Source organism: Ruegeria sp. BE9 (assembly GCF_056538765.1).
In genome coordinates this window covers 112,941-170,040 of sequence record NZ_JBQFTS010000004.1, presented here as the reverse complement: position 1 = coordinate 170,040, position 57,100 = coordinate 112,941, and the positions used below count along the sequence as shown (strand labels likewise).

At 56.3% G+C, this 57,100-nt stretch carries 56 protein-coding genes (1 of these 56 running past the window's edge); 24 read left to right on the top strand and 32 right to left on the bottom strand.

The genetic code is table 11. The features are described from left to right. Positions 1-56: 56 nt before the first annotated feature. Both ACR0EO_RS13550 and ACR0EO_RS13545 read left to right on the top strand, forming a co-directional pair. Positions 57-761 (top strand): CoA transferase subunit A, encoded by a 705-nt coding sequence (locus tag ACR0EO_RS13550; RefSeq protein ID WP_480690748.1) that lies wholly within the window; start codon positions 57-59, stop codon positions 759-761. Next, entirely contained in the window at positions 761-1,387 is a 627-nt protein-coding gene (locus tag ACR0EO_RS13545) for a CoA transferase subunit B (RefSeq protein ID WP_480690746.1), read from the top strand. The genes ACR0EO_RS13550 and ACR0EO_RS13545 overlap by 1 nt, the downstream gene beginning before the upstream one ends. A 41-nt stretch (positions 1,388-1,428) precedes the next feature. Here the strand turns inward: ACR0EO_RS13545 and ACR0EO_RS13540 are convergent, their stop codons facing one another. Beyond that, a complete protein-coding gene (locus tag ACR0EO_RS13540; RefSeq protein WP_480690744.1) occupies positions 1,429-2,295 on the bottom strand; it encodes a lytic transglycosylase domain-containing protein in 867 nt (288 codons plus the stop codon). Positions 2,296-2,646: 351 nt separating this feature from the next. Between ACR0EO_RS13540 and ACR0EO_RS13535 the strand changes: the two genes are divergently transcribed. The 15 genes from ACR0EO_RS13535 to pdeM all read left to right on the top strand — a co-directional run bounded on the left by ACR0EO_RS13535 (position 2,647) and on the right by pdeM (position 17,891). After that, positions 2,647-2,850, top strand: a complete 204-nt coding sequence (locus ACR0EO_RS13535; protein ID WP_480690742.1) for a Flp family type IVb pilin — start codon at positions 2,647-2,649, stop codon at positions 2,848-2,850. 83 nt (positions 2,851-2,933) lie between these two features. Continuing rightward, entirely contained in the window at positions 2,934-3,134 is a 201-nt protein-coding gene (locus tag ACR0EO_RS13530; RefSeq protein WP_480690740.1) for a hypothetical protein, read from the top strand. A 156-nt stretch (positions 3,135-3,290) separates the two neighbouring features. Further along, the gene (gene cpaB / locus ACR0EO_RS13525) at positions 3,291-4,169 is read left to right on the top strand and encodes a Flp pilus assembly protein CpaB (protein WP_480690738.1); all 879 of its coding nucleotides are present in this window, start codon (positions 3,291-3,293) and stop codon (positions 4,167-4,169) included. A gap of 191 nt (positions 4,170-4,360) precedes the next feature. Continuing rightward, complete coding sequence (locus ACR0EO_RS13520) at positions 4,361-5,767, top strand: type II and III secretion system protein family protein (protein ID WP_480690736.1); 1,407 nt, start codon at positions 4,361-4,363, stop codon at positions 5,765-5,767. Between the two features lie 17 nt (positions 5,768-5,784). Beyond that, a complete protein-coding gene (locus ACR0EO_RS13515) occupies positions 5,785-6,411 on the top strand; it encodes an OmpA family protein (protein ID WP_480690734.1) in 627 nt (208 codons plus the stop codon). Between the two features lie 198 nt (positions 6,412-6,609). Next, positions 6,610-7,842: a CpaE/TadZ family protein gene (locus ACR0EO_RS13510; protein ID WP_480690732.1), complete on the top strand. Its 1,233-nt coding sequence runs from the start codon at positions 6,610-6,612 to the stop codon at positions 7,840-7,842. 24 nt (positions 7,843-7,866) lie between these two features. Further along, on the top strand, positions 7,867-9,315 hold the full coding sequence (locus ACR0EO_RS13505; RefSeq protein WP_480690730.1) for a TadA family conjugal transfer-associated ATPase: 1,449 nt from the start codon (positions 7,867-7,869) through the stop codon (positions 9,313-9,315). Positions 9,316-9,326: 11 nt separating this feature from the next. Beyond that, the gene (locus tag ACR0EO_RS13500; RefSeq protein ID WP_480690728.1) at positions 9,327-10,295 is read left to right on the top strand and encodes a type II secretion system F family protein; all 969 of its coding nucleotides are present in this window, start codon (positions 9,327-9,329) and stop codon (positions 10,293-10,295) included. Positions 10,296-10,305: 10 nt separating this feature from the next. Continuing rightward, positions 10,306-11,295 carry a type II secretion system F family protein gene (locus tag ACR0EO_RS13495; RefSeq protein ID WP_480690726.1) on the top strand — a complete coding sequence of 330 codons (990 nt, stop codon included), beginning with the start codon at positions 10,306-10,308 and terminating at the stop codon, positions 11,293-11,295. A gap of 4 nt (positions 11,296-11,299) precedes the next feature. Further along, a complete protein-coding gene (locus ACR0EO_RS13490) occupies positions 11,300-11,881 on the top strand; it encodes a tetratricopeptide repeat protein (protein WP_480690724.1) in 582 nt (193 codons plus the stop codon). 28 nt (positions 11,882-11,909) lie between these two features. Next, the gene (locus tag ACR0EO_RS13485) at positions 11,910-12,761 is read left to right on the top strand and encodes a tetratricopeptide repeat protein (protein ID WP_480690722.1); all 852 of its coding nucleotides are present in this window, start codon (positions 11,910-11,912) and stop codon (positions 12,759-12,761) included. 3 nt (positions 12,762-12,764) lie between these two features. After that, entirely contained in the window at positions 12,765-13,310 is a 546-nt protein-coding gene (locus tag ACR0EO_RS13480; RefSeq protein ID WP_480690720.1) for a prepilin peptidase, read from the top strand. Positions 13,311-13,427: 117 nt separating this feature from the next. Then, complete coding sequence (locus ACR0EO_RS13475; protein WP_480690718.1) at positions 13,428-14,735, top strand: P-loop NTPase family protein; 1,308 nt, start codon at positions 13,428-13,430, stop codon at positions 14,733-14,735. A 40-nt stretch (positions 14,736-14,775) separates the two neighbouring features. Next, positions 14,776-17,187 carry a ligase-associated DNA damage response DEXH box helicase gene (locus ACR0EO_RS13470; RefSeq protein ID WP_480690717.1) on the top strand — a complete coding sequence of 804 codons (2,412 nt, stop codon included), beginning with the start codon at positions 14,776-14,778 and terminating at the stop codon, positions 17,185-17,187. Positions 17,188-17,228: 41 nt separating this feature from the next. Next, positions 17,229-17,891, top strand: a complete 663-nt coding sequence (pdeM, locus tag ACR0EO_RS13465; protein ID WP_480690715.1) for a ligase-associated DNA damage response endonuclease PdeM — start codon at positions 17,229-17,231, stop codon at positions 17,889-17,891. Positions 17,892-17,895: 4 nt separating this feature from the next. Here pdeM and ACR0EO_RS13460 read toward each other — a convergent pair whose 3' ends face one another. The 14 genes from ACR0EO_RS13460 to ybgC all read right to left on the bottom strand — a co-directional run bounded on the left by ACR0EO_RS13460 (position 17,896) and on the right by ybgC (position 31,471). Beyond that, on the bottom strand, positions 17,896-18,642 hold the full coding sequence (locus ACR0EO_RS13460) for a LytTR family DNA-binding domain-containing protein (protein WP_480690713.1): 747 nt from the start codon (positions 18,640-18,642) through the stop codon (positions 17,896-17,898). Positions 18,643-18,856: 214 nt separating this feature from the next. Then, the gene (gene folD, locus ACR0EO_RS13455) at positions 18,857-19,747 is read right to left on the bottom strand and encodes a bifunctional methylenetetrahydrofolate dehydrogenase/methenyltetrahydrofolate cyclohydrolase FolD (RefSeq protein ID WP_480690711.1); all 891 of its coding nucleotides are present in this window, start codon (positions 19,745-19,747) and stop codon (positions 18,857-18,859) included. A 52-nt stretch (positions 19,748-19,799) separates the two neighbouring features. Next, entirely contained in the window at positions 19,800-20,105 is a 306-nt protein-coding gene (locus ACR0EO_RS13450) for a chorismate mutase (protein WP_480690709.1), read from the bottom strand. A 60-nt stretch (positions 20,106-20,165) separates the two neighbouring features. Beyond that, positions 20,166-21,842 carry a formate--tetrahydrofolate ligase gene (locus ACR0EO_RS13445; protein ID WP_480690707.1) on the bottom strand — a complete coding sequence of 559 codons (1,677 nt, stop codon included), beginning with the start codon at positions 21,840-21,842 and terminating at the stop codon, positions 20,166-20,168. Between the two features lie 165 nt (positions 21,843-22,007). After that, on the bottom strand, positions 22,008-22,583 hold the full coding sequence (locus ACR0EO_RS13440; protein ID WP_480690705.1) for an MOSC domain-containing protein: 576 nt from the start codon (positions 22,581-22,583) through the stop codon (positions 22,008-22,010). A gap of 101 nt (positions 22,584-22,684) precedes the next feature. Beyond that, positions 22,685-24,601 carry an ATP-dependent zinc metalloprotease FtsH gene (gene ftsH, locus ACR0EO_RS13435; RefSeq protein ID WP_480690703.1) on the bottom strand — a complete coding sequence of 639 codons (1,917 nt, stop codon included), beginning with the start codon at positions 24,599-24,601 and terminating at the stop codon, positions 22,685-22,687. Positions 24,602-24,676: 75 nt separating this feature from the next. Next, on the bottom strand, positions 24,677-25,930 hold the full coding sequence (gene tilS, locus ACR0EO_RS13430; RefSeq protein WP_480690701.1) for a tRNA lysidine(34) synthetase TilS: 1,254 nt from the start codon (positions 25,928-25,930) through the stop codon (positions 24,677-24,679). Beyond that, positions 25,927-26,751 (bottom strand): tol-pal system protein YbgF, encoded by an 825-nt coding sequence (gene ybgF / locus ACR0EO_RS13425; RefSeq protein WP_480690699.1) that lies wholly within the window; start codon positions 26,749-26,751, stop codon positions 25,927-25,929. Before ybgF ends, tilS begins: the two co-directional genes overlap by 4 nt. Before the next feature lie 4 nt (positions 26,752-26,755). After that, entirely contained in the window at positions 26,756-27,265 is a 510-nt protein-coding gene (gene pal, locus ACR0EO_RS13420) for a peptidoglycan-associated lipoprotein Pal (RefSeq protein WP_480690697.1), read from the bottom strand. Between the two features lie 89 nt (positions 27,266-27,354). Next, positions 27,355-28,674 (bottom strand): Tol-Pal system beta propeller repeat protein TolB, encoded by a 1,320-nt coding sequence (gene tolB, locus ACR0EO_RS13415; protein ID WP_480690695.1) that lies wholly within the window; start codon positions 28,672-28,674, stop codon positions 27,355-27,357. After that, on the bottom strand, positions 28,671-29,771 hold the full coding sequence (locus ACR0EO_RS13410; protein WP_480690694.1) for an energy transducer TonB family protein: 1,101 nt from the start codon (positions 29,769-29,771) through the stop codon (positions 28,671-28,673). The genes tolB and ACR0EO_RS13410 overlap by 4 nt, the downstream gene beginning before the upstream one ends. A gap of 9 nt (positions 29,772-29,780) precedes the next feature. Further along, positions 29,781-30,257 carry a protein TolR gene (tolR, locus tag ACR0EO_RS13405; RefSeq protein ID WP_480690692.1) on the bottom strand — a complete coding sequence of 159 codons (477 nt, stop codon included), beginning with the start codon at positions 30,255-30,257 and terminating at the stop codon, positions 29,781-29,783. A 1-nt stretch (position 30,258) separates the two neighbouring features. Continuing rightward, positions 30,259-30,954, bottom strand: a complete 696-nt coding sequence (gene tolQ / locus ACR0EO_RS13400) for a protein TolQ (RefSeq protein WP_480690690.1) — start codon at positions 30,952-30,954, stop codon at positions 30,259-30,261. A gap of 109 nt (positions 30,955-31,063) precedes the next feature. Beyond that, positions 31,064-31,471, bottom strand: a complete 408-nt coding sequence (gene ybgC / locus ACR0EO_RS13395; protein ID WP_480690688.1) for a tol-pal system-associated acyl-CoA thioesterase — start codon at positions 31,469-31,471, stop codon at positions 31,064-31,066. Positions 31,472-31,672: 201 nt separating this feature from the next. Here ybgC and ACR0EO_RS13390 point away from each other — a divergent pair, with 201 nt between their 5' ends. Beyond that, complete coding sequence (locus ACR0EO_RS13390) at positions 31,673-33,379, top strand: SulP family inorganic anion transporter (RefSeq protein ID WP_480690686.1); 1,707 nt, start codon at positions 31,673-31,675, stop codon at positions 33,377-33,379. 2 nt (positions 33,380-33,381) lie between these two features. Here ACR0EO_RS13390 and ACR0EO_RS13385 read toward each other — a convergent pair whose 3' ends face one another. The 4 genes from ACR0EO_RS13385 to ruvC all read right to left on the bottom strand — a co-directional run bounded on the left by ACR0EO_RS13385 (position 33,382) and on the right by ruvC (position 36,263). Beyond that, entirely contained in the window at positions 33,382-34,005 is a 624-nt protein-coding gene (locus ACR0EO_RS13385) for a hypothetical protein (RefSeq protein ID WP_480691023.1), read from the bottom strand. A 62-nt stretch (positions 34,006-34,067) separates the two neighbouring features. Then, positions 34,068-35,087 (bottom strand): Holliday junction branch migration DNA helicase RuvB, encoded by a 1,020-nt coding sequence (gene ruvB / locus ACR0EO_RS13380; RefSeq protein ID WP_480690684.1) that lies wholly within the window; start codon positions 35,085-35,087, stop codon positions 34,068-34,070. A 4-nt stretch (positions 35,088-35,091) separates the two neighbouring features. Further along, positions 35,092-35,769: a Holliday junction branch migration protein RuvA gene (gene ruvA / locus ACR0EO_RS13375; protein ID WP_480690682.1), complete on the bottom strand. Its 678-nt coding sequence runs from the start codon at positions 35,767-35,769 to the stop codon at positions 35,092-35,094. Further along, complete coding sequence (gene ruvC / locus ACR0EO_RS13370) at positions 35,766-36,263, bottom strand: crossover junction endodeoxyribonuclease RuvC (protein ID WP_480690680.1); 498 nt, start codon at positions 36,261-36,263, stop codon at positions 35,766-35,768. Before ruvC ends, ruvA begins: the two co-directional genes overlap by 4 nt. 333 nt (positions 36,264-36,596) lie before the next feature. On the opposite strand from ruvC, the gene ACR0EO_RS13365 reads away from it, so the two are divergent. Continuing rightward, positions 36,597-36,809 carry a DUF1127 domain-containing protein gene (locus ACR0EO_RS13365; RefSeq protein ID WP_480690678.1) on the top strand — a complete coding sequence of 71 codons (213 nt, stop codon included), beginning with the start codon at positions 36,597-36,599 and terminating at the stop codon, positions 36,807-36,809. A 105-nt stretch (positions 36,810-36,914) separates the two neighbouring features. Here the strand turns inward: ACR0EO_RS13365 and ACR0EO_RS13360 are convergent, their stop codons facing one another. From ACR0EO_RS13360 to ACR0EO_RS13345, 4 genes are all read right to left on the bottom strand, one after another. Then, on the bottom strand, positions 36,915-37,259 hold the full coding sequence (locus ACR0EO_RS13360) for a hypothetical protein (protein ID WP_480690676.1): 345 nt from the start codon (positions 37,257-37,259) through the stop codon (positions 36,915-36,917). 105 nt (positions 37,260-37,364) lie between these two features. Continuing rightward, positions 37,365-38,237, bottom strand: coding sequence for a 50S ribosomal protein L11 methyltransferase (locus ACR0EO_RS13355; RefSeq protein WP_480690674.1), 873 nt, complete (start codon positions 38,235-38,237; stop codon positions 37,365-37,367). 66 nt (positions 38,238-38,303) lie between these two features. Beyond that, positions 38,304-39,536 carry an MFS transporter gene (locus tag ACR0EO_RS13350; RefSeq protein WP_480690672.1) on the bottom strand — a complete coding sequence of 411 codons (1,233 nt, stop codon included), beginning with the start codon at positions 39,534-39,536 and terminating at the stop codon, positions 38,304-38,306. An 80-nt stretch (positions 39,537-39,616) separates the two neighbouring features. Next, a complete protein-coding gene (locus ACR0EO_RS13345) occupies positions 39,617-41,812 on the bottom strand; it encodes a primosomal protein N' (RefSeq protein WP_480690670.1) in 2,196 nt (731 codons plus the stop codon). Between the two features lie 90 nt (positions 41,813-41,902). On the opposite strand from ACR0EO_RS13345, the gene fsa reads away from it, so the two are divergent. The 4 genes from fsa (at position 41,903) to ACR0EO_RS13325 (ending at position 45,161) form a co-directional block, all read left to right on the top strand. Further along, entirely contained in the window at positions 41,903-42,556 is a 654-nt protein-coding gene (gene fsa, locus ACR0EO_RS13340) for a fructose-6-phosphate aldolase (protein ID WP_480690668.1), read from the top strand. Positions 42,557-42,751: 195 nt separating this feature from the next. After that, complete coding sequence (locus tag ACR0EO_RS13335; protein WP_480690666.1) at positions 42,752-43,459, top strand: DUF484 family protein; 708 nt, start codon at positions 42,752-42,754, stop codon at positions 43,457-43,459. Beyond that, a complete protein-coding gene (locus ACR0EO_RS13330) occupies positions 43,456-44,376 on the top strand; it encodes a tyrosine recombinase XerC (RefSeq protein ID WP_480690664.1) in 921 nt (306 codons plus the stop codon). Before ACR0EO_RS13335 ends, ACR0EO_RS13330 begins: the two co-directional genes overlap by 4 nt. Before the next feature lie 83 nt (positions 44,377-44,459). Continuing rightward, a complete protein-coding gene (locus ACR0EO_RS13325) occupies positions 44,460-45,161 on the top strand; it encodes a CDP-alcohol phosphatidyltransferase family protein (protein WP_480690662.1) in 702 nt (233 codons plus the stop codon). Here the strand turns inward: ACR0EO_RS13325 and ACR0EO_RS13320 are convergent. The 8 genes from ACR0EO_RS13320 to ACR0EO_RS13285 all read right to left on the bottom strand — a co-directional run bounded on the left by ACR0EO_RS13320 (position 45,158) and on the right by ACR0EO_RS13285 (position 55,903). Beyond that, the gene (locus ACR0EO_RS13320) at positions 45,158-45,625 is read right to left on the bottom strand and encodes a hypothetical protein (RefSeq protein ID WP_480690660.1); all 468 of its coding nucleotides are present in this window, start codon (positions 45,623-45,625) and stop codon (positions 45,158-45,160) included. The two genes, ACR0EO_RS13325 and ACR0EO_RS13320, sit on opposite strands and share 4 nt — an antisense overlap. Positions 45,626-45,701: 76 nt before the next feature. Next, positions 45,702-46,157: a methylated-DNA--[protein]-cysteine S-methyltransferase gene (locus ACR0EO_RS13315; RefSeq protein ID WP_480690658.1), complete on the bottom strand. Its 456-nt coding sequence runs from the start codon at positions 46,155-46,157 to the stop codon at positions 45,702-45,704. A gap of 80 nt (positions 46,158-46,237) precedes the next feature. Beyond that, complete coding sequence (gene ileS, locus ACR0EO_RS13310) at positions 46,238-49,150, bottom strand: isoleucine--tRNA ligase (RefSeq protein WP_480690656.1); 2,913 nt, start codon at positions 49,148-49,150, stop codon at positions 46,238-46,240. Positions 49,151-49,315: 165 nt separating this feature from the next. Further along, positions 49,316-52,027 (bottom strand): DUF2339 domain-containing protein, encoded by a 2,712-nt coding sequence (locus ACR0EO_RS13305; RefSeq protein WP_480690654.1) that lies wholly within the window; start codon positions 52,025-52,027, stop codon positions 49,316-49,318. Between the two features lie 264 nt (positions 52,028-52,291). Further along, the gene (locus ACR0EO_RS13300) at positions 52,292-53,002 is read right to left on the bottom strand and encodes a VIT1/CCC1 transporter family protein (protein WP_480690652.1); all 711 of its coding nucleotides are present in this window, start codon (positions 53,000-53,002) and stop codon (positions 52,292-52,294) included. 54 nt (positions 53,003-53,056) lie between these two features. Continuing rightward, a complete protein-coding gene (locus ACR0EO_RS13295) occupies positions 53,057-54,046 on the bottom strand; it encodes a YcjF family protein (RefSeq protein WP_480690650.1) in 990 nt (329 codons plus the stop codon). Then, complete coding sequence (locus ACR0EO_RS13290; protein WP_480690649.1) at positions 54,039-54,494, bottom strand: N-acetyltransferase family protein; 456 nt, start codon at positions 54,492-54,494, stop codon at positions 54,039-54,041. The genes ACR0EO_RS13295 and ACR0EO_RS13290 overlap by 8 nt, the downstream gene beginning before the upstream one ends. After that, positions 54,491-55,903 carry a YcjX family GTP-binding protein gene (locus ACR0EO_RS13285; RefSeq protein WP_480690647.1) on the bottom strand — a complete coding sequence of 471 codons (1,413 nt, stop codon included), beginning with the start codon at positions 55,901-55,903 and terminating at the stop codon, positions 54,491-54,493. Before ACR0EO_RS13285 ends, ACR0EO_RS13290 begins: the two co-directional genes overlap by 4 nt. Before the next feature lie 107 nt (positions 55,904-56,010). Here ACR0EO_RS13285 and truA point away from each other — a divergent pair, with 107 nt between their 5' ends. Continuing rightward, the gene (gene truA / locus ACR0EO_RS13280; RefSeq protein WP_480690645.1) at positions 56,011-56,778 is read left to right on the top strand and encodes a tRNA pseudouridine(38-40) synthase TruA; all 768 of its coding nucleotides are present in this window, start codon (positions 56,011-56,013) and stop codon (positions 56,776-56,778) included. On the opposite strand, the gene ACR0EO_RS13275 is transcribed toward truA, so the two are convergent. After that, a protein-coding gene (locus ACR0EO_RS13275; RefSeq protein WP_480690643.1) for a nickel/cobalt transporter crosses the window boundary here: on the bottom strand, positions 56,775-57,100 show its 3' portion. 622 nt of this gene lie beyond the right edge of the window; 326 of the gene's 948 nt are visible here — the last part of the coding sequence; the start codon falls outside the window, past its right edge; it ends in the stop codon at positions 56,775-56,777. The genes truA and ACR0EO_RS13275 overlap by 4 nt on opposite strands.

The window sequence follows — 57,100 nt, the reverse complement described above, 5'->3', positions numbered from 1 at the left end:
TCCCCGTGACGCGGCGGCACAACCTGCCCATCACCATGTCATTGGGGGAGTTTTCCATGAAGAAAATCTATGCCAATGCCACCGAAGCACTCGATGGAGTGCTGAAGGATGGCATGATGATCGCAGCAGGCGGTTTTGGCCTGTGCGGCATCCCTGAACTGCTGCTGGACGCAATCAAAGAATCCGGTGCTCAGGATCTGACCTTTGCTTCGAACAACGCGGGTGTTGACGATTTCGGCATCGGCATCTTGCTGCAGACCAAGCAGGTTAAGAAAATGATCAGCTCTTACGTCGGCGAAAACGCAGAATTCATGCGCCAGTACCTTGCCGGAGAGCTTGAACTGGAGTTCAACCCGCAGGGCACTCTGGCCGAGCGTATGCGCGCCGGTGGCGCCGGCATCCCCGGCTTCTACACCAAGACCGGTGTGGGCACCGTTATTGCCGAAGGCAAAGAGCACAAGGACTTCAACGGCGAGACCTACATCATGGAAGAGGGCATCTTTGCCGATCTTTCAATCGTCAAAGCCTGGAAGGCTGATGACACAGGCAACCTGATCTTCCGCAAGACCGCTCGGAACTTCAACGTGCCTGCCGCGACCTGTGGCAAGATCTGCATTGCTGAGGTCGAAGAAATCGTGCCTCGCGGCTCTTTGGACCCTGATGCGATCCACCTGCCCGGCATCTATGTGCACCGTCTGATTCAGGGCGATCACGAAAAGCGCATCGAACAACGCACCACCCGTAAGAAGGAGGAAGCATAATGCCTTGGGATCGTAATCAGATGGCCGCTCGTGCGGCGCAAGAGCTTGAAGACGGCATGTATGTGAACCTCGGCATCGGTATTCCGACGCTGGTGGCGAACTATGTGGGTGACAAGGATATCACCCTTCAGTCCGAAAACGGTATGCTGGGTATGGGCCCCTTCCCCTTCGAAGGTGAAGAAGACCCCGACCTGATCAATGCTGGCAAGCAGACAATTACCGAACTGTCCCGCACCGCCTACTTCGACAGCGCAACATCTTTTGCCATGATCCGGGGCGGAAAGATTGCAGCCGCCGTTCTGGGCGCGATGGAAGTTGATGAAGAAGGTGATCTGGCCAACTGGATGATTCCCGGCGTGTTGGTCAAAGGTATGGGCGGCGCGATGGACCTTGTGGCCGGCGTTGGCCGTGTGATTGTCGTGATGGATCACACCAACAAGCACGGCAAATCCAAGCTGCTGAAAAAGTGCACCCTGCCTCTGACGGGCAAAAAGGTGGTGAACCGCATCATCACCAACCTGGGCGTTCTGGACGTAGTGGACGGCGGCCTGAAGATTGTCGAGATCGCGGAAGGCGTAAGCGAAGATGAGATTCGAGCAGCGACTGAAGCGAGCATCGTAAACTAAGCCGCATCAAGTTAAAGGCCCACCGTTTCAGGTGGGCCTTTTCATTTTTGAACCTGGAATACGCAGCCGTCCGAGATCAGTTGCGGCGGTGTAGAACACAGCGCCTTCGCTATCTGAAAGGCTGCAAGCACTTTGGGAACGTAGTCCCGCGTCTCGGCATAAGGCGGCACGCCCTCGTGTTTGCGTACAGCCCCCTCACCCGCATTATATCCGGCCAGAACCATGATCGGGTCGTTGCCGAATTCTTCCATCAGCCAGTTCAGGTATTTCACCCCGCCGGAGATATTCTGGCCGGGATGCATACTGTCGGTCACGCCAAACCGCTTTGCCGTAGCGGGCATGAGCTGCATCAACCCCTGAGCTCCAGCAGAGCTGACCGCATCAGCACGCCCCGCCGATTCGACAGAGATAACTGCCAATACAAGAGCAGGCGACACATTGGTGCCCACGGTCGAGCGCAGAATCTCAACCCCTCTTTGCTGTGCAATGTTCTGCAGCGTCTGTAGGCGCGGAGAAGCAACGTTGATTGCAGCAAGAGCGTTAATAGCTCCGTCCAGGCGCCCAGCACCGGCATCAGCCAATGCAGGTGAAATCTTTTCCCAGAACGCCTTATAGGATCCAACGGGCTTTTTCGTAGCGCCACCCTCTGGAACATCCAAAGGTGCAACTCTCGTCCGGGCTATAATGTCTGGAAGAACAATCTCGGCTCCCGTGCTCGGCGCAGACGGCGCTGCGGCGTGCTCCTCGGGTGAGATCTGCACAGTTATTTTAGGTCTGGCACCCGGCTGGGGCGCCCTAACGCGCTTATATACGCCTCTGGGTTCGGCATCATTTGCGATGGCGGGCACAGGCCCCGTCATCATCAATACCGAAATACCGGCGCAGGATATTGCGTCCCGGAGTTTCATTTGCCCGCCTCATAGTTTTGTCTTTTCAGATATTTGATCCCGAATCCTGCTGTAAAGCCAGAAAAACACAGCGAAATGGGGCAGTTTCGCCTCATTTGCCGTAATTTTGCATCGGAAAGACAGGGTATGTGTATTTGTTTTTGTATTTTTTTTACTTTATTTTCAGGTACTTAAAAAAATTCCTACCAAAAAGTTAAGTTCTCTCGGAAAAAAAATGTGTTTGGCCCAATTCCTGCCATGCCTACCCGTCAAACATAATGCCATACCGAGACGCTCGGGAGTGGACTGAGAGACGAAGCTCTGAAAGACGCCGAGGTTAATTGACTTTTGATCCTTTAGGAGGGACGTAACATGATCAAGTTCATCAAGAACTTCCGCAAAGACGAAGACGGCGCCGTAACTGTAGACTGGGTTGTTCTGACCGCAGCCATCGTTGGTCTGGCAGCTGTTGCATACACCCAAGTCGGCAACGGTACCGACGTTCTGGCCGGTAAAGTTGACAGCGCTCTGAGCGGTGTAAACGTTAACGCGCCTGACGTAACTCCGGGCACCTAAGATTAATATCTGAAGCGAATTACAAAGGGGGGCGCACATTCGGCAGTGCCCCCTTTTTTTGTGCTTGAAAACAGGTGCCCAAGATGAACCGAATTCTGAGCTTTTTTTCAAACGAAGACGGCGCGGTTACTGTTGACTGGGTCGTGCTAACGGCCGGGATTACCGGGCTTGGACTGCTTGTCGTATTGCGCATGGCCGGTTCAGTTCAACACGTGGACAATGAAATAGGTCAGGCGCTGTCCGGGGTTGAAATCCAGGAACTCGCATTTGAAACAGACAATTAACAAATTGCTCTGGCCTCTGTGGCGTTCTTGACCACAGACGGAAAAAAAATCGCGGATTGCCCCCCTTTTCGACACAATTCACTTGTAGCCAGAGCTAAATAGACGTGCTCTTACGCAAATCTTACGAACTATAATAGAAAGAATGAGGGGACGCGAATGCGCGCAGTATTTGGACTTGTCCTGATTGTCGGAGTAGCTTTGGCCGGCGGCGCTGTTTACATGGCGCGAGACTATATCACTCAGTATCAGGCTCAACTTGAGCAAGAGCGCCTAGCCACGCAGAACGCTCTTGCAAACGTCAAGTCAATCGCAACCGTTGATGTCATCGTTTCCAACCGGAGCCTGAAATATGGTGAACGCTTGGCCGCCGAAGACGTCCGGACCGTTAAATGGCCTGAAGATGCGATTCCAGAAGGAACCTTCACCGATGTGGCCGTTCTTTTCCCCGAGGAAGCCAATGGCGAAAGATTCGTTCTGCGCGCCATGGAAAAGGACGAGGCGATTCTCGAGGTCAAGATTACGCAGCCCGGTGCCGAAGCTGGCCTGACGTCGAGACTGACAAAAGGTATGCGCGCCTTCGCGATTAGCGTCGACGTCGCATCTGGCGTTTCGGGTTTCCTGCGCCCCGGCGACAAGGTTGATGTGTATTGGACCGGTTCGCTGCGTGGCGCCGTTGAAGGAGCCAACGGTGAGATCACTCGCTTGATTCAGACTAATATTGAACTGATTGCTGTCGACCAGACAGCTGGTTCAGACATCACCGGTGCAACAATCGCGCGAACCGTAACTGTTGCCGCCACTCCGGAACAAATCGCCGCTTTGGCACAGGCGCAAAACACCGGACGCCTATCCTTGGCCCTGGTCGGCGTACAAGATGAAACAGTTGCAGATACAGCTATCGAAGTTAACCAACGGACATTGCTGGGAATCAAGGAAGCAGCCCCTGCTCCGGTCCGAGTCGAAGAGCGGAAGTGCTTCACGAACATACGGCGCGGTGCTGAAACCGTAAAAACCGAAATTCCCTGCACAAATTAACGCGAAATCAGCGATTTAAGACTGCAAGCCGCGCCTAGTGCGCGGCTTGTTTCGTTTGGATTGTTGCGCAATGTCCACATAAGGAAAATTCCAGAAACCATTGATTATTGCAATAAATTCGTAATTCGCCCAGTGTTATCGGGCATAAGGCAATAGCCGTAAAATGAGGCGTGATCGGAGAGGCAGGTCACATGAAAATACGTTCCTTGATTGGCGCGACCCTTCTTGGGTTAGCGCTTGTAGTGGGTCCGGTCGGTAGCACGGCCTGGGCAGAAACCCTGCGTGTAGTTAAGAATGGAACAGCGGAAACGCTGGACGTTCCGATGAACCGCGCAATTGTTGTTGAAAGTGAAGAACCGTTCACGGAACTCAGCATCGCCAACGCTGGCATTGCTGACATTTCGTCGCTTTCGGATCGCACTATCTATGTGTTGGGTAAGGCTCCGGGCCTGACAACGCTGACCCTTTTCGACGCTGCGGGCAACCTGCTTGCAAACGTTCGGGTTCGCGTTTCCCCAGATGTTTCAGAATTTAAAGAACGGCTGCGGCAAATCTTGCCGGGTGAGCCAATTGAAGTGCGCACCGCGAATGATGGCATTGTGCTTTCCGGCACGATTTCAAGCGCGGCCAAACTGGCACGGGCTCTTGAGCTGGCCGAACGCTACGCGCCCGAGCGTGTTTCCAACCTGATGTCGGTTGGTGGTGTTCAGCAGGTCATGCTGAAAGTCCGATTCGCTGAGATGAACCGCTCGGTAGCAAAAAGCCTGACCGCATCGCTTGGCTTCGGCGGAAGTGACGTAACCGGCGGTTTCAACACCCTGAACAGCGCTGGCGCTCTGGCAAACGCTCTGAACAACAACATCCCGATTCAGCAGACAAACACAGGCGCGATCCTGTTCGGCTTTGGCGCTGGATCAACTCAGGTTCGTCTGCTTTTGGAAGCACTTGAGGCCAAAGGCCTTGCGCGCAGCCTGGCGGAACCAAACCTGTCGGCGTTGTCCGGCCAAGAGGCCGAGTTCCTTGCGGGTGGTGAAGTTCCAATTCCGGTTCCTGCGGATGACGGCAACATTGCAATCGAATATCGTGCATTCGGTGTGCAGGTCATGTTCACACCGCGCGTTGTAGATGGCGATTTGATCAACTTGGAGATGGGGACATCTGTTTCCAGCATCGATCCGAACTCGAACTTCACAATCGCGGGCAACAACGTACCGACCTTTATCACTCGTCGGACCATTACGACGGTTGAGCTGCGCGACGGTGAAAGCTTCGCGATCTCCGGATTGATTCAGGACGACTTCAGAGATCTGAACAATCAGGTTCCGTGGTTGGGTGACGTCCCTGTTCTGGGTTCGTTGTTCCGCAGCGCGGAATACCAGCGTCAGCAAACTGAACTGGTCGTGATCGTTACCGCACACCTCGTGTCACCAACACGTGGCGAAGCGCTGGCACTGCCGACCGACCGCGTCAAGCCGCCCAGCGAATTCCAACTGTTCGTGAACGGCAAGGTTGCACGGACATTGCGCACAGGCTCCGGCGGTGCATCTGAAGTTGCCAAACAGGACTTCGGAAGCTCGTACGGCTACGTCCTGGAATGATGAGGAGGATAGGACCAATGCAAAAGTGGATCATCGCACTGGGTCTCACGGTCGCTGTCGCCGCATGTACGCGCGAGGCCGGATATGAAATCGATACCGGCACGTTCGGGAATGCGACTTTCAACAACGTTCAAGTGATGAACGGCGAACTGACCTACGCCGAGATTCTGGGGCAACGCTTTGCTGCAGAAGTTCCGGTTCAGATTAACTTTGCCTTCAACAGCTCTGTGCTGGACGAATCAGCGCAAAGAATTCTGTTGCGACAGGCTGACTGGATCAAACAGTTCCCCGAAGCGCGCTTCCGCGTTTACGGTCACACTGACGCGGTCGGTTCCACGGCTTACAACAAAAGCCTGGGCCAACGCCGCGCGAACGCAGCTGTAGCATTCCTGACACGGCAGGGCATTTCGAGGTCGCGCCTGGAAGCGGTTGTTTCCTTCGGCAAAACACGGCCTTTGATCGCCACACCGAACAGAGATCGCCGTAACCGCCGTACTGTGACTGAGGTTTCCGGTTTTGTGGATCGCAAACCGCAGCTTCTGGACGGCAAGTACGCAGAGGTCATTCGCCGCGAATATGTCGAGAGCGCGGAGAGACCGAGCTACATCGTTCCGGCAGATGATGCTAGCGGCGGCGATGAATAATCACCCGAAATGGGCGACATCGTCGCCCATTTCCCTACAATTGGTTCTTTTGCGCCTAAATCTTGCCTAAGTTCCAAGCCACATTTTCAACAATTAGGTGACCTGCGGCCAGAATTGGACGCAACGGGGCAAAAGCAAACCAGAACGAACCAAACCGGTTCACTGTGTTTGGTAACCCTGACGACAAGGATTGTGTTAATGACAAGCGCTACGCCAAAAGACGACGAAACTGCTATCCTGGCTTGCACGATCAGTCGTGACGTTCAGAATTTCGATCTTCTGATAGAAGACATGGAGGCCGCCCTAGGTGAACGATGGGGTGACTTAGGTTTCGCCGAAGCTTTGGCGTTTTTTGGTCAACCTGATGCAGACTCTTTGGAATTCGTCGCGCTGGCCATTGATGGAGAGGACGAAGACAACCTCACCATGATGGGTGAAATCATCACCCGCGCCAAAGAAAAGAAGATTAAGATCGTGCTGATCGCTGAAGATGTGACACCTGCATCTCTGCACCAGCTGCTTCGCAAGGGCGCAGATGAGTTTGTCCCCTACCCGCTTCCTGAAGGAGAATTGCAGGAAGCGATTGAGCGTATGAAACAACCTGATCCGGTTGCCGTTGCACAGGCCGCCGCTCCGATGGCACAAGGCGAATCGAAAGAAGCCGCTCTTTTCGTTGTGCATGGACTGGCAGGCGGGGTTGGTTCGACCACCCTGGCAGTAAATCTGGCTTGGGAACTCGCTACCGTTTCTCCGAAGGAAGCCCCGTCAGTATGCCTGATCGATCTGGATCTCCAGTTCGGAACTGTATCGACCTACCTTGATCTTCCGCGTCGAGAAACCGTTTTTGAAATGCTGTCAGACACCGCAGCGATGGACGACGAAGTGTTCATGCAAGCGCTTCAAACTTATGAAGAAAAGCTTCAGGTTCTGACCGCCCCTTCAGACATGGTGCCGTTGGATTTGATCACTCCCGAAGATATCGAGCGTGTGATCAACACGGCGCGCAAGCATTTTGACTATGTAATCGTGGATATGCCGTCGACGCTGGTGCACTGGTCCGAAACTATTCTCCAGGCGGCACATGTGTATTTCGCGATGATCGAACTGGATATGCGTTCGGCACAGAACGCATTGCGCTTGAAGCGCGCACTGCAAGCCGAAGAGCTTCCGTTCAACAAGCTACGATTTGCCCTCAACAGAGCACCCAAATTCACAGACCTGAATGGCAAAAGCCGGGTTAAGCGAATGGGTGAAAGCCTGGGTATATCAATCGACCTTCACCTGCCTGATGGCGGAAAACCCATCATGCAAAGCGGTGACCATGGCCTGCCACTGGCCAATTCAGCAGCCAAAAATCCGTTGCGCCGCGAAATTGCCAAGCTTGCAAAATCGCTGCACAGCCTTGGCAGCAGCAGCGCAGAAGCTGCGTAAGACAAGCCCAGAGGGAGAGCCGCCGTGTTTTCAAGATACAAGAAACAGCCCGAAGCACAGCCGGTTCAAAGTCCGGCCACGCCCGAGGCACCAGCCGCTGCTCCCAAGCCGACGCAAAAGGCTTCTTCGGAAACGGCTGTGGCCCGACGCCCATCGCAAAAAAAGGCCGCCGAGCCTGTTGGCAATGATCGTGATCGCAAGCGCAAGGAGCGCTTAGGTGAGATCAAGATCGAACTACACCGTGAATTGCTTGAAAACCTGAACCTGGCGGCGCTGGAAAACGCTGGCGAGGCAGACTTGCGGGCGGAAATCAGCGCAATTGCAAGCGAGATTCTCGAAACTCGGAACATCGTTCTGAACCGCGAGGATCGCTCGCAGCTGAACAAAGAGCTGTACGACGAAGTAACTGGCCTTGGTCCACTTGAAACTCTGCTTCAGGACGACTCGGTCAACGATATTCTGGTCAACGGTCCACAACAGATCTTTGTAGAACGTCACGGTAAGCTCGAAATCAGCGACATTACCTTCAAAGACGAAAAGCACCTGATGCGGATCATCGACAAGATCGTGTCCGCCGTTGGTCGTCGCGTTGATGAATCTAACCCCTATGTTGACGCCCGTCTGGCCGACGGCTCGCGTTTCAACGCGATGGTTCCGCCTATCGCGGTGGATGGTTCGCTTGTCTCTATTCGTAAGTTCAAAAAAGATAAGCTTGGCATCGACGATCTGGTTAATTTCGGTGCGTTTACCGAAGAAATGGCAGCCTATCTTCAGGCCGCCGTTTCAACTCGACTGAATATCATCGTTTCCGGCGGTACCGGTTCCGGTAAAACGACCACTCTGAACGCCCTTTCAAGCTTCATTGACGACGCAGAACGCATCCTGACGATCGAGGATACGGCGGAACTTCAGCTACAGCAGACCCATGTGGGTCGGATGGAAAGCCGGCCGCCCAACGTTGAGGGCAAAGGTGAAGTCAGTCCGCGTGACTGTTTGAAAAACGCCCTGCGTATGCGTCCTGACCGCATCATCGTTGGTGAGACGCGTGGTGCCGAGGTTATCGACATGCTGCAGGCCATGAATACCGGCCACGATGGTTCTATGACCACGATCCACGCCAACTCGGCCCGTGACGGTATCTCGCGTTTGGAAAACATGATCGCAATGGCCGGGATCGAGATGCCGATCAAGGCGGTTCGCAGCCAGATCTCAAGCGCTGTGAACCTGATTGTGCAGGCCAGCCGCTTGCAGGACGGTTCGCGCCGCATGACCTCGATCACCGAGATCACCGGCATGGAAGGTGACGTTATCTCGATGCAGGAAATCTTTAGGTTCCAACGTGTTGGCCTAACCCCCGACAACAAGATCATCGGCCATTTTACTGCAACAGGCGTGCGCAGCCACTACTCAGAGCGCTTCCGTCTGTGGGGCTTTGATCTGCCCGCATCCATCTATGAACCAACGACAGTGTAGGAGATCCTGATATGCAACTGCCCGTAGAGGCGCTGATATATGTCGTGATCTTCGTCGCGGTCTTCTTTCTGGTCGAAGGTATCTATCTCGTTGCGTTCGGCAAATCCATCAGCTTGAACAGCCGGGTCAATCGCCGCCTGGATATGCTCGACAAAGGCGTCGGCCGCGAACAAGTTCTGGAACAGCTGCGTAAGGAAATGCAGCAGCATATGAAAACCCAGAGCATCCCGCTCTACTCATTGCTGGCGGACAAAGCGCAGAAGGCGGCAATTGCCTTCACACCCAGGCAATTGGTGTTGATCATGGTTCTCGTGTCTTGTTTTGCCTTCGTAGGGCTCAGCATTGGCACCCAGACTGAGATCGTTCTGCGGATTGCAATGGCCGTCGCTATTGGGGTCGGCGGTGTCTACACTTGGGTGAACCGCAAAGCTAAGAAACGAATGGGTTTGTTTGAAGAACAACTACCTGATGCCGTCGAACTTATGGTTCGATCGCTACGCGTTGGTAACCCGTTTGTTTCCTCGATCCAGATCGTGGCGAGCGAAGCTCAGGATCCGCTGGCCACCGAATTTGGCGTTATTGCCGATGAATGTGCGTATGGCCGTGATGTTGGTGAATCGCTGAAAGACCTGGCCGAGCGGCTCGACATGCAAGATATGCGCTTTTTGTCAGTTGCGGTCGGCATTCAGCAGACGTCGGGTGGTAACCTCGCAGAAATTCTGGCGGGTCTGGCCCAAGTGATCCGGGCACGCTTTCGTCTGTTCCGCCGGGTCAAGGCGATCACTGCCGAAGCACAATGGTCAGGCAAGTTTCTGTCCGGCTTCCCGGTATTCTGTCTTGTGTTCATCTTGGTCAAAGACCCTGGTTACTATGACGAAGTGATTGACCACCCATGGTTTATTCCGGCCTGTTTCATTGTTGGGATCATGTTGACGCTGAACCTCATCGTCATGCGCATCCTAACTAATATTAAGGTCTGAGGGTATCACAATGGAATTCCTGACCAATATCAACGACCTGCTCAAGGACCACTTGGGCGAATTCGGACCGCTGATCGTAGTTGGCGTTCTGGGGCTAATCATGATCCTCGTCACGATCCCTCTGATGTTGAATCAGCCAGAGGATCCGTTGAAAAAGCTGCAGCGCTCAACCGCTGCACCCAAGAACGACAAGAAACCCAAGAAAGAACGGTTGCGCACCGGCAGCCGCAACGAACAACTTCAGAAGTTCGCCACGTTTCTTGAACCGAAAGACGAAGAAGAGCTCTCGGCCATGCAGCTCAAGCTGCGTCAGGCCGGTTATCACTCTAAGGACGCTGTGAGATTTTTCCACTTTGCTCAGTTCGCACTGGGTATCGTTGGCGTTATGATCGGTGTTCTTTTGGTCACCGTGTTGTCCGGGGGCGTTGAATTCACTCCGGCGCAAATGGCTCTCCGCGTTATCCTTCCTGCGGCTGCAATGTACTTCCTGCCGCGGTATTGGATTACACGGCGTGTCGCGGAACGGCACGAAGCCATCACGGCAGGCTTTCCTGACACCCTCGACCTTATGCTGGTCTGCGTTGAGGCCGGACAGTCGCTTGACCAAGCCATTGTTCGCGTCTCAACAGAAATGAAAGCGTCCTACCCCGATATTGCTCAGGAATTTGAGGTCGTGGCCTACGAACTTAAGGCCGGTAAAGACCGCGACACAGTCCTTCGCGACTTCGGAACTCGCTGCGGCGTTCAGGATGTCAGCGCATTTGTGACGGTGATGATACAGTCGGCAACGTTCGGTACATCAATCGCCGAAGCGCTACGGGTTTATGCCAGCGAGATGCGGGACAAACGCGTGATGCGGGCTGAAGAGGCCGCAAACAAGTTGCCAACGAAAATGACACTTGCCACAATGATCCTGACGGTGCCTCCGTTGTTGATCATTCTGGTGGGACCATCGGCAAAAGGCATCGCTGACTTGTCAAGCGGAGGCGGAGGCTTCTAACCTCATGACGAAGATATTCAGGTGCATCCGTTCCGGAATACACCTCGCGCTTAAGGCCACCATGGTAATCACCTTGGTGGCCGCTTGTACGGATACGGGGCTGTCAAACGACCTCGACGCCCCTGGGCTTGACCCCAATGGCAAACCTGCTGACGAAGTAGCTGTAGGCAACCGGCTGATGGCCTCTGGTGAGTACGAGCTGGCGTTGGATTCCTTTACCCGAGCTGCGCTTGAACAGGGAATGACAACTGAAATACTGACATCAATGGGCACGGCAAATCTGGGCCTAAGGCGCCTTGGACAAGCTGAGACATTGCTGCGCCGTGCGGTCAAAGATAATCCGCAATGGCCTGCCCCCTGGAATAACCTGGGTGTTTTGTTGGTTGAGCGCGGCGAGTACCCCGAAGCGGCTCAGGTCTTCAAAAGGGCTTACGCACTGGACAATGGCGAAAGTGACGCAATCCGAGACAATCTGCGCTTAGCTCTCGCAAAAATGGATAATCCTGTTAATACTTCTACCGAAGAACAAGAATACAAGCTGGAGCAGCAAGGCGACGGGCATTTCACGCTACGCAAGCTCCCGTAAAAGAGGCAAGAGCAGTAAGGGACGCAAAATGCGCCAATTTTTCTTGATTCCGTCGATAATGATGTGCGGGCTGATCCTGTCTGCCTGCGAGAAAGAAACCGAAGAAGAGAAAATTGAAAAAACCTTTCAGGAGGTGAACGTCATTGACGAAACCAACCTGAACGAGGTGTTGCTATCCGCGGCAGACCCCAACGAAGCGGTCAGCTATTTCCAAGGAGCGGCCGCCAAGAATCCTGGGCGGATTGACCTTCAACGAGGTTTGGCAATTTCGTTGTCACGTGCCAAACGCTCGACCGAAGCTGCGGCAGCCTGGAAAAAAGTGACCACGATGAAGGGCGCGACAAATGTCGACCGTGTTGAATACGCGGATGCTCTGGTCCGGGCGGGAAGCTGGAAACAGGCAAAGGCCGTTCTGGATTCTGTCCCCCCGACTTACGAAACATTCCGTCGCTATCGTCTTGAGGCCGTCGTCGCCGATTCCCAGAAAGACTGGAAACGGGCCGACCAGTTCTATGAAACAGCCGTTGGGCTGACTACACGCCCCGGCAGCGTCATGAACAACTGGGGCTACTCCAAGCTGACGCGCGGCCAGTATAATGAGGCAGAGCGTCTCTTTACCGAGGCAATTCGTCAGGACAGCTCGTTGTTCACCGCAAAGAACAATCTTGTTCTGGCGCGTTCTGCGCAGGGGAATTACAGCATGCCGGTTGTGCCTATGACACAAATCGAGCGCGCCATGCTGCTGAACACAATGGGGATTTCGGCGGTAAAACAGGGCGATGTAACCACCGCAAAGAACCTGTTCCGCGAAGCGATAGCAACACACCCGCAGCACTTTGACGAAGCAGTTCGGTCTCTCCGAGCGCTTGAGGAAGCCTAGACTATGAACATCCCCGTAGTGGTGGCGGCGTGGTTTTTACCATTTGTACTGCCCATCTGCTTCTACGTGGCTTTTACGGACATGCGTTCCATGCTGATCAAAAACCACGCGGTTTTTGCTTTAGCGGTGGTGTTTGCAGTTGTGGGGCTGTTCCTACTCCCACCTTGGTCAACAGAATGGACCACGGGCTCAATAGGTCCGATTACTGCGACGCTGCCGCCTTATATCTGGCAGTTGATGCATTTGGTGGTCGTATTGGTCATAGGCTTCGTCCTTAACGCGGCTGGCGTAATGGGGGCCGGAGACGCAAAGTTCATAGCAGCCGCCTCGCCTTTCATTTGGCCGGGCGACTACATGCTGATGATGTTTATTTTGATTTCGACCACTGTTGCGGCCCTTGCCACCCACAGAATGGCCAAACACAGCCCCTTGCGGCGTATCGCGCCAGACTGGGAAAGCTGGGAAAGACCAAAGCAGTTTCCGATGGGGTTTGCACTGGGCGGTAGCTTGGCGATCTACTTGATATTGGGAACTGTTTACGGCTCGTAAACTATCATCAGTCCGCCTTGTCCCTGCCTTGGTGCTGACACAAAGCGAGGCCAAATTTTCCGCAAGCGGCCCTTTCAAAGGGCTATTTGCGTGAATTTGGTTAGACGGGCAACGCTCATGAATATGCAGACGACCTCGGTAATGGCCCCCCCTGCCCCCAAGGGTTTGGCCGAAATGAAGCTCCCCATCGTAATGATGCGGGACATTATGCTGAAAACGATCTTTCGCAAAAACGTGGACACTGTCTCGCAAATCGCGGAATCCGTTTGTCTTCCGGGATCGGTCACACAGGAACTGATCGATCTCGCGCGCGAACAAAAGCTGTTAGAGGCGACAGGTACACTGAACGCCAACAGCGGCAACGAAATGGGCTACCAGCTGACGGACGCCGGTAAAGCCCGTGCGTTGGACGCGCTGAGCCAATCTGAGTACTTTGGTGCTATGCCGGTTCCTCTGGACGTCTACCGAGAGCAGGTCAAACGCCAGTCAATCCGGAACATCCAAGTCACTCGGGATCAGTTGGTCGGCGCGATGGGCCACTTGGTTCTGCCCGACAGCCTTCTGGACCACCTTGGGCCCGCGGTCAGTGCTGGGCGCTCTATCCTGATGTATGGCCCTCCGGGCAACGGTAAGTCCTCGATCTCGAACGGGATTCGGGATGCTCTGGGCGATAACGTCTACGTACCGTATGCCATCGAATATGCCGGTCAGGTTATCACGGTCTACGACCCCATCGTTCACACCGCAATTGAACAAGAGGCAGACGATCCGAACAGTCTGCGGCGGCGTAAACGTTTCGATACCCGCTACGTGCAGTGCGAACGTCCAACGGTTGTGACAGGTGGTGAACTGTCGCTCAGCATGTTGGATCTGGTCTATAACCCCACGGCCCGTACATATCAGGCCCCGCTGCAGTTGAAATCGACCGGCGGCATCTTCATCGTGGACGACCTTGGTCGTCAGCAAGAGCCGCCGCAGGCCCTGATCAACCGCTGGATCGTTCCGCTGGAAGAAAGCAAGGATATCCTGGGGCTGCAGTCGGGTGAAAAGTTCGAAGTTCCCTTCGACACGCTCGTTATCTTCTCGACCAACTTCCACCCGAATGAGATCTTTGACCAAGCGGCCCTGCGCCGGATCTTCTTTAAGATCAAGATCGACGGTCCGAACCAAGAAAACTTCCTGAAAATCTTCGCGATGGTTGCCCGCAAACGCGGCATGCCACTGGACGAAGCAGCTTTGGTACACCTGCTGAAGGTCAAATATCCGACCATCAACAATATCTACGCAAACTATCAGCCGATCTTCCTGATCGATCAGATGATCTCGATTTGCGAATTCGAAGGCATCCCCTACCAGATGAGCCCCGATCTGATCGACCGGGCCTGGGCCAACATGTTCGTCAAAGACGAGAAAATCGTCAAATAACGCCATGCCAATTCGGTAACGGGCCGGGTAGTCTGCACGTATGACGCAGATTCCCGCCCGGATTACAGATTGGTTTGCGGCCAAAGGTTGGTCCGTTCATCCCCATCAACAGGATATGTTCGACCGGGCGACAGATCCGGCGACCTTGCTGATCGCACCTACCGGTGGCGGCAAGACAATGGCCGGTTTTCTGCCGACACTGGCTGAACTGGCTGAAACTGAACACACAGGGCTGCACACGATTTACGTGTCTCCTCTTAAGGCTCTCGCCGCTGACATCCGCCGTAATCTGCGTGGCCCCGCAGATGAAATTGGTCTACCCATTCGGATCGAAGACCGCACAGGTGACACCACGGCCACGCAGAAAAAACGCCAGCGCGTAGACCCTCCGCACATTTTACTGACAACACCTGAAAGCCTCGCGTTATTGACCTCTTACGAGGACGCGCCACGCATGTTCGGCAATGTGCAAAGGGTAATTGTAGACGAGATACACGCTCTTGCAGAAAGCAAACGAGGGGACCAGCTTATGCTGGCGTTGGCGCGACTGCAGTCCCTTTGCCCCGACCTTCGCCGTGTAGGACTGTCTGCGACGGTAGAGGATCCACAGGCTATCGCTCGTTTTCTGGCTAAGCATCCAGACCCCTGCCAAATTGTTGAGGCCGATCCAGGGCCTGACCCCGACATACAGATGCTTGAGACAAAGGAAATGCCGCCTTGGTCCGGCGGAGGCGCGGCCTATTCTATCCCGGCGGTTTTAGAGCAGATTAAGCAACACAAAACGACGCTGATCTTTCACAACACCAGGGCACAGGCAGAAATATTCTTTCACAATCTTTGGCTGGCCAATGATGATGCCCTGCCGATCGGCATTCACCATGGCAGTCTGGACCGACAACAACGCGAGCGTGTGGAAGCCGCAATGGTGCGCGGAGAATTACGGGCGATCGTCTGCACCGGCAGTTTAGACTTGGGGATCGATTGGGGTGACGTGGATCTGGTAATCCAGATAGGCGCCCCAAAGAATGTTAAACGTCTGGTACAGAGGATCGGGCGTGCGAACCATCGGTATAACGCCCCATCAAAGGCCCTTCTGGTGCCTGCTAACCGATTTGAAGTGGTCGAATGCGTCGCCGCGCTCGAGGCTGCGAAAGCCCACGATTTGGACGGCGAGCCGCGCGGGTTTGGCCCTCGGGATGTGTTATGCCAGCACATCCTGATTGCAGCAGCGGCCGAGCCGTTCGACGCGGATGAGCTATTCAAAGAAATGAAGACCGCGGGACCTTATGCTCAGCTCAATCGTGCTGAGTTCGACGCTTGCCTCGACTTCTGCGCAACTGGAGGCTACGCATTGCGGGCCTATGATCGTTGGCAACGTCTGCAACAGCAGCAAGACGGGCGCTGGCAGCTACGCGACCCACGCGCCGCGCAGCGTATCCGAATGAACCTGGGCACCATTCAGGACACGGACACCCTAAAAGTGCGCCTAAAGCGCAATCGTGGCGGTAAGCCATTGGGCGAAGTTGAAGAAGCTTTTGCCGCCTCTTTGTCGCCAGGCGATACGTTTTTGATTGGCGGTCAGATCGTTCGGTACGAGAACCTACGTGAAATGGTGGTTGAGGTTAGCCGCCGCGCAGACAAAAAGCCTAAAATCGCTACCTTCTCAGGCACGAAATTTGCGACTTCGACACAACTGAGCGACCGCATTCTAAGAATGTTTGCTCAGACAGATTGGCCACAACTGCCCCTCCATACAGCCGAGTGGCTGGCGCTCCAGCGCGATGTTTCACGGCTTCCTCAGCGCGACCGGCTATTGATCGAGAGCTTCCCAAACGACGGTCGCGAACATCTGTGTGTCTACGGCTTTGCCGGTCGTAACGCACAACAGACGCTGGGCTTGCTCTTGACCAAACGAATGGAAGAGACTGGCCTGGCTCCGCTTGGATTTGTCGCCACCGACTATGCAACGCTGATTTGGGGACTGGACGCTGTCACTGATCCACGCCCTTTGTTTCAACTCGAGGCGCTGCGCGAGGGCCTTGATACATGGCTGGCAGGTAATGCGGTGATGAAGCGGACTTTTCGGTCTTCTGCAACCATCGCAGGACTGATTGAGCGCAACACTGGTGGGCAACGCAAAAGCGGGCGGCAGGCGACATTTTCATCTGACATTCTTTACGACACGCTTCTCAAATACGACCCTGATCACCTTTTGATGCGGATTACCCGAGAAGAGGCCATGCGCGGCCTCGTTGATTTTGGGCGGATCGAAACCATGATCGAACGCATAGGTGACCGGGTTGATCTGCTTCGGCTCAAGCGTGTCTCGCCGCTTGCCGCCCCTTTGTTCCTAGAAGTAGGCAAAGTCCCTGTGAAGGGTGCCGCGGAAGAACGCTTGCTGGCCGAAGAAAGTGCCCGTTTGTTGGAGGCTGCCGGGTTACGAACCGCGTGAATTCGCTTGCGTCCGCAGTATAAACGCGCAAAGAACGTAACATGAACGAAGTGTCGTTTTTCTTTTCTGATCAATCCTTGTGCGCTTTGGGTTCAGGGGCTCTGTGGTGGCCGGATCAAAACCTATTGTGCGTTTCCGACCTGCACCTTGGGAAATCGGAGCGCATCGTGCGTCGTGGCGGGGCCGCTCTTCCTCCTTACGATAGTCGTGAAACGCTTAATCGGCTGACTAGGGATATAGAGCATACACGCCCGGAAACTGTTATTTGCCTAGGTGACAGCTTTGACGACCTGGATGCAATAGCAGCGCTGGGAACGGACGAAAAGCTGCGGATAACGGCCCTGCAAGCCGGCCGACAATGGATTTGGATTGAGGGTAACCACGACCCCGGCCCTATCGATTTGGGGGGAACACACTTGTCCGAGTGCGGGATAGGCCCTCTTACCTTCAGGCACATTGCCGAAACGAACGGTCGGGCAGAGGTATCAGGGCATTATCACCCCAAGGCTCAACTGCGCGTTCGAGGGCGCTCCATCACTCGCCCAGCTTTTCTGGTAGACGATCTGCGAATTATTTTACCCGCCTATGGCACGTATACGGGCGGACTACGCAGTTCTGATCACATCCTATCCAAACTGATGAACGACAAAGCCAAGGCGATCCTGACAGGGCCACACCCACAGATCATACCTATGCCGCGTTAGGTGCTTAGATAACGCCGTCCTGCTCTAGCTTAGGTTTGTACTTACGGCTTACGGGAACGAGGTCGTCATTCACGAGGCGCAAGAACACCTTTCCACCCTTTTTCTCAGAACCGGTGACAGAGTCATCCGTCACCCAATGCGAGCGGTGCGTGCAATGTCCGACAACTGGTTCCATTTCGGCGATAGCATCTGTCAAACGCGACCGGATCGTGAAGGTTCCTTCCGAGGTCACGACGTCAACGAAATGATCGCGCACGGTTAGTCGATAAACCTCACCGCTGAATGTTGACGGCAACCGTTTTGCCAAGCGTGGCATAGCCGGTGCGGACTGGTGTTCTGAAAGCTCAACGCGCCTGGGACCGCGCACAAGAACCAAACCCGTCGCGAACAAGACGCCGTAGGATCCCACCGAAAGAACACCTGGTGTCTTAAGGCCACCGACAGCACATAGCAGCCACGACAACACCCAAAGAGGCGGCACAAAAAGCGCGAGTATCACCAAGACCAAGATCACGTCGCGGGCAGAAAAATGTGTCTCAGCCAAGTATTTCCGCATCACTCGCCTGGTGACCCACGTTACGCACAAAGCCAATGCAATCACCCCTAGCCAGAAAACGACCCGCAAAGGGAAGGACAGGAATTCTTCGGGGAAAGGTTGGAAGGCGTAAGCGAGGAGCGGTACAAAAACGAGACCCGCAATAGCTCTGCTCGGCGTAAGTTCGGCGAAAATCCAGGATAGTTTGATTGACATACCTGCCCAAAAGTAACCCAAGGAGTTCCAGCCAAAGCCCCTTCAACTGAAGCAACTTCAACATAACCGGCTGGAATAACAGGTTTATCACCGATTTGAGGGCATTCAAACCCGACAATTAAAACTTAATTTGATCTGCTTGAAACAAATAAGCCGAAGAGTGCCCTGCACCCTTCGGCCCAAATTTTGTGCTTGTCGCGCCTTGCGCAGAAGATCAGGCCGTCAGCCCTTCGGGCTCTGGCAAGCCATTTGCACGGCAGCAAGCCGTCACAGTGTTCGCCAGCAGGCAGGCGATGGTCATCGGACCGACGCCACCCGGAACCGGAGTGATCGCGCCTGCGCGCTCAGCGGCGCTGGCATAGTCCACATCACCGACCAGTTTGTTCTTGCCGTCACGTTCGATGCGGTTGATGCCCACATCGATCACAGTTGCGCCTTCTTTGATCCAGTCGCCGGGCACCATCTCAGGGCGGCCTACAGCGGCGACAACGATGTCAGCGCGGCGAACGACGTCCGGGAGGTCTTTGGTGCGCGAATGCGCGATAGTTACGGTGCAGCTATCGCCCAGCAGCAATTGAGCCATCGGCTTGCCCACGATGTTCGAGCGGCCAATCACAACCGCGTCCATTCCCGAAAGAGAGCCGTGATGGTCACGCAGCATCATCAGACAGCCAAGAGGGGTGCAGGGAACCATCGACTTCTGACCGGTGCCCAACAGGCCCACGTTCGAAATATGGAAACCGTCAACGTCCTTAGCGGGGTCGATCGAGTTGATCACCAGATCTTCGTTCAGGTGCTTGGGGAGCGGCAGCTGTACCAGAATGCCGTGAACAGCGGGATCGTTGTTCAGCTGGTCGATCAGCGCCAGCAGGTCCTCTTCCGAGGTCTCGGCGTCCATCTTGTGCTCGTACGAGTTCATGCCGACCTCGACGGTCTGCTTGCCTTTCGAACGCACATAGACCTGGCTTGCCGGGTCTTCGCCCACCAGAACCACGGCCAGGCCGGGGGTGATGCCGTTTCCTTCTTTCAGCTTCGCAACCTGATCGGCCACTTGTCCGCGCACTTTGGCGGCAAAGGCCTTTCCGTCGATAACCTGGGCTACCATCTTTTGATCCCTTCTTTCAAAAACGGATCGGGCGCAGAAGGCGCCCGTTCAGTCAGTCAGAGCCGAGCACACGTTCTTCACGGGCAATCGACCAATCAATCAAAATGCGCCAGAGTTCCTCGGCCAGATCGGGGTCCATCCCCAACTGATCCGAGCTTGCGCGCACACGTTGCACCACTTCTTCGACGCGGTCCGGGATGCGGGCTGGAAGGCCCTCGCCCGGTTTCAACTGCGAGGCACGGTCAATGTAACCCGCGCGAGTCACCAACATTTCGATCAGTTGGCGGTCCAGGTTGTCGATCTGAACCCGCAAATCCTGCATCGTGTTACAGTCTTGCGGTGGAGTCAGAGTGGGCATCGTGGTCTCCTCATGGCCCGGGGTGTTCTCCCCGGGCCACGAGATGGTTGAAAAATCGGCTTAGAACAAGCCCTCAATCTGGCCTTCTTCGTTGAGACGGATTGTCTCAGCGGCAGGTTTGCGAGGCAGACCCGGCATGGTCATGATCTCACCGCAGACAACTACGATGAAGCCAGCACCCGCGGACAGGCGAACTTCACGCACCGGAACCGAGTGGCCGGTGGGCGCGCCGCGCAGCGACGGGTCGGTCGAGAACGAGTACTGAGTTTTCGCCATGCAAACCGGCAGGTTGCCGTAGCCTGCTTCTTCCCACTCACGCAGCTGATTGCGGATCTTGTTGTCAGCCAGAACTTCGTCAGCGCGGTAGATGCGCTTGGCGATGGTTTCAATTTTCTCGAACAGTGGCATGTCGTCGGGGTAGATCGGCGCGAAGTTCGCGGTGCCACCTTCGACGATTTCAACAACTTTCTCGGCCAGAGGTGCAGAGCCTTCCGAACCCAGTTCCCAGTGACGCGACAGAACCGCTTCTACACCGTGATCGGCACAGTAGCTCTTAACCGCTTCAACTTCGGCGTCGGTGTCCGTGACAAAGTGGTTGATGGCGACAACAACCGGAACACCAAAGGACTTCACGTTCTCGATGTGACGGCCCAGGTTGGCACAACCATTGACGACGGCGTCAACGTTTTCAGCACCTAGATCGGCTTTGGCTACCCCACCGTTCATTTTCATCGCGCGCACGGTGGCAACCAGAACAACTGCCGAAGGTGCGATGCCGGCTTTACGGCACTTAATGTTCATGAACTTTTCGGCACCCAGGTCGGCACCGAAGCCAGCTTCGGTCACAACGTAGTCAGCAACTTTCAGAGCTGTCTTGGTTGCGATGACCGAGTTACAGCCGTGCGCGATGTTCGCGAAGGGGCCGCCGTGGACGAAGGCCGGGTTGTTTTCCAGTGTCTGAACCAGGTTCGGCTGCATTGCGTCTTTCAGCAGAACGGTCATAGCGCCTTCTGCTTTGATGTCGCGGCAGTAAACCGGAGTTTTGTCGCGGCGGTAAGCAACGATGATGTCGCCCAGACGCTTTTCCAGATCTTTCAGGTCGTTTGCCAGGCAGAGGATCGCCATAACTTCGGACGCCACAGTGATGTCAAAACCAGCTTCACGTGGGAAGCCGTTCGACACGCCACCCAGCGACGCAGTGATCTGACGCAGAGCGCGGTCGTTCATGTCGACCACACGACGCCATGCAACGCGGCGCACGTCGATTTCGGCTTCGTTGCCCCAGTAGATGTGGTTGTCGATCATGGCCGACAGCAGCGAGTGAGCAGAAGTGATCGCGTGGAAGTCACCTGTGAAGTGCAGGTTCATCTCTTCCATCGGAACAACCTGAGCGTAACCGCCACCTGCAGCGCCGCCCTTCATACCGAAGTTCGGGCCAAGCGAGGCCTCGCGAATACAGATCATCGCGTTTTTGCCGATACGGTTCAGACCGTCACCCAGACCAACCGTGGTGGTGGTTTTACCTTCACCTGCGGGGGTCGGGTTGATCGCGGTCACCAGGATCAGCTTGCCATCTTCACGGCCCTGTACCGAGTTGATGAAGTCTTGGCTGACTTTGGCTTTGTCGTGGCCGTAGGGCAGCAGGTCGGCGGAGTCGATGCCGATCTTTGCGCCGATCTCCTGGATCGGTTTCTTGTTCGCTTCGCGAGCGATTTCGATGTCGGATTTGTAGCTCATTGGGCAGGGTCCCTGATTGAATGCCGTGCAAAACCGACGTGAAACGTCGGCGCTGGGCAACCCATACCGTTGTGTACCGAACTGGTGGCTATGGATTCCGACATAATTGTGCCGCGAAACGGCGTAGCGTCATTTCCCTGGTTTCAAATCGGAAACGACTGACCCTTATGGTGCCCAAGCCCTCTGGTCTGGAACAAACAGACTCATTTTGTCACCAAGCTTTAACTCGCCCGGCCTTTCCACCCATGCTGTAACACCACGTCGCCCTTGCGCGGCCGGCTTGAATGCAGCGCCGTGACCCGGCAGGTCCGCTTCGATTTCACGCCCCGGAATGACGCAGGGACGGTTTTCCATATCAACCGTGATGGTCACACCATCTGCCGCCTGTAGCCGCGACGACGGCGGGATATGAGTGAAATCGGGTATGCCGCGCAGCACGATGCTGACACCCAGAAAACAGGGATCCAGTTCCTCGAGCCCCATCTCTTTCGCGGTAACGAGCATTTCTTCTTCGGACAACACCGACAATTGCCGAACATTGCGAATTTCGGTTCCTTGCGGATAAAGGTTCTTCATACGTACACACGAGGGGCGGTTCACCCCTTCGTGCCGCGCCCCGAGGTCACCGGCAAACCCAAGATCGAGGCTGCCTACTGCATTAGCCCGGATCGAATCTCCTGCTGGTACATGCCCCAACCAGACCACTTCGCCTTTGAATTCGGTCTCGCGCATTACCGGCATTTTTGCACCTCTCCTTGGCAGCTTCAGCGCACACTAGAGAGCAGAAGGCACCGGTTGAAAAGGCAAAAAAAGACCCAGGGCAATGCCTGGGTCTGATTTGCTTAGGCCGAAGGTTCCGGCTCCATTCCACCGTCTGGCGGAGATTTTTTAACCTTGGTCTTCGGAATGGCTGTCACGCTTGGTGCACTACCCTCATCGGGTTTGTCACCTTCGTCGTCACCTTCATTCGGGGATTCCCCATTCATGACGCGCTTGATCTCGTCGCCAGTCAGGGTCTCATATTCTAGCAGACCTTGAGCCAGACGTTCCCATTCTTCGTTCTTGTCGGTCAGGATCTGATGCGCACGCTCATAGCCCTGTTGGATCAGGCGCTTCACCTCTTCCTCGATCAGCTCTTTGGTATGAGCGGAAACCGAGAAGCCAGCAGTGTTACCTTGGTATCCTTCATGAGCCTCAGCATAGTCGATATTGCCGACCTTGTCCGACATACCCCAGCGCATGACCATCGCACGCGCCAGTTGGCTTGCCTGCATGATGTCACCGGCCGGTCCGTTCGATACATGGTCCTCACCGTATTTGATGACTTCAGCGGCCTTACCCGCCATGGTCATGGCCAGCTTTTGCTCACACTCATCACGGTGATAGTTCAGGCGGTCCATTTCCGGCAGAGACACAACCATACCCAGCGCACCACCGCGCGGGATGATCGTCGCCTTGTAGACCGGATCGCAAAGCGGCAATTCCAGACCGACAACGGCGTGCCCAGCCTCGTGGTAGGCGGTCTTTTCTTTCTGGTCCTGTGTCAGAACCATCGAGCGGCGTTCAGCCCCCATCATCACCTTGTCTTTGGCATTCTCAAAGTCTTCCATGGTGACAAAGCGTCGTCCAACACGTGCGGCCATCAGCGCGGCCTCGTTCACAAGGTTCGCCAGATCAGCACCCGAGAAGCCCGGAGTACCGCGCGCGATAATGCGCAGATCGACGTCGGGGCCCAAAGGCGTCTTGCGAGCGTGAACACCCAGAATTTTCTCACGGCCTTTGATGTCAGGGTTGCCGACAGTAACGTTCCGGTCAAAACGACCCGGGCGCAGCAGCGCGGGGTCCAACACGTCTTTACGGTTGGTTGCGGCCAGAATGATTACGCCTTCGTTAGCCTCGAAACCGTCCATCTCGACCAGCAACTGGTTGAGGGTCTGTTCGCGTTCGTCGTTACCACCGCCGTAACCGGCGCCACGATGGCGACCCACGGCGTCGATTTCGTCGATGAAGACGATACAGGGCGCATTCTTTTTGGCCTGTTCGAACATGTCGCGCACACGGGATGCACCAACACCGACGAACATTTCAACAAAGTCCGAACCCGAGATGGTGAAGAACGGCACACCCGCCTCACCCGCAATCGCACGAGCGAGCAGTGTCTTACCAGTACCCGGAGGGCCAACAAGCAGCGCGCCTTTCGGGATCTTACCGCCCAACCGGCTGAACTTCTGCGGGTTGCGCAGGAATTCTACGATCTCTTCCAGCTCTTCTTTTGCTTCGTCGATGCCTGCGACGTCGTCAAAGGTCACGCGGCCATGTTTTTCGGTCAGCATTTTGGCCTTGGACTTACCAAAGCCCATTGCGCCACCTTTGCCGCCACCCTGCATGCGGTTCATGAAATAGATCCAGACACCGATCAACAGAAGGAAAGGCAACAGCGTTAGAATGAACGACTGGAAGCCAGATTGCTGCTGTTTCACCGCCTGAACGGGGATGTTCTCATCAATCAACAGCTTGGTAACCTCGGCATCGCCGGGCTTGATGGTGACGTAATTCGCACCGCTTTGAGTGGTGTAGCGAATCTGCTCGCCGTCCAGCGTCACGTTCTTGACTTCGCCACCCTGCACAGAGCTGACAAAGTCGGAATAAGTTCTTTCATTGTTCTGGAGCGATCCGCCTGGTCCGCTGAACAAATTGAACAGTGCAAGGATCAGCAGAAACAGAACGACCCAGAAGGCGATGTTACGAGCGTTGCCCAAGGAAAATCTCCCAAAAGATTTCGGCAGGTGGGGTCTGCCGGGTTGCCCTATAAAATAGAGATGATTCAATCAGGTTCAATGCGATAAAAGCGAAGAGTAAAACTCAGGCCATTCTGGCGCCAATTTGGCGCTCCAACCGTTGGAAAACCCGGCTAAAGGCGCGGAAACCAGCATATCACCGTCCCAGACCGCAGGTTGAGACAGCAGTACTTGGCGTGGTTTTCCCAGCGCGCGCCATTCCGAAACCTGCCTAAGACCCGCCTCACCCAGTGCGTGAACTTGCAATCCAGCGGTTGTCGGACCTGACAAAACCCAGCGGTTATCCCACAGGTCTTGCGGTATGGCGGTTTTGCTCTCCACTGCCTTTAGCTCTCTGCAAACCCACGTTTTATCGCCCTTTGGCACCAGTAAGCAGCCAGCCAGTGCGAGCGCCTGGGCGTTACTGACGGCCGCGATGGCCTGATCTACGGCCGAGCCGCGCGGCGGGTATCCCGGCCCGGCAATCCATCCGATGATGCCAATAAGCAAGCGCCTATGGATTTCCTTCGGCAGAGCAGAAAAGGCAAAACGGTCCACACAAACGTCGCCGCCATCGATCACGGCGGTTTTTAGGGCAGATTCCTGCGTATAACGCCCCAGCGCCTCACCCGCCTGTGCAAGGTTTTCAGCAACGCGGCTCAAAGATTGCGGAGTAATACCCAGCGAATCCAACCCGGAAAGAGCTTCGCGCGCCTTGATCCGATCAAACCGCGTGTCGTGATTCGATGGGTCGTCGATCCAGTTAACCCCGGTTTCAGAGAGGTAGTCGCGCAATTCCTGACGCGTGATCCCCAGAATCGGCCGGAGAAGCGTCACACCATTGAAGTCGCGCGCTGCGGGCATGCCCGACAACCCTGTAACCCCTGCGGCCCGGCCCAACCGCATCAAAACGGTTTCGGCCTGATCATCTGCCGTATGGCCCAAAGCGATGGCAGGGATACCTTTTCGTCGCGCCCACTCTGTCAGCAGCGCGTAACGCGCCTGCCTCGCCTGATCCTGAAGGTTGCCCTGACCGTCCCAACCTCGCCAAACCAGTGTTTCGTGGGATAGGCCCAGCCCCGCAGCCTGACTGGCCGCTTGAATGGCCTCGTCACTGGCTTCGGGACGCAAACAGTGGTTCACGGTCGCAACATGCAACTCGATTTTTTCCGCCTGCGCCAGGTCGTGCAGCAAATGCATCAGAGCAACCGAATCGCTGCCGCCTGAAACAGCCACACCCAAACGTAGCGGCAGTTTTTCAGGCAGCCGCGCGCGCAGTTCCGATTTCAGAATGTCTACCTTGCCCGTCAAGAACAGCCTAGTGACGCCATTGCTTGCGTGGCGTCCGTTACCGAAGCCGAGCCAGGAAAACGCACACCGACCTCAGACAACGTGATGCAGGCCTGATCGGTCTGCCCCAAGCGCCCCAAGGCTGCCCCAAGTTCGAACAGCGCTTCAGGAGCAAATGCACCTTCGGAGTCACCAGTGAAGCTGGCAAGGAATGCCCGCGCTGCCTCTCGTGTGTCGCCCAGCCCTTCCAGAGCTTTCCCGCGTTTCAGATTGGCCTCAGGCGCAAGAGGGCTGCCCGGATACGAAGTGTCGAATTGCGCGAACTGGTCCGCTGCGGCCTGAAAGTTGCCATCGGCCAAAGCCTGCGCCGCGGCGTCGAAATCGGCCTGTTCGCCAATGGCCAACTCGCCTTGATCAGTACCCGAAGGCGTTGCTGGTGCGATGGGCACAGCGGCAGTGATCTCTGTCTCTCCACCCAGTGTCGAGGTTTCACCCAGAGTGCTCAGATCGCCACCTTCAAGCTCGACCAGCCTGAACTCTAGGTCCCCAATCCGGTTGGTTCCATCAGTGACGATATTCTGGACACGCTGGTTCAACTGTTCTGTTTGCCGAGTCAGACGCTGCAATTCAGCTTCGATCGCATCCACACGCTCAAGAACAGAATTGCCGGATAGGTTCGGGGCCGGAGAACCGGTGGTCGAAAACTCACGCTTCAGACGTTGTATCTCGACGTGCAGCACCGTCAGTTCTTGACGGATATCCGCCAGTGTTTGCTGATCCTGTGCTTGTGCCATTCCGGCGGTCACAACAACCGCTGCCAGAACCCATCCTGCAAATTTCATCGTTTTACCCCAAAGTTGAACCGGTCAGCACCGTCACTGCGCGGCGGTTTTTGGAATAGCAATCCTCGGTGCTGCAAATCTCGATCGGGCGCTCTTTACCATAACTAACAGTCGTCAGTCGGTTGCCTGCAACCCCACGCGAGATCAGGTATTCTTTCGCCGCATTCGCACGACGGGCACCCAATGCAAGGTTGTACTCACGTGTACCTTGTTCGTCCGCGTGACCTTCGATTGTGGCCACATAGTCCGGATTAGCGAGCAACCAGTTCGCTTGCGCTTCCAGAATTGTCTGAGCCTGAGGGTTTATCGTAGACTGGTCTACCGAAAACAGCACGCGATCTCCTACAGTTTGCTGGAAATAGGCTGGCGAGCGTGGGTCGCTTGGCGATCCGGGTGCAATTGCACCATTTGCCCCGCCGCCAAAACCTCCACCCAGGTCCGACGGGTCATTGCTGGTACATGCGGCCATCACACTCAGCGTGCCTAAGGCCAGAATTTTGCCCAATACGTTCATTTCAAGTGCCTCGTTGGTTTTATCGGTTTATTGCCGTCTCTGTAGCACAGTGCAGGAATTTTGTGAACTTTTCCAAATGCCTGCCCCGATCAATTCTGCAATGGGCCCCATGACGGATCACTGCCACCATCCGGTGTGCGGACCGGGCGCAGGTTCCGGCCTGAGATATCTACCGAATACAGCGTCGCCCGACCGCTGGCGCCCTGCGTTTCGCGCGTGAACATGATCACACGCCCGTTCGGCGACCATGTTGGCCCTTCGTCCAGGAAAGATGAGGTCAAAAGCCGTTCTTCGCTGCCATCCGTGCGCATGACGCCTATGTGGAACCGTCCCTTATTTTGCTTTGTGAAAGCAATCAGATCACCGCGCGGCGACCAAACTGGCGTGCCGTAACGCCCCTGGCCAAAGCTGATCCGGGTCGGCTCCCCTCCGTTTGCCGGCATGATATACAATTGTGGCGTTCCGGACCGGTCACTTTCGAACACAATCTGCGAACCGTCTGGCGAGTAACTGGGCGCCGTTTCAATCGCCGGAGTGTTCGTTAAGCGCACGCTTTGCCCTGAGGCAATATCCATCTTCCACAAATCGGTGTTGCCCCCCTGAATCAGCGAATACACGATCGAACGCCCGTCAGGAGAGAACCGCGGAGAAAAGCTCATCGTACCGCCTTGCGTGTTCAACTCAGTCCGTTTGACGCGATCAACATCCAGTACATAAATTCGGGGTTGTCCGGTTTCATAGCTGGTATAGAGCAACCGGTCGCCGGTTGGTGAAAACCGCGGAGCCAATACGATGGCGGAGCTATCTGTCAGGTACTGCACATTCGCGCCGTCATAATCCATGATCGCAAGGCGTTTTTGCCGCTGGTCCTTGGGGCCGCTTTCGGACACAAACGCAACACGGCTGTCGAAATAGGCGCCCTCACCGGTAATCCGGCTGTAAACCTGATCAGCCACCTTATGCGCCATGCGCCGCCATCCATCAGTGGTGCCTGCGAACTGCAGGCCATTGCCAAGTTCCTGACCCGAGAATACGTCCCACACTCTGAACCGTACTGTCAGACGATTGCCTGATACGTTCACCGCACCGGTGACCAACGCCTCTGCATTGATGGCTTTCCAATCGGCGAATTGGACCGGAGCCTCAAAACTGCTGACCCGGCTAATGAAAGCTTCGGGTGAGATTTCACGAAACAGCCCTGTGCCGATGAGGTCTGCAGCCACGACCCGAGAGATGTCGTTGGCATATTGCGTCGCCGCCGCATCATCAGGCACAAAGTTCGGCACAGCAAAGGGCAAGGGTTCGATGACCCCCTGATCCAACTCCAGACGCAGCGGTCCATTTTGGGCGTATACCGGCGCTGCTAAGACAGTCAGGCCAAGTAACAGGCTGGTCAGAAATCTCATCATTTGATCCGCATCCTCTCGGGATTGAATGTAATCTCAATATCCTGCCACTGAGCGTATTTGTCAGCAGGCAGATCATATCCTTTTGCCCCACAGCGCAAAATTGCCCGTCTGGCAGCATCGAAAGCTTGTTTTGCAGCACCAGCAGAACCGCCTGAGCTGTCGATCATACGCAGACTTCCTCCGATGACCTTACCATCCGGCGACAGTGAAAAGCCAACAACCACAACGGTTTGAAGCGCGTCCGTGGACAAAGACCCAACATTCCAGCACTTTGAAACCGCCAGGCGCATCGCGTCTTTCTCACCGCTGGTCAGTGGCGGGCCAGAAGGTTCACTGTTCTGACTTAACGCTTCTGTCAAAGCGTCGTTGATCGCATTTTGGTCGCTCGGCTCAGGTTCTGGTGGCGTTGGATCCTGCTCTTCTGCCACTTCAGTTTCGGCCGGAGGTGCCGGCCGGTTCGGCCTTACCCTTGGTCGCGGCGATGTGCGCGGCGCATTCTCTTTGGTCTCTTCTGCCTCGGTCACAATCTCATCAGTCGCCTCTTCGGGCGCCGTTTGGTCCTGCTGCTCTTGCTGGTCTTCGGCACCTTCATCCAGCGAGACAGCCGGCGTTTCTATTTCGTCTGGTTGCGCCTCGGGAGGCGGTGGCGCGATGGGTTCAGGCGCGACCTTGTCGGCAGGTCGCGGCTGCGCCTCAGGACCCGGAGGTACGGGCAGTACTTCCGTCACAGGCTCGGGTTGCTCCAATGTCGGAGGCTCTTCGACCACTTCGGGTTCAGGCGGTGCTTCGACCGGTTCAGGCACTGGGTCAGGTTCCGGCTCTGTCGGCGTCACAACTTCGGGAGGGGTCAGTTCCTCCTCGACCGTTTCGGGTGGGGCGACCTCTTCTTCTGGGGCATCTGGTTGTTGTAGCGCGGCTGGTGTCGGCACCTCGGGTGCGTCACGCTGCGCGGTCATGGCCGCGAACTGTTCGGTCGAAACCACCGACACCTCTTGCACTGCCATAGGCAAGGGTTCCGACCGGAAGGTACCGCCGAAAAAAGCCCATCCGATCAACGTGACGTGGGCAATAGCCGAGATCTTGGTGCCGGTATCCACCGCGCGGCCTCACTCTCCACTTTCATCCAAAGTTGGGCCGCCCGTATCGGTCACAAGGCCCACATTGGAAAATCCACCCGCATTCAACGCGCCCATGATCTGCATCACTTGCGCGTATGGGATCGCGCCGTCCGCCCTCAGGAACACGCGATCGCTGCTGCGCTCCGACGCGATGGCGCGCAACTTGGCAACCAGCTCTTCGCGTTGAACATCCGTGGTTTGGATTTGCACTCGCCCGTCAGCCGTCAGCGTGACGGTCAAAGGTTCTTCATTATCGCCGGGCAAAGCGCTGGCCGCTGTTTTCGGCAGATCGACCGGCACACCGACAGTCAGCAAAGGCGCCGCCACCATGAAGATAATCAGCAGCACCAGCATGACGTCCACAAATGGTGTGACGTTGATCTCAGCCATGGGCTGCGCACGACCGCGACGCCGTCCGCGCCTGCGCCCGTTTCCGTTTGACGATTGCTGAACCGCAGCGCCCATATTAGCTGTCCAACTGCCGTGACAGGATCGTTGCGAACTCGTCAGCAAAGGCCTCATAGCCGCCAACGATGCGGTCACTATCCGCACTTAGCTTGTTGTAGAATATCACCGCCGGGATCGCGGCAAGCAGGCCCAGACCCGTGGCGAGCAAGGCCTCGGCGATACCGGGGGCGACTACAGCCAGATTAGTGTTCTGCTGCTCGGCGATCTCGATAAAGGCATTCATGATGCCCCAGACAGTGCCGAACAGGCCAATGAACGGGGCTGTTGAGCCAACAGTCGCCAAAATGGGCAGGCCCTTTTGTAGCGTTTCGGCCTCTTTTGCGATGGCAACATCCATCGACCGATCAATTCGTGCCGTCGCTCCGGCGATTAACCCACCATCCGTGCGATGAGAACGGCGCCATTCAATCATGCCCGACGCGAAAATCTTTTCCGAACTGCCATTCGGCTGTGTCCCGATCTGTTCGAAAAGCTCATCCAGAGGGTTACCGGACCAAAAGCTCTCATCGAATACCTGCGCCTCACGGCGTGCGGCCCGATAATTGATAAGTTTCTGAATAATAATCGCCCAGGACCAGATGGATGCCCCGACCAGCATCAGCATCACCAGTTTGACGATAAAGGTCGCGCGGGCATATAGCCCCCACATGGAGAAATCGATCTCCTGCGCCAGCGCCAGCGTTTCAGCTTCCATGAACCTGCTCTTTGTTTTGCCTGATGGCCGTTCGTTTGGCCTTGTTTTGCCAAACGCTAAACCAGATGGTCCTGAAATGCCAACAGAACCACCCCAGCGCCGCAATTTGTTACAGTAATGCGCGAATCTCTGCCGGAAGCCGTACAGGTTTGCCCTGTGCATTCATGCAGACTGCCGTGACCGTAGCGCGGAAAATCTCGGTGTCGCCCCGTTTGATCAACTGCCCCATCGTAAGGCGGACACCCGAACGGGAAAGAAAGCGAGTTTCGATAGTCAGCTCATCCTCAAACTTCGCGGTTGCCAGATAATCTGCCTCAATCCGGCGGATAACCCACACGACACCTTCTTCTCGCATCGCATTTTGATCGTTACCCAGCTTGCGCACGTAATCAGAGCGGGCACGTTCGATGTATTTCAGATAGTTCGCGTGATAGACCACTCCGCCCATATCGGTGTCTTCGTAGTAAACCCGGATCGGATACAGGTGCGTTTGTTGTTCGGCCGTTTGATCAGACATTGTGACGAATCCGGTCCTTCAATCTTTGCTAAAACTCTTAGGGCAAGGCGTAAGCCGTTCCCTAAACAGATGCATGCGCGTTGCCCATTCTGCAATCCCTGCACGACTATAAAACGCGGATCACACGGAACCCGGTATCGATATTCGAACATTAGCCGACTAGTCTGCATAAATAATGACAAGAATAGTCAAGGTGATCGAATGGCCAGACCCCACAAAGAACAGGGCAGAGTTCCTCTGCCCGTGTTACAGGGCATACTGCCAATCAACAGATCCACTATACCAACGGAAATACTGGCCGGGCTGACATTCGCGTGCCTCGCGATACCCGAGGTCATGGGCTACACCAAGATCGCAGGCACGCCGGTGGTTACGGGGCTGTATACAATCCTCATTCCAATGGCCCTGTTCGCTCTATTCGGGTCATCAAGGCACCTTGTCGTCGGGGCGGATTCAGCTACGGCTGCAATAACGGCGTCAGCACTGGCCGGTATGGCGGTATCGGGTTCATCTGAATACCTGGCACTGGCCTCATTGCTGGCATTGATGGCCGCAGTGTTACTAATTGGTGCGCGCTTGATCCGCCTTGGGTTTCTGGCCGACTTTTTATCCAGAACGGTACTTGTGGGGTTCCTGACCGGGGTGGGCATCCAGGTTGCCACCGGAGAGATCCCTGGGATGCTCGGAATTGAGGCTGCTGGCCACGGCACGATTGCCAAGCTGGAGGGCATTGCGCTTCATTTCGATCAGGCCAACTGGGCCACGTTCGCCGTGTCCATTGCTGTTCTGGTTGTTGTCATTGGTTTTAAATACCTCTCACCCAAAATTCCCGGTCCGCTTATAGCCATTCTCGGGGTCATCTTCTGCAGCTGGGCATTTCATTTTCAGGCTTCGAATATCGCTGTGCTTGGCCCGGTGACGGGCGGCCTTCCGGCCTTATCCATTCCTAATGTCGACTGGAGCTGGTCGCTAATCAAACAATTACTGCCTACCGCCTTGTCGATCCTTGTCGTCATTCTTGCTCAGAGCGCGGCGACGTCGCGCGCCTATGCCGCTCGGTACGAAGAGACGTTCAATGAAAACACCGATTTGGTTGGGCTGGGATTGGCCAACTTGGGCGCGGCATTCACGGGCACCTTTGTGGTCAATGGCAGCCCAACCAAAACCGAGATGGTGGCCAGTGCTGGTGGTCGCAGCCAGATTGCGCAGCTAACCACTGTTGCAATTGTGCTTGTGGTCATCCTCTTTCTAACCGGTCCATTGGCCTTCCTTCCAAACGCTGCCCTGTCGGCAGTTGTGTTCCTGATCGGAATGAATCTGATCGACGTGAAAGGTCTGACCGCCATATACCGTCAGGCCCGATCAGAGTTTTGGATCGCGCTTGCCACAGCAGCCGTAGTGGTGGTCGTCGGAGTCGAACAGGGGATCATTTTTGCGATGGTTTTGTCCCTGATCGACCACACACGGCGAGGGTATCGTCCGAAAAACGCTGTTATCGTGAAAAACTCTGACGGCGGGTGGCACTCTAAAGGCATCGCCGCTCCAAACCAGTTCGAACCTGGGCTGGTTATATATCGCTTCTCCCACAGCTTGTACTACGCAAACACCCAACGGCTTTCTGCCGAAATCGCGGCCATCGTCAAAGACACAGATGCGCAAATAGACTGGTTTTGTATCGAAGCGTCGGCTGTTGACGACATAGATTTCACTGCCGGATTTACGCTGCGCAACGTGCACGAAACCTTGAAGGCGAAGAAGATCAAGCTGGTCTTCCTGCTTGTAGAACCGGACGTCCGGGCCGAGCTGGATCGCTACGGCCTTAGTGCGCTTGTTGGGAAAGATGCGTTTTTTGACGCAGGTAGTGATCTGATCGCGGCATTTGAGAACCGCGATCAAAACAGTAGCTAATCTTACTGCAAAGCCTGCAGCCGCGCGAACAAGCGCAATGCGTGAGAGGCATCTTGCGCAGCCCCCGGTAGAACAGGGTCATAGGCCGCGCGGATCAACCCGGCAATATCAGGTCGCAGGATTGTCGAGCCTCCCGCAACGGCCAATGGTGATTGCGCACGAAACGCCGTGTCGGACCACAAAAGAATGGTTTGTGCCACCTGACTAAGCGCCAGAGTTTCTGCAGGTACCTTTGACAGCTCTTTGTCCATTCGAAGGAAAACAAACGCCGCCCGAATGGCCCCATCCTCTTCAAACCGAAAAATGCGGTATTGGTTCGCGTCCGCCTCGAGCAAACGGTCCACCAACGGAGCAAGATCCGGGATCAAGCGATCCAGATCTGGCACCTCTAACAGTTCTTGCCAATCACGGAAGAAGAACACCATGCAGTTCGCACCCAGCTCTGGGTCCGTTTCAGCCATCTTGTGGCCAGCCAATGCAACCACAGCCTCAAATGCGCCCTTAACGGTCGCAAGGGTTTCATCCTCGACACCGAAGATGATCGGCACAATAGGCCGCCCCCAACGAGCAAAAAGAAACTCACCGCTTTCGCGCGTGAACAGCGCTTCGATCTCATCCGGTGTCACGGTCAGCCCTTCATTTTTCGACAACACTCAGGTTGAACGCCTAAAATCTATGACGCGCGGCTTCAACCAAACAGATCGCTCTGCCCCTTTGGTGCAGCCATCCCCAGGTGCGTCCATGCCTTTTGCGCCAGCATCCGCCCTCGGGGAGTTCTTTGGATCAGGCCTTGTTGCAACAAATATGGCTCGATCACCTCTTCAAGCGAATCCCGGCTTTCTGAAAGCGCGGCCGATAGAGTCTCAATCCCAACCGGCCCGCCAGCGTAATTCTCGGCAATAAGCTTCAGGTACCGTCTGTCCGCACCGTCTAGGCCCAGGTTATCCACCCCCAGCCTTGTCAGTGCACCGTCCGCCAACCCACGCGTGATCCGCCCGTCTCCTTCGACGATGGCAAAATCCACCACCCGCCGCAGCAAACGCCCGGCGATCCGGGGTGTACCGCGTGAACGACGCGCAATCTCGCGCGCGCCCTCATCATCGGCGGGCGCCCCCATTTTACGCGCATTCCGGGTTACAATCTCGTGCAACTCATCAACCGTGTAGAACTGCAGCCGCGTTGGAATACCAAACCGATCGCGCAGCGGAGTGGTCAACAAACCCATACGCGTTGTAGCCCCCACCAGTGTAAACGGCTGCAATTCAATCCGAACCGTACGCGCGGCGGGGCCTTCGCCGATCACAAGGTCCAGTTCGAAGTCTTCCATCGCCGGGTAAAGCACCTCTTCAACCGCTGGGTTGAGGCGGTGAATTTCATCAATGAACAAGACATCCCGAGATTCCAGGTTGGTCAGGATCGCCGCCAAATCGCCGGCTTTGGCAAGCACAGGACCAGAGGTCATGCGGAAATTCACACCCAATTCGCGGGCCATAATCTGCGCCAATGTGGTTTTACCCAGACCCGGAGGGCCGTGAAACAGCGTGTGATCCATAGCCTCGCCCCGCTGCCGGGCGGATTGAATGAACACACGCAGGTTGGCACGCGCCTCGGCCTGCCCAATGAATTCGTCCAGCCCCTGCGGGCGCAGCGCGCGGTCATTATCCTCGGGCATAGGCTCCGGGCGCAGGGTGGGATCGGCGTCTACCATTCAATCACCCTTTCGGTGCAAGTAGTTTCAATGCGGCGCGAATAAGCTCAGCCTCACCCGCATCGGGATCTCCAGCTGCTGCTTCGGCCACCGCAGACGCGGCTTCGGATGGGCCATACCCCAGATTGGAAAGTGCCGACAATGCACCAGCTGACGCCGCCGCCGAACCAGAAGCAGCTTTCGTCGTGCGCTTGGGTGCAGGTTTTGGTTCTGACAGTTCAACGACCTCTAACTCGGGGCCGTCCATCGCTTCGGTTATGGTACCTCCCATCGCCATGACACCCGGAGCTTTGTCCTTGAGGTCCAGCACGATCCGCTGCGCCGTTTTTGGGCCAACCCCCTTGGCAGCTTTTACCGCGCCCCAGTCGCCCAATGCGATCGCGCGGCTAACCCCGTCCGGCCCCAGAGCTGACAAGATAGCCAGTGAAACCTTGGCGCCGACCCCCTGAACCGAACACAACAGGCGATGCCATTCCTTCTCGACCAAAGAAAGAAAGCCATAAAGCTGCATAAGATCTTCGCGCACAACCATGTCGGTGTAGATCGAGACAGCCTCGCCTACCCCCGGTAGTGCCGCCATCGTCCGGTCCGAGCAGTACACGATGTACCCAACCCCGCGAACGTCGATCAACACGTGGTCCGTTGCGCGATAGTCCAGCCGTCCTGTCAGTTTTCCGATCATGCCCGAACCTCTTTCATTCGCGCCTGAGGCGCTGTGCCGTAATAGGAGTGGCAGATCGCAATTGCCAGTGCATCCGCCGCATCAGCCCCTTTGGGCTGGCAGCCGGGCAATTGCAGTTTGACCATGTGAAGAACCTGCTCTTTCTCAGCATGCCCAACACCGACGACAGTTTTCTTGACGCGGTTGGGCGCATACTCCCCAACTGGCAACCCCGCTTGCGCCAGCGTAAGAAGGGCAACACCCCGCGCCTGGCCTAGTTTCAGGGTGCCCGCACCATCTTTGTTTACGAAAGTTTGCTCAATTGCTGCCTGATCGGGCTGATGTTCGGCAATGACCTCGACGATCTGATTGTGCAAAGACAACAATCGTTCGCCTAAATCATCGCCGTCAGACTTGCAGAGGCCGTTCGCAACGTGGCTCAGGCGGCTGCCATATGATTCGATGACGCCCCATCCCAGGGTTCTAAGCCCCGGATCAATGCCTAAAATCCGCATGTTGTGCCTCGGCCTGCTCGGGTTTTTGTGATCTTTCTTCCGAATTAGCACGAAGCGTGAACATTTTCCAAGAGAATTGACCCAAGGCCTAAAAACGACAGACCTGTTCTGCCGCCGACAGACCGGCCAGTTTGCGACAGCAGATGGCCTGATTTCGACATGTTTATGGGCCCTTAATAACCTATAAATTAAGGATTTTTAAGGTTCCCAGAGCAATGCAAAAAACGCATAGGACACATGCAATTTCTGCACTTGCAGAGTCAAATCTACGGCACTAGATGCCGCTCAGATCGCAGGATTTGAACCTTAACTCAAACCAGAAGGAAACAGGATATGGCTGTACTGGATACCACCCGCGCCACCACTGGCTCATTCGGCCTCGTCGGCCGTATCGGCGCAACTTTCGCATCGGTCGTGAACACCGTTGTTGAATGGAACGACGCCCGCGTAACACGCAACGTGCTGAACGGTCTGACAGATCGCGAATTGAGCGATATCGGAATGTGTCGCGGTGATATTGACCTCGTGGCAGAAGGTCGTCGGTAAGACTTATTACACCACCACTCAAGAGCCCCTACTTCTCCCCTTGGGGCAAACGAGAACGCCGCACATCGAAGGATGGGCGGCGTTTTTCGTTAAAACTGATGAGTTTTAAGAAATGAAGCGACCGAGCTGTGTCGCTAGAAACTCCGAGACCGGGTCAATCTGCATCACCCAAGCACCCGCCTGTTCAACGGCGGTCCCTTGCGCAAGGCTATCGACACGGAACTGATAGGCCGAAGAGCCAAGGCTTGTCAGTAAAAAGGTTTTGAATACGAACAAGCCGCACAGGCACATCAACAGAACCTTTGCAGGCACCGCGGATTTGACGCGCTGTGGTTTCATGACCACGAGGCCGTCTTTGCGCATTGTCGCGCGATAGCCACGGCTCATCTTTGCGTGTTTTTTTGTCAGGCGATTAACGCGCTGATCGAATTCTAACTGTTTTCCTGTCATGGCAGCCTCCAGTAAACCGCCCCCCGTATCAGGGTTAAGACGGTAAAATCAGAATGCGACAAAAAAGAGGCGAAAATCCACGAATCTCCTGCAAATGGCCTGATTTTAGCCCTGTTTGCTTAAGATTAACGTCGTCCACTCGCCAATCTCGTCTTTTTTCGCCAGATTGAACCCGTTTTGTAAATAAACCGACACTACGTCATCGGCCTGCTCGTTAAGGATTCCGGACAGAATCGCAAAACCGCCATTTCTCAGATTCGCGCTGATTTCCGGCGACAAAGCGACCAGTGGGCCCTTGAGAATATTAGCAAAAATCAGATCGTAGGGTGCGTGTTGGTGAAGATCCGGATGATCGAAACCAGCCGCTTCGACGCAGTGCACCTGACCGGACATGCCGTTTGCCTTTAGATTGGCCTCGGCTACGTCCACTGCGACCTGATCAATGTCGCTGGCGATAATGTCGCCGTCCCAAACACGCGCCGCAGCCATGGCAAGAACGGCCGTACCACAACCGATATCTGCCACTTTGGTAGCTGAAAATTCTTGTTCCAGAAGATGATCCAACGCTTTGAGGCAACCCAAGGTCGTACCATGATGGCCGGTCCCAAAGGCCATTGCGGCTTCGATCAGCAGCGGAATGCGGCCTTCGGGCAGTTTGTCAGCGTCGTGGCTGCCGTAGACAAAGAACCGACCAGCTTCGACCGGTGCCAATTCCCGACGTACATGGGCGACCCAATCCGTTTCGGGCAGCTCGGAGACAACGAATGGCTTGGCTTCGAACGCGACCGCCAGAACCGTCAAAGCAGTTTCGTCCGGCTCTTCGGTGAAATAGCCACCCACTTCCCACAGGCCCGAACCATCCTCGACCTCGAAAACGCCAACGCCGGTGGGTTCCGGATCCAGACGCTCCATCGCTTCGCCCAGACTTTCAGCGGCTTTCTTGCCGTTCAAAGTAGTAAGCGCGGTGAATGTGGGCATGGTGGCCTCCTGTCTCAGTTGAAACAGCGCCTAGGGCCACAGGTCGGCAAGGTCAAGCTTTGACACCTATTCCGCAGGTGCCGGGGCGTATTTTGACAGAATGGTCTCGTTTCCAGGCTCAGGGTGGCGTGGGATCAACAGAGACAGAGCCAAAGATATCATAGCCATCGCCGCCGCAAGTGCGAATACAGCGCCGGGCGAAACCACCCATAGCAAACCCAACAGCGCCGGCAGAAAGACGGCCGCGATATGGTTGATCGTAAAGGCCACGGCGGCGGTCGGCGCGATGTCCGCCGGATCGGCGATTTTTTGGAAATAGGTTTTCAGTGCCAGAGCCAAAGCAAACAGCACATGGTCGATCACATACAAGGTTGCCGCCAGAACAACGCCCCAGCCGAACCAATAGATGCCGCCATAAGCTGCAAAAACGATCGCTAGGCCCGCATATTCGAAGATTAACGTGCGACGCTCTCCAAACTTGGACACTGCTTTGCCCAGCATGGGAGCTGCCGCCATGTTTATCACCAAGTTGATCAGATAGAGGCTGGTGAGTTCGTGCACCTCAAACCCAAACTTCTCAACCATCATGAACCCTGCAAAGACCACGAATATTTGGCGACGGGCGCCAGCCATGAATTGCAGCGCATAGTACAACCAGTATCGTTTGCGCAGGATCAGCTTTTTGGTCTGTGGAGTCGGCGCATCGAATTGCGGGTATGCAAAAAGGCAGAACAGAGCCAGCAACGCCGTAACCCCCCCGGCGGCCATGAAAACGAAGTTGTAAGACAGATCGAACCGGTCCCATGTCAACACGATCAGACCATAGACCACCGCTGTTGCCGCCGATCCCATCGCCACAAGCCAACCCAGAACCTGGGGCGCTCGGTCTTTGGGCAACCATTGCAACTGAAGCGACTGGTTTACCGTTTCGTAATAGTGAAACCCGATTGAGCTGAACAAGGTTACAAACAGCAAACCGCCAAGGCTGGGGAACCACGCAGTCACCGCCGTCGCAACGCCCAGCATCATAAGTGAGATCATGGCCAGAACCTGCTCGCGCACGAAAATGATTACTGCGATCACGCCAACAGCAAGAAATCCGGGAATTTCACGGACCGTATGCAGCAGCCCGATATCAGCCCCGTCAAAGTTTGCCACCTCGATAACGAAGTTGTTCAGCAGAGCGCTCCATGCGTTAAAGGCGATGGGCATGGTCAGCGCCATCACAAACAAGAGCGTTACAGGTCGGCGCCAGAACGGAAGGCTCTGAGCCTCAGAAAGCGGCATAGGTTTCAGCATGGGACTCCCTCTACGCCCATTTTCTCGATTTGGCGAGAGGTGAGAAGCTCGCGCACAGCAGCTCTGCGCCCGTGCAGAGGTTAATAGAAGTTCTGAGGATCAATATCGACAGTCAGACGAATGTCACCTTTCAGGCGCAAGGGCGCGATCCAGCGGGCAATGGCGTCCTGAATAGGCGCACCTTTTGGGGCTTTGACAAGAAGCCGCACGCGATGTCGTCCACGTATCCTCGCAATCGGCGCAGGCGCGGGGCCAAAGACCTGAGCGCCTATCTCGCGCAGCGGTGCATCGTTGCGGGCCATTGCGTTGCCGATGTCAAACACCGGGCCGACCTCTGCGCCCGACAGAACGATCCCCGCCATGCGCCCGTATGGTGGCACACCTGCCGCTTGCCGGCCGGCGGCCTCGGCCTTCCAGAATCCTTCCTCATCGCCTGAGAGAATGGCTCGGATCACCGGGTGTTCCGGTTGAAAGGTTTGCAACAGCGCTTGGCCCGGTTTGTCAGCGCGCCCCGCCCGCCCTGCAACCTGTCGCATCAGTTGAAACGTGCGCTCCGCGGCGCGCAAATCCGCACCATGCAAACTGAGGTCAGCGTCAATCACGCCAACCAGAGTGAGTTTTGGGAAATTATGCCCTTTGGCGACAAGCTGCGTGCCAATGACAATATCGGCATCTCCTTCGGCGATCTCTTCAATCTTGGCCTTCAGGGCACGCGCCGATCCGAACAGATCAGAACTGAGCATCGCAATATTGGCCTCGGGAAAGGTCGCCTCAGCTTCTTCTGCCAGCCGCTCAATCCCTGGTCCGACAGGGGCCAGCTTGCCTTCGACTCCGCAAGAGGGGCACGCCTCGGGCATGGGCTTGGTCTCACCGCATTGGTGGCACATCAGCCGCTTGAGGAACCGGTGCTCAACCATCCGGGCATCACAGTGGTCGCAGGCGATCTGTTGTCCGCACGCCCGGCACAAAGTGACTGGCGCATAACCACGGCGGTTGATGAACAAAAGAGACTGCTCTCCCTTCTCGATCCGCTGCCTTACAGACTGCCGAAGCGAAGGAGAAATCCACGTTCCCGGTTGCATTTGTTCGGCCCGCATGTCGATCGGCTTCATCTCGGGAAGAACGGCCGCTCCAAATCTGGAGGTCAGATCAAGCCGCTCGTATTTCCCTGCCTCAGCGTTGGCCCAGCTTTCCAATGAGGGCGTCGCACTGGCCAGAATCACCCGCGCACCACATATGGCCGAGCGCAAGACCGCCATGTCGCGAGCACTGTAATGCACACCGTCTTCTTGTTTGTATGAGGTGTCGTGCTCTTCATCGACCACTACCAAACCAAGATCTCGGAACGGCAGGAACAAAGCGGACCGGGCACCCACGACAAGTTGCGCGTCGCCCTGCCCCACCATTCGCCAAACGCGACGGCGTTCGGTCATTGTCGCGCCAGAGTGCCATTCGGCCGGACGTGCGCCGAACCGCGCCTCAACCCTTGTCAGGAATTCAGCGGTCAGCGCAATTTCGGGCAAAAGAACCAGCGCCTGCCGCCCCATACGCAGAGCCTCTGCTACTGCTTCCAGATAAACCTCGGTCTTACCCGATCCGGTCACGCCCTTTAGCAGCGTGGTGCCATAGTCGCCGGTTCGTTGCCCTGCCTGCAGTTTTGCAACGGCAGCCGCCTGATCCTCGGTCAGTTCTTTTCCCGGCAGGTCCGGGTTTAAATGCGGATAGGGCAGATCGCGAGGGCTATCCTCTTCCCGCACAGCGCCCTGTTTGACCAGCCCTTTAACGACGGAGGAGGTCACCCCCGCCTGCTCAGCCAGTTCTTTTAGCGTAAAGGCCAGCCCGCCGTAGTCTCGCAAAACCTCCATCACTCGGGTCCGCGCATCGGTCATCCGATCCGGCTCACCACTTCCTAGCCTATAGATCTTGCGCATTGATGGCGGATCACCAAGCCCCGGCGCGCGCGTTGCCAACCGCAACATCGCAGGCATCGGCGTCAGCGTGTAATCCGCGACACGACCAAGAAACACCCGCATTTCCTCGCGCATCGGCGCGACCTCGAGCACACGGATCACCGATCGAGCCTTACTGATGTCAAAGCCGCCCTGCCCCGGCCCCCAAACCACGCCCAAAACCTTGCGCGGCCCCAAAGGCACCTCGACAAACGCACCCAAAAAGCACCCTCCCTCGGGCGCCTTATAGTCCAGCGTCCGGTCTAGCGGCTGCGTGGTTAACACCGCCACAAGCTCACCTTGGTCGAAATACTCCTGCTTGCTCAATGCATATCCTTGGGCCGGGGGGTTTCAGCATGGGTCTCTTTGAGGTAAAGGCATCCGCGACCAAGGCCAACCCATCAAAGGACTGCCCTCATGAAATTCTTCGTAGACACCGCCGAGATCGACGCCATCGCCGAACTGAACGATCTGGGCATGGTGGACGGCGTAACCACCAACCCCTCGCTGATCCTTAAATCGGGTCGCGACATTCTGGAAGTGACCAAAGAGATCTGTGATCTGGTTGACGGCCCTGTATCCGCCGAAGTTGTCGCAACCGAAGCCGACGACATGATCGCCGAAGGCCGCAAGCTGGCAAAGATTGCGCCCAACATTGCTGTCAAAGTACCGCTGACGTGGGCCGGCCTGAAAACCTGTAAAGCACTCAGCGACGAAGGTCAGATGGTCAACGTGACCCTGTGCTTCTCGGCCAATCAGGCGCTTTTGGCCGCCAAAGCGGGCGCAACTTTCATCTCACCCTTCATTGGTCGCCTAGACGATATCAACCTCGACGGAATGGACTTGATCGCTGACATCCGTCAGATCTACGACAACTACGGGTTCGAGACCGAAATTCTGGCCGCGTCGATCCGCACGGTGAACCACGTGACCGACAGCGCACGTATCGGTGCCGATGTGATCACCGCCCCGCCCGCCGTGATCAAGAAACTGGCCGATCACCCGCTGACCGACAAGGGCCTTGAAACCTTCCTAGCCGATTGGGCCAAGACCGGTCAGAAAATCCTCTGATCATTTGCGCGACCGCGCGGCACCCGCAGGTGCCGCGCCCGGCCCAACTGCAAAACCTGATCTTTGATCAGGACGTTGCAGGCGGGAGCTATTGCGACACATCCCAATACTAATCCACTTTTGCCTGCATTTTTCCCAAGGCAAATGCCGCATCCCGTGTTATAAGCCGCTCAACAAAAAAAGACCGGACGGGACATGAGCAGCAACACCAAACTCAAGGATAATCTCCGCGCCGCGATTCTGGCCGAACCAGATGCGGTATTGGACGACAAAGATTTGATGCAGGCACTGGTGGCCGCAAACGAACAGGCGCGTGGCGACAATGTCATCGACCTTCGTGGAATTGCAATGCAGCGACTTGAGGCGCGGTTAGACCGTCTTGAGGATACACACCGCTCGGTCATTGCCGCCGCCTATGAAAACCTCGCGGGCACAAACCAGATTCATCGGGCTATTCTGCGCCTGCTGGAGCCTATGGAATTCGAGGACTTCCTGCGCATACTGGGCGGTGAAGTGGCCGAAATCCTGCGTGTGGATCACATAACTCTGGTTCTGGAAACCACCGTCACACAAGAAGACCCGGCTATAGAAAAGCTGGGCGGCGTGCTCACTGTTGTTGAGCCCGGAACAATCGACGTTTACCTCAGCCTGGATCGTGGAGGCCCAGCGCGAGAGGTTGTTCTTCGCCCGATTCAGCATCCAGTGCCCGGTGCGTTTGGCGCGGTTGCCGGCGAACTTCGCTCTGAGGCCTGTCTGCGGCTGAGTCTGGGTGAAGGCCGGTTGCCAGGAATGATCGTGATGGCGTCCGAAGATGCAAACCACTTTACCCCTCAACTTGGCACCGATCTGCTGACTTTTTTTGCTGGCGTGTTCGAACGCTCGATGCGCCACTGGCTGTCGTGAGCCTGATCTCCCCAGCCTGTCGCGATGCTTTGCAGCATTGGCTGGACGGTCTGGGGGCACTAGCGGGTCGGTCCGAGAGCACTAAAACCGCCTATCGCGGTGACGTCACAGATTTTCTGTCGTTCATGACGCTGCACCATAGCGAACGCCAAGGGCTGGCCGCCTTGGCAAGGATCACCGTGTCAGACATGCGGGCGTGGATGGCAGATCAGCGGACGTCGGGGGTGGGCGCTCGATCTCTGGCGCGCAAACTTTCCGCGGTAAAAAGCTTCTACCGGTGGCTTTCAGAACGCGAAGGCTTTGAGCCTACCGCTGTGCTGTCGACCCGCGCGCCTAAATTCACCAAGAAATTGCCACGACCACTCGCCGAAGACGCAGCCCGCGCGATGATCGAAACGGTCGAGTTACAATCGGCAAATGACTGGGTCTCGGCCCGTGACGTAGCCGTGGTAACCTTGCTCTACGGTTGTGGGCTCCGCATCTCTGAGGCGCTGTCCCTGACCGGCGCCGACGCTCCGCTGCCAGAAACACTGCGCATCATCGGAAAAGGCGACAAAGAGCGTATCGTTCCTGTTCTACCTGCCGCGCGCTCGGCCGTGGACCACTATCTGAGGCTTTGCCCACACCCACTTTCACGCGACAAACCCCTGTTCCGGGGCGTTCGTGGCGGCGCACTCAATCCGCGTGCAATACAGGGCGTCATGGCCAAAGCCAGAATGCAGCTTGGGCTGCCTGCTACTGCAACTCCGCATGCGATGCGGCACAGCTTTGCAACTCACCTGCTTTCTGCCGGGGGCGATCTTCGCGCAATCCAGAAATTACTGGGGCACGCCTCACTTTCAACCACTCAGACCTACACCGCCGTAGACACGGCCCGGTTGATGGAAGTCTATAACCGCGCGCATCCCAAAGCGTGATGTCAGCGCATCTTGACGTCAGTCATTCAACTTAGCCCAGCTTTTGGTTTGCATCTGCCGAACGCATCGTTCATGACACCTGCATGACCCTCAGATTCAAAGCACTTTTCGTCCATCTGTTCACCGCAACCGGAGCCGTTTTCGCCATGCTGGCTATGCTGGCCGCGGTCGAAGAAAAATGGAGCCTGATGTATCTGTGGCTCGTGGTGTCCTTCATCGTGGATGGTATCGATGGCCCCTTGGCCCGGCACTATCACGTGAAAAAGAACGCACCCGAGTTTGACGGCGTGCTCTTGGATCTGATCATCGACTACCTGACCTACGTGTTCATCCCGGCCTTTGCATTGTTCAAATCCGGTTTGATGGACGGCTGGACCGGTTGGTTCGCCATCATCGTCATAACCTTTGCCAGCGCGATGTATTTCGCTGATACACGCATGAAAACCAAGGACAACTCCTTTTCCGGCTTCCCCGGGTGCTGGAACATGTTCGTTATTGTGATCTTTGCGCTGGAACCCAACTTTTGGATTATCCTGCTGCTGGTAACACTTCTGTCCCTTGCAATGTTCCTGCCACTCAAATTCGTCCACCCCGTCCGAACCGAGCGCTGGCGCAACCTGACCTTGCCTATTGCTTTGGCTTGGACCTTCTTTGCAGGTTGGGCGGCATGGGTCGACTTTCACCCCGAAAGCTGGGCGCATTGGGGTCTCGTGATTACAAGCTTGTACTTGGTGTCAGCAGGTATTGCGCAGCAGATTGTTCCGCAGCGCAAAGCCCAAGCTTAAAGGACTTCCTGAACCTCGAATTCTGCGCCGTTATGGGTGAACACATCACCCTCTTGCAGGCCAACCATCGCCAGAAAAATCGGGCTTTGGGTTGATATTCCCATATAGGTGCTGCCATCGACCTCGAACCGTGTGGTCGACACACAAACCACAAAGCGACGGTTATTGAATTTGACAACCGCGCCAGGTTGAACCGTGTCGGTAACGCTGAAATCTGTATTTTCAATCACGTCAATCTTGGCGTGATGAGCGTGCACAGGAGCGTCGAATGCAGCAGCCAAATCTGCGTTTTCGCGCGATGCGGCAATGTCGTCTTTGTCATGCCCCTCACGATCATCCAACTGAGAATCCTTAAGAAAAGCGTCGTAATGCGCCTGTGCAGTCGCCAGTTCCTGTTCTTCCAGAGACATAAGGCGATCAATGATGGCTTTCTTGCGGGCGGCCAGATCTGTTTGGGCGGTCATGCAATGCGGTCCTTTGAATTCTCTATCTGATACAAGTTGGGCCTCAACCAGCGGAATTGCAACAGAATTCAGCTTTTCAAATCAGCAAGCCAGCCGCACGTTCGTGACGCAGCAACGCGACTTTTGCCTCGATTCCACCATCCCCAGAGAACCCGCCCAGTCCGTTTGCAGCCAACACCCTGTGGCAAGGTATAATAACCGGTATTGGGTTGGCACCACATGCCTGCCCTACGGGCTGAGGTGGCTGCCCCAGCTCTTTGGCGATATCGCCATAGGTGCGAGTTTCCCCTAGTGGAATCGCGAACATCAGATCGCAGACTTGCCTTTGAAATTCTGATCCAGCGACGACGTAAGGCAGATCAAAACGTTCTAGTTGCGCTTGGTCGTAAGCCCTCATCTGCGCGGCAGCTTCTTGCAACAAAGGCGTGTCAGGCTTGTCATCCTGACCACCCCAAACAAGACGCGTAATGGCGCCATTGGTCTCTTCAATTCCAAGGCGGCCAAACTGAGTTTCAACGGAGATCATCGGCATGAATACAACGTTTCAGATCACTGACGCTGGCGCAAGCCGGGAAAGAAAAACCCCCGGCGGTTGGCCGAGGGTTTGATCGATTAGCTCAGCGCCTCATCGCAGCGTCCACAGACACCTGCGTGGGCGTGGCGCCCCACGTCAGGGAGGATTTTCCAGCAGCGCTGGCACTTCTCACCGTCAGCTTTTTCGAACACGACTGCGACGCCTTCAATCTCTGGCACACGGAAGGCTTCGGCCGGGGCCGGATCGGCCGTGACAGTCAGGCCCGAAGTGATGCACAGGTCATCTACGTCGAATGTCGCCAGCAGATCACGGGTCTCCTGATCCTCGATATGCACGATCGGAGCAGCCTCAAGGCTGGATCCGATCACCTTGTCCTGACGCTGAACTTCCAGCGCCGCGGTTACGGCGCGACGAACGCGGCGGACTTTGGCTACAGCCTCTTCCAGCTCGGCATGACGCCAATCAGCCGGCGTATCCGGGAAATCCACCAGATGAACAGAGCTATCGTCGCCCGGGAAACGTTCCAGCCAGACCTCTTCCATGGTGAAGACCAGAACCGGAGCCAGCCAGGTGGTCAGGCGGTGGAAAAGAATGTCCAGCACGGTACGCGCAGCGCGGCGGCGCAGACTGTCGCCGTCGCAATACAACGCGTCCTTACGGACGTCGAAGTAGAAGGACGACAGATCAACGGTAGCAAAGGTAAACACAGCGCTGAACACGCCCTGGAAGTCGAACGAAGCGTAACCCTTGCGGACCTGTTCATCCAGATCGGCCAAACGGCTGAGCACCCAGCGTTCCAGACGCGGCATCTCCTCGGGCGCGACACGGTCGGCCTCGGTGAAGTCCGCCAGCGATCCCAGCATGAACCGCATGGTGTTGCGCAGGCGGCGATAGCTGTCGGCGGTGCCCTTCAGGATTTCAGGTCCGATCCGCTGGTCAGCGGTATAGTCGGTCTGAGCTACCCAAAGACGCAGGATATCGGCACCGTATTGCTTGACGACCTCTTCTGGCACGATGGTATTGCCCAGCGATTTGGACATCTTGTTGCCCTTGGCATCCAGCGTGAAGCCATGGGTCACCACGTTGCGATACGGCGCACGGCCCTTGGTGCCACATGCCTGCAGCATGGACGAATGGAACCACCCGCGGTGCTGGTCGGTGCCTTCCATGTAGACATCGGCGATGCCGTCCTCGGTGCCGTCCTCACGGTCGCGCAACACAAAGGCATGGGTCGAACCTGAGTCGAACCAAACGTCCAGCACGTCGAAGACCTGATCGTAGTCAGCGGGGTTAGCGATGCCGTCCAACACCTGCTCTTTGAAGCCGTCAGTATACCAGATATCAGCGCCGTCTTTTTCGAACGCTGCCTTGATGCGGGCATTTAGTTCTTCGTTGCGCAGCAGGTAATCCGCGTCGGTGGGCAGCGCACCTTTCTTGGTGAAGCAGGTCAGCGGCACACCCCAGGCGCGCTGACGCGACAGAACCCAGTCCGGGCGCGCCTCGATCATCGAATACAGACGGTTGCGACCGGTCTGCGGCGTCCATTTCACCAACTCGTCAATCGAGCGCAGAGCACGTTCGCGGATGGTGTCGCCCATTTCCCCCATGCCATCGTCCAGCTTGCGATCGACCGAGGCAAACCACTGCGGCGTGTTGCGGTAGATGATCGGAGCCTTGGAGCGCCACGAATGAGGATAGCTATGCTTGATCTTGCCACGCGCCAGCAGGCCGCCGACCTCGACCAGCTTGTCGATGACAGCTTTGTTCGCGTCACCCTCTCCACCCTTGCGGGACAGGATGAACTTGCCGCCAAAAAACGGCAGATCAGCGCGGAAGCTACCGTCGTCCATCACGTTATAGGTGATGACCTGCTCGAGCATACCCAGATCGCGATAGAGTTCGAATTCTTCCATACCGTGCGAGGGCGCGCAGTGGACGAAACCGGTACCCTCGGTATCGGTCACAAACTCAGCGGCGCGGAAATCGCGGATGTCGTCCCATTCGCCATTACCATCCTCGGCCCCGGCCAGCGGGTGGGTCAGTTGGACGCCTGCCAACTCATCGGTGGTCACGTCACGAACGCGGGTCCACTGGTCGTCGTTCAGACGCGCGCGGCCCAGCACATCGGCGGCCAGATTGTCGGCCAGCAGGAATTTGTCGCCCACCGCGGCCCAGCACTCCTCGGGCGCGCCGGTAACTTCGTAGAGGCCGTAGGAGATGTCCTTGCCGTAAACCACAGCCTTGTTCGACGGCATGGTCCACGGGGTCGTTGTCCAGATCACAACAAACGCGTCATCCAGATCGCCCGCATTCACGACCCTGAACTTCACCCAGATGGTGAAGCTTTCCTTGTCGTGATACTCGACTTCGGCCTCGGCCAAAGCGGTCTTTTCGATGGGCGACCACATCACAGGCTTCGAGCCCTGATAGAGCGTACCGTTCATCAGGAACTTCATGAACTCATCGGCGATCACAGCCTCGGCGTGATAGTCCATTGTGATATAGGGATCGACCCAATTGCCAGTGATGCCCAGGCGCTTGAACTCTTCGCGTTGGATGTCGATCCAGCCCTCGGCGAACTTGCGGCACTCCTGACGGAAGTCTACGACGTTAACCTCGTCCTTGTTCTTGCCTTTCTTGCGGTACTGCTCCTCGATCTTCCACTCGATGGGCAGGCCGTGGCAGTCCCAGCCGGGCACATAGCGCGCGTCAAAACCCATCATCTGATGGGAGCGCACAATCATGTCCTTGATGGTCTTGTTCAGCGCGTGACCGATATGCAGGTGGCCGTTGGCATAGGGCGGGCCGTCGTGCAGGGTAAAGGGCGCGCGGCCCTCTTTTTCACGCAGGCGGTCATAGACGCCGATGGTTTCCCAACGTTCCAGCCATACGGGTTCGCGCTTGGGCAGGCCAGCGCGCATGGGGAATTCGGTCTTGGGCAGGTTCAGCGTGTCTTTGTAATCAGGTGTCTGGATCGTGTCGGCGCACATTGGGGGCGTCCTTTGGATGATCTGGTCGTCGTATGGATCGAAGCGGTCGGTGCGAAGTCTCAAACACCTTTGCCCGGCGTCTCAGAGGGTCAGAGCGCCGGGGATATAATTCGAATAATGATGGCCAAACGGGCATACATGGCCGCGCTTATAGGACGACCGCCATCAATGGTCCAGAGGTTCCGGCCCGTGCGGCGAATGGCGCAGTTTGGCCCACCGGTTCAGCCAAGCCAACCCGGCCAGCGCCAACCCCAAAGCCAGAAGTGAGAACACCCGGATCAATCCACCCAAACCCGATATGTCGATCAAGAATACTTTAGCTACGGCCAAACCGATTACAGCCAACCCAGCCTTGCGCATAAGGTCCGAGCGGCGAGCCAGCGACTGATAGAAAAGAACAGCGCCGATCACCAGTAAGGTCATGGTATAGGTGTAAAGCTCGGGCTGAGTTACTCCGTTGCCTCCATACATTCCGCCTGCACCTTGCCATACGTGCCGAATGGTCATCCCCAGCCAGACTACGGACAGGGTCAGGGCGACCCCGAAGCTGATTTGCTTAAGCCACAGTGGTGTCGAAGAAATCCGCCAAGCCGAAAACGCAACGGCCATCGCCGGTAACAGATAGGCAATCGCGAGCGTGTTTAAAACTGGCGGTCCCAGAACTGGATCAGCCTGTGCAGTAAGCACAGGGTTTGCCACTGTCAGCGCCTGCATGAGACGCCAGAGACCATGACCCGCGAAAAACGCAGCAAGCAGATAGCGCACAAAGTTCAACCTGCCACCCAGTTCAAAACGCTGAACCTGAGCATAGGCCAGCAGTAACCAGATCACCGACAAAAGGCCTAGGCCCCAATGGCTGTCTCTGGCTCCGCCTTCGCCAAGTCCTTCCAACCAGCGTAGCAACAGCAGCGAGAATAGAATCCCAGCAGTTGCCCAAGCGGCGCTTTCCAACAGCATCTTGGCAATCGGTCGATCGAGCGGCAGCAGCAATACCCAACCGATGATGAATCCAACCGTGGCTGTCGCATAAACCAAGGCGACTTCCGTAAGTGGTGCAGAATCTGCCCATTCCAGACCAGGGTTCAGAACCAAACGCACGGTCACCGTGAAAACCCCGGCCCAAATGAACCAACTCATCAGGGGCAAGGTGAATTTCCGGTCGAGCGCAGCGGCCACAACCACCGTTGCAACCAGAGCGATGGTCAATGCCGCCGAACTTAACACGATTACGCAGGCGAAGGTCAGACAAGACATTGCGGATAGAGCGGCCAAAGCGGGGCGCGTCCGGTTCTCTCCGTCTGCGCGCGCGAACCTTTCGGCAAGCACAACCATCATTGCCCCCAATGCGATTGCATGCAGAGCCCAAGGGTAGGCTCCGATTACATTGGCGGGGTGCCAGCTAAGCTCAAGCGCGATGGACAGGGCGGGTGCAAACACGACCGCCGCTCCGGCCCAGACCACCTTGTACTGGGTTGCCCTGAAAGATCGCCAGGCTGCCAACGCGCTAATCAAAACACCGATTGCAACAAGGACGGTGACCGCCATCGGAGCGTCAGCCTCAACCGTTTCCGCATAAGTCTGCGCAAACAAGCGTTCGGCAGGACCATGGTACATGCCTTCTGCCAGGACATAGCTAATCAGGCCCATCGAAGGGAAAATAGCCGTATCCTGCAGGGCGCGCGCATCCCTGGCCCATCCGATCAAGGCAATCACAAGAAGGACGAATAAAACCACTGACAGCCAGAAATCGGCTATTGAAGTCGCCCGAAAGACAGTGAGGAGAACAGAACTGCCCGCAACCGAGCCAAAAGCCAAACGAGTGGGAAACTCAGGCCAAGGCTCGCCCTTCTTGCGTCGAACTATTTCAGATACTGTCGATCCATCGTGATCGGGCCAGATCCTCCGATTGGGGATCGCAACCGCAACCAAAGCCAAAGCAGTTACACAAACTAGGAAAGCCGGTTGCGTGTCAGGAGATCCCGCCACGAGCAAAATGGTCGCCGCGTATGATGCAAATAGCGCCAGGAGCGAAATCCAAGCCCAGCGCCGCACGGTGTCGATCCCCAACCCCAGAACGGCGACTACAAAGAAATAGCCATAAAGCCAGCTCGGATCCTCAGAGGTTCCGCCGACCAAGAAAGGGGCTGAAAAGGCGCCGACAAGCCCGACCGCGGCCAACAGAGGGCCGTGGAACCACCCCAGAACCAGCCCCACGAGCGCAACCAGAACCATTGCGCCCAGTGCAGCCTTTGGCCCTATCAAGTCATACAGTTGTCGAGCGGCGAGTATGCCGCCAAACAACGTCACCAAACCTGCACCAGAGAAGACCGACGGCAAGTAAGCGGTTGCTGAACTTTCGTCGTCACCAAACCTGCGTCGTATGACTTCTCCTGCAACGATCAGCGCCGCGCCAAAGATCAACGCGGCAACGACACGGGCAGTCGGGGGCAACAGGCCGCTTTCGACCCCGTATTGCACAAGGAAAATACCAGCCAACGCCAGCGAGAGAGCCGAAACGGCATAGAACCAGTTCTCACGCAGCCAGCCAGTCAGCGCAGCAAGGCGATCTTCGCGGAAAACAACAGCTGCAGGAGGAGACTGCAGATGAGGCGAAACCTCGTCTGAGTCTTCTGCTTTGGCATCTTGCTTTTTGGGCGCTGACCAAGGTGCAGGTTTTGACTTTCTGTCTGGCAGTTCCGTCGGCTTTGGAGGCTGGCGACGCGTCGTGGCTGTAGGGATATCGACGCCAAATGATTGAATATGCGTCTCTAGCTGTCGAACTCTCCGGCTCAGGCGAACTTGCCCGACAATCAGAACGATTATGGCCACGGGAATGGCCAGCACAATCAAACCGATAAGAACAAGAAGTGGTTCCAAAAGGGGCTCCGAGCGGTTGCCGTGTCAGGCTATCCGAGACGTACATTCTGTAACAGTCAGAAATTGCAGCGGATTTATGCGCAACCCAACCTTTGGCCAAATCCACACAATCGCCGGTCTGGTGATCATCACCCAAATGATCATCAAAACGGCGGCAAAGGCCGGAAACCCACAGGCAAACCATGTGCGGAACAAGCAAAATGAGAGTCTGGTAACACAGTGCAGCCATCCGCAGCCGCCTGCGTGAGCTGCGACAGTTTTGACCTACGGGTGAAACAAAGATCCAACAATGTAGGCTATCGATGCTGCTGCGCCCCCGATTGCGAGCGTTTCAAAACCCGATCTCCACCAAGGAGCCAGCGACCAACGGCTCTTTAATGCTCCGATTGCAAAGAACACACCCATGGTCATCCAGGCCGAAACGACAAATGCCCGGTCAACCGAAAACAGGAAAGGCAACAAGGGCACCATGCCTGCCACGAGGAATGCCAGAAATGTTGCCATCGCCGCCTTAAGCGGATGCGGATCAACGCTGCCCAAACCATACTCTCCTTCGATCATCAGATTGATCCAGTTGTCATGATTTGCGGTTATCGCGTCGGTCGCCTCTTCCAGCACCTGGCCTGACAAACCTTTCTGCGCCAGAATTTCGCGCACTTCGAGGCGCTCCCCATCAGGATGCAAGGCGATATGGCGTTCCTCAATGGCGCGAATGCGGCGGATATTGTCCAGTTCGGCTTTCGTGCCCGAGTAATTTCCGGCGGCCATCGAAAAACCGTCCGCCAGAACATTGGCCAAACCCAGAGCTACGATGATGAAAGGTGACAGCCCTGCCCCTGCGACACCGGCCACGATGGCAAAGGTGGTGACCGATCCATCAATTCCACCATACACCACGTCGCGCAGAACACCTCGCCCCGGCGGAGAGTTAATCCGCGCGGCTATTTCCTGCTGGCTGTGTCCGTGTTCGGGCATGGCTGGCTCCACCCCCTATATGCATGGGCCAAAGCTGGGGCACTTTGCGTCAGGTCAAGTTTTCGAAAACAATCCACTTAGGGCGCGTTTTATCATTCCCCGTGTCGAGGGCTTGTGCCGGTCGGAAAACGGCAACGGACGGCAAACCTCCATCGCAGCGACACCAACCCGCGCACTTAGGGCTCCGTTGACCAGCCCTTCCCCAAAGCGCCGAGATAACTTGCTCAGGACAGATCCACCCAGCACCGGCTCCAACAAGTCGTCACCGACTGCTACAGCGCCTGTTGCAACCAAATGCACAAAGACCGCCCGGGTCAGGCGCCAACTGCCCAGAAACCCTGCACGCCCCCCATATATTTCGGCCACCCGACGGATCATCCGCAACGAGGCCGCTAGGGCGGTCACCACATCAGCCAACGCAAGCGGTACCAACGCGGTAACGGTTGCAACCTGCCGCGCGGCGGCCTCGACCTCACGGCTGGCAGCTTGATCCAATGGCGCCAACAACTCATCCTCGGCCAATGTCAGCAGGCCCGAAGCGTCAAACTGTTCACTGATCCTCTCTGACAGCCGCTCGCGACCCCAACGCGTTTCTTCCCGACCTTTGTAGAAAGCGATCAGCCGATTGGTGACCGCGCGCGCCTGTGCCAGATCGTCAGCGGCCAGCGCATCGTCTGCCGCGCGTCGCATTCCATCCACGCGGGACAACCGTCCGATAGCCGCAAGCTCTCGGATTGCGATGATCAGCGCGACCAAAACGAGCGCGCCGATCAACCCGGTCACGACCCATCCCAGAATAGGCGCACGCAACAGCAAGGAATTGACGAAATCCCACGCCGCGACCGACACAACCGCACCGACCACTGCCAGTGCGAGGCCCCAAAACCAGCGTGACAGAGCCGAGGGTTTTCGGGCTGCCAACCGAACCGCTGTTTGCATCGCCTGCCCCTGAGGCGTTTCAATGTCTGGCACCGGCGGGGCCTGAGCCACGTCCGCCTTCGGTTCCTCGGCATCTAGATCAATCAGAACCGGACCTTTAGCCATCTACAGCCCTTTCCCCAAGCCAGACATATTTGATGTCCGGCAGGTTTTCGTCATTGTCAGCCCCATCACTGCGGGCGACTTCGGCGAACCCGTTGCGTTCGTAGAACCTGCACGCACCGTGATTGGCCTGAAAAGCAAAGAGAGACAGCCGCTTCTGTTGGGACTTGGCATTATCCAACAGGCTTTGGCCGATCCCCTGACCGCGCACTTCGGGCGTTAGATACAGCGAATGAACCTCAGTACCGTTCAGGGCCAGGAACCCAACGACATTGGCATCAACCTCTGCGACAGTAACCCAATCCTGCTCTATCATGCGCCCACAAAAAGCTATGGTTTCGGCCCGAGAATGTAATTCGGGCATCCAATCGTGCTCTCGCGCAAAGCCGTGCAAAATCTCTCCGGTTGCACCGGCATCTGTGCTGCGGGCGGGGCGAAGAGTCACGGTCACAACCGATCTCCTATGAGGAATTGCGCGGCGCGATCCAATCGAATGTGCGGAGGGCCGTCGCCGGGACGCAGTGTCAGATGCGCCGGTGCGAAGGACATGAACCCAAAATCCTCACCCAGCCAACTATCCGCTCCATTTCGCGCGGGCCCCAACAGATGCGCCGGGTCTTCGGGCAAATCCCCGGGATAGAAAGCCGCCTGTTTTCCATCCAGCAAGGTGCCGCGCACGCAGGGCAATTCTGTACCGTTATGCGTCCGGATTTCTTCGGTTGTGGCGCGCAGTGCCGCCAACGACAACGCAGCCGTTTCTGCCCCAGCAAAGCTAGCCCGATCTCGAGCGTCACGTGTGAGGGCCTCCATGATGTGGGTCAGGCGAGGATGCTGCGTGTGGTGCAAATGATCAGCCTTGGTCGCTGCAAACAGGATGCGTTCAACCCGCTTTCCCAAGAGTAACTGGCTAAGCCACGCGTTTCGCCCCGGTCGAAAGGCCGAAAGGATATCGGCCATGGCGCGGCGCATATCCTCAACAGCCTGTGGTCCCTTGTGAATTGCGCCCAGCGCATCAACCAGAACGACCTGGCGGTCAATTCGGGCGAAATGATCCCGAAAGAACGGCTTAACCACCTGAGATTTATACGCCTCATACCGCCGGGCCATTTCTTTGTGCAGGCTGCGTCGTGGGGCCGGACCATCGACTGGTAGCGGTGCGAAGGTCAGAACAGGCGATCCTTCAAGATCGCCGGGCAATAAGAACCGCCCGGGTGTACAGTCATAGAATCCAGCATCCCGTGCCGCATTCAGATAATCTGCAAAGGCTTTTGCCAGAGCCTGCGCTTTGGGCTCATCATGAATTTCTGCTGCGTCCGTTGCTTTGGCTTGGTCAAGAAATTCCGCTGCCTCAGAACGCCTGGCGATACGATCCAAGGTTTCCGACGACCAATCCTCGTAGGACTTTTCTAGCAGTGCGAGATCAAGCAACCATTCACCCGGATAATCGACGATGTCCAAATGCACAGTCCGCGGCCCTTGAAGCCCCGACAGTAACCCAGCCGGCCGCGCCTTGAAGGACAGACGTAGTTCAGACACTGCACGGGTGCTATCCGGCCAGTGCGGTTGCGGCCCCGTCAAAGCGGCAAGGTGGTTTTCATAGTCGAAACGCGGCACCGTATCATCTGGCTGAGGCTGCAAATAGACGGCGTTAATCCGCCCCTCTTGCTGCGCCACAAGACCCGGCATCCGCCCCCGATCCAGCAGGTTCGCGACCAAGGAGGTGATGAAAACTGTCTTACCCGATCGCGCCAAACCCGTGACGCCCAGACGTATTACTGGCTCGAAAAGTGCTTCGGAAACGCGATCGCCAACGGATTCGACTCCGCGTACAAGACTGTCTGCCAGGGATGAGATGACCAAATTGTCGCCCCGCTTTTATCGTTTCGCTCAAGATAGGTAGAGGTCGGCAGACATACCAGCGCTTTCCCACTCTTGCCCAGCGTCACGCGGCGCGATACCAGCGGTTCATGCCTAGATACGCGCTAAAAGTCGAATACCAAGGAGCACCGTTTGCCGGATGGCAGCGGCAAAAGGAGTTGCCGTCGGTTCAGGGGGCAATCGAACAAGCCTTGTCGCGCATTCAACCCGGCGAACACACCATCGCCGCAGCTGGGCGTACCGACGCCGGCGTCCATGCGTTAGGTCAGGTCGCGCATTGTGATCTGACCAAAGAGTGGGACCCGTTTCGTCTGTCTGAAGCGTTGAATTATCATCTCAAACCGCAGCCGGTCGCGATTGTGAAAGCCGTTCGGGTAGATGACGATTGGCACGCCCGATTTTCAGCGGTGGAGCGTCAGTATCTGTTTCGCATCCTGATGCGCCGCGCCCCGGCAACCCACGACGCAGGGCAAGTCTGGCAAATCAATCACCATCTTGATGTTGACGCAATGCAGGCCGGAGCGGACATGTTGATCGGGCGGCATGATTTCACCACGTTCCGATCCTCTATTTGCCAAGCTGCCAGCCCTCTGAAAACGCTGGACGAACTGCGCGTCGAACAGGTTGAAGGTTTTTCCGGTCCCGAGGTGCGCTTTCACGTTCGCGCCCGCTCTTTCCTACACAATCAGGTCCGCAGTTTTGTCGGAACGTTAGAGCGTGTAGGCGCCGGATCATGGGCACCCGAAGATGTGCGGGACGCGTTAGAGGCTACCGATCGTGCAGCTTGCGGTCCGGTTTGTCCGCCGCAAGGCCTTTACCTCGCACGGGTCGGATACCCAAAACCTGTGTTCAGCTAGATCGCACGGAGCAATAGACCACCCGCGATCACGGCGATCAGCAAGCCCGCTACCAGTTCGATTGTCGGTGCAAGAACTCCTGCAAAGCGGGTGGCTGATGCCGAGGCCAGCAACCCACCGCGCAAACCAAACGATGTCCATCCGACTAGAGTCGTCACAGTAGCCGTACCCAGTGCCATTGCGAACGCACCGGCAATGCCGACCATCGCAATGCCCATCTGCCATGTCAGGATCAGAACAAACAAAGCACCCGTGCAGGGGCGCGCGGCGATACCGGCGATCAACAACAATGCCTCGCGCAGACTGCCGACCTGAGCCACCT

Excerpts from the sequence above, each read along its gene's own strand:
- ACR0EO_RS13550 (WP_480690748.1), top strand. The coding sequence starts at position 57 with ATGAAGAAAATCTATGCCAATGCCACCGAAGCACTCGATGGAGTGCTG.
- ACR0EO_RS13545 (WP_480690746.1), top strand. The coding sequence starts at position 761 with ATGCCTTGGGATCGTAATCAGATGGCCGCTCGTGCGGCGCAAGAGCTT.
- ACR0EO_RS13540 (WP_480690744.1), bottom strand. The coding sequence starts at position 2,295 with ATGAAACTCCGGGACGCAATATCCTGCGCCGGTATTTCGGTATTGATG.
- ACR0EO_RS13535 (WP_480690742.1), top strand. The coding sequence starts at position 2,647 with ATGATCAAGTTCATCAAGAACTTCCGCAAAGACGAAGACGGCGCCGTA.
- ACR0EO_RS13530 (WP_480690740.1), top strand. The coding sequence starts at position 2,934 with ATGAACCGAATTCTGAGCTTTTTTTCAAACGAAGACGGCGCGGTTACT.
- cpaB (WP_480690738.1), top strand. The coding sequence starts at position 3,291 with ATGCGCGCAGTATTTGGACTTGTCCTGATTGTCGGAGTAGCTTTGGCC.
- ACR0EO_RS13520 (WP_480690736.1), top strand. The coding sequence starts at position 4,361 with ATGAAAATACGTTCCTTGATTGGCGCGACCCTTCTTGGGTTAGCGCTT.
- ACR0EO_RS13515 (WP_480690734.1), top strand. The coding sequence starts at position 5,785 with ATGCAAAAGTGGATCATCGCACTGGGTCTCACGGTCGCTGTCGCCGCA.
- ACR0EO_RS13510 (WP_480690732.1), top strand. The coding sequence starts at position 6,610 with ATGACAAGCGCTACGCCAAAAGACGACGAAACTGCTATCCTGGCTTGC.
- ACR0EO_RS13500 (WP_480690728.1), top strand. The coding sequence starts at position 9,327 with ATGCAACTGCCCGTAGAGGCGCTGATATATGTCGTGATCTTCGTCGCG.
- ACR0EO_RS13495 (WP_480690726.1), top strand. The coding sequence starts at position 10,306 with ATGGAATTCCTGACCAATATCAACGACCTGCTCAAGGACCACTTGGGC.
- ACR0EO_RS13490 (WP_480690724.1), top strand. The coding sequence starts at position 11,300 with ATGACGAAGATATTCAGGTGCATCCGTTCCGGAATACACCTCGCGCTT.
- ACR0EO_RS13485 (WP_480690722.1), top strand. The coding sequence starts at position 11,910 with ATGCGCCAATTTTTCTTGATTCCGTCGATAATGATGTGCGGGCTGATC.
- ACR0EO_RS13480 (WP_480690720.1), top strand. The coding sequence starts at position 12,765 with ATGAACATCCCCGTAGTGGTGGCGGCGTGGTTTTTACCATTTGTACTG.
- ACR0EO_RS13475 (WP_480690718.1), top strand. The coding sequence starts at position 13,428 with ATGAATATGCAGACGACCTCGGTAATGGCCCCCCCTGCCCCCAAGGGT.
- ACR0EO_RS13470 (WP_480690717.1), top strand. The coding sequence starts at position 14,776 with ATGACGCAGATTCCCGCCCGGATTACAGATTGGTTTGCGGCCAAAGGT.
- pdeM (WP_480690715.1), top strand. The coding sequence starts at position 17,229 with ATGAACGAAGTGTCGTTTTTCTTTTCTGATCAATCCTTGTGCGCTTTG.
- ACR0EO_RS13460 (WP_480690713.1), bottom strand. The coding sequence starts at position 18,642 with ATGTCAATCAAACTATCCTGGATTTTCGCCGAACTTACGCCGAGCAGA.
- folD (WP_480690711.1), bottom strand. The coding sequence starts at position 19,747 with ATGGTAGCCCAGGTTATCGACGGAAAGGCCTTTGCCGCCAAAGTGCGC.
- ACR0EO_RS13450 (WP_480690709.1), bottom strand. The coding sequence starts at position 20,105 with ATGCCCACTCTGACTCCACCGCAAGACTGTAACACGATGCAGGATTTG.
- ACR0EO_RS13445 (WP_480690707.1), bottom strand. The coding sequence starts at position 21,842 with ATGAGCTACAAATCCGACATCGAAATCGCTCGCGAAGCGAACAAGAAA.
- ACR0EO_RS13440 (WP_480690705.1), bottom strand. The coding sequence starts at position 22,583 with ATGCCGGTAATGCGCGAGACCGAATTCAAAGGCGAAGTGGTCTGGTTG.
- ybgF (WP_480690699.1), bottom strand. The coding sequence starts at position 26,751 with ATGAAATTTGCAGGATGGGTTCTGGCAGCGGTTGTTGTGACCGCCGGA.
- pal (WP_480690697.1), bottom strand. The coding sequence starts at position 27,265 with ATGAACGTATTGGGCAAAATTCTGGCCTTAGGCACGCTGAGTGTGATG.
- tolB (WP_480690695.1), bottom strand. The coding sequence starts at position 28,674 with ATGATGAGATTTCTGACCAGCCTGTTACTTGGCCTGACTGTCTTAGCA.
- tolR (WP_480690692.1), bottom strand. The coding sequence starts at position 30,257 with ATGGGCGCTGCGGTTCAGCAATCGTCAAACGGAAACGGGCGCAGGCGC.
- tolQ (WP_480690690.1), bottom strand. The coding sequence starts at position 30,954 with ATGGAAGCTGAAACGCTGGCGCTGGCGCAGGAGATCGATTTCTCCATG.
- ybgC (WP_480690688.1), bottom strand. The coding sequence starts at position 31,471 with ATGTCTGATCAAACGGCCGAACAACAAACGCACCTGTATCCGATCCGG.
- ACR0EO_RS13390 (WP_480690686.1), top strand. The coding sequence starts at position 31,673 with ATGGCCAGACCCCACAAAGAACAGGGCAGAGTTCCTCTGCCCGTGTTA.
- ruvB (WP_480690684.1), bottom strand. The coding sequence starts at position 35,087 with ATGGTAGACGCCGATCCCACCCTGCGCCCGGAGCCTATGCCCGAGGAT.
- ruvA (WP_480690682.1), bottom strand. The coding sequence starts at position 35,769 with ATGATCGGAAAACTGACAGGACGGCTGGACTATCGCGCAACGGACCAC.
- ruvC (WP_480690680.1), bottom strand. The coding sequence starts at position 36,263 with ATGCGGATTTTAGGCATTGATCCGGGGCTTAGAACCCTGGGATGGGGC.
- ACR0EO_RS13365 (WP_480690678.1), top strand. The coding sequence starts at position 36,597 with ATGGCTGTACTGGATACCACCCGCGCCACCACTGGCTCATTCGGCCTC.
- ACR0EO_RS13360 (WP_480690676.1), bottom strand. The coding sequence starts at position 37,259 with ATGACAGGAAAACAGTTAGAATTCGATCAGCGCGTTAATCGCCTGACA.
- ACR0EO_RS13355 (WP_480690674.1), bottom strand. The coding sequence starts at position 38,237 with ATGCCCACATTCACCGCGCTTACTACTTTGAACGGCAAGAAAGCCGCT.
- ACR0EO_RS13350 (WP_480690672.1), bottom strand. The coding sequence starts at position 39,536 with ATGCTGAAACCTATGCCGCTTTCTGAGGCTCAGAGCCTTCCGTTCTGG.
- fsa (WP_480690668.1), top strand. The coding sequence starts at position 41,903 with ATGAAATTCTTCGTAGACACCGCCGAGATCGACGCCATCGCCGAACTG.
- ACR0EO_RS13335 (WP_480690666.1), top strand. The coding sequence starts at position 42,752 with ATGAGCAGCAACACCAAACTCAAGGATAATCTCCGCGCCGCGATTCTG.
- ACR0EO_RS13325 (WP_480690662.1), top strand. The coding sequence starts at position 44,460 with ATGACCCTCAGATTCAAAGCACTTTTCGTCCATCTGTTCACCGCAACC.
- ACR0EO_RS13320 (WP_480690660.1), bottom strand. The coding sequence starts at position 45,625 with ATGACCGCCCAAACAGATCTGGCCGCCCGCAAGAAAGCCATCATTGAT.
- ACR0EO_RS13315 (WP_480690658.1), bottom strand. The coding sequence starts at position 46,157 with ATGCCGATGATCTCCGTTGAAACTCAGTTTGGCCGCCTTGGAATTGAA.
- ileS (WP_480690656.1), bottom strand. The coding sequence starts at position 49,150 with ATGTGCGCCGACACGATCCAGACACCTGATTACAAAGACACGCTGAAC.
- ACR0EO_RS13300 (WP_480690652.1), bottom strand. The coding sequence starts at position 53,002 with ATGCCCGAACACGGACACAGCCAGCAGGAAATAGCCGCGCGGATTAAC.
- ACR0EO_RS13295 (WP_480690650.1), bottom strand. The coding sequence starts at position 54,046 with ATGGCTAAAGGTCCGGTTCTGATTGATCTAGATGCCGAGGAACCGAAG.
- truA (WP_480690645.1), top strand. The coding sequence starts at position 56,011 with ATGCCTAGATACGCGCTAAAAGTCGAATACCAAGGAGCACCGTTTGCC.